The sequence below is a fragment of the Larkinella insperata genome (assembly GCF_026248825.1).
GTDB lineage: Bacteria > Bacteroidota > Bacteroidia > Cytophagales > Spirosomataceae > Larkinella > Larkinella insperata.
In genome coordinates, this window is sequence record NZ_CP110973.1 from 3620310 (window position 1) to 3677980 (window position 57671).

A 57671-nucleotide genomic window follows, 5' to 3' on the forward strand; every position below is an offset into this window, starting at 1 on the left:
CCCGGAGTTTTCAGGGCATTGAAGTCGATGTAGAGCCGTTGCCGATTCAACTGGCGCTGAGCAAAGCCGAAGCCTTGGCCGCCACCACCGTCGACGATCACCGCAGCAAACAGCGGCCCATTGTCGGGGGCGTTTCCATTGCTCCCCTGAACGAATCCTTTGTCGGTACGCTGGGGTGCTTTCTGCAACGGACGGTCAGCGGGTCCAAGCAGGTCTTTGTCCTGAGTAACAACCACGTTCTGGCCGATACCAACCGGCTGACCATCGGAACCGCCGTTGTGCAGCCGGGGCCGGAAGTAGCGCCGACGAGTCCCAACGACGTTTTTGCCGCCCTGAGTGCCTTCATTCCCATTCAGTTTCCCGCCACCCGCATTGATCCGGTGGTGAACGTGTTTGATGCGGCTATTGCCGTGGTGGCCGACGAAAGCCTGATTCGCAAAGGTGCCATTCTGGGGATCGACAAGTACGAACCAAAAGTAGCCGCAGCCGTTCCCGGTATGCGGGTGATCAAATCCGGACGAACCACCGGCGTTACTACCGGCATTGTCACGGCGACCCGCGTCAACGGCGTGCAAATCAACTACGGAACCCGCACATCCCCACGGATCGCGACGTTCAACGATACCGTTGAAATTGTGAGCGAAGACGAAAGCAAACCGTTCAGTATGCCCGGCGATTCGGGATCGGTGATTCTGGACGTGGATACCGGCCGGCCCGTGGCGCTTCTGTTTGCAGGAGATGGCCGGACGACCACCGCCTGCGATTTTGGTGGTGTGTGCCGGCAGTTTCAGGCTTTTCCAATTTAAGCGGAAGTTTGGACGAAGGTTGCAGAAACCACCAGCCGCTTGTACCTTAGTAAATACAACTTGTATTTAACCAGCTAGTTATGGATCAGATCGTTCACATTCCGGGCCGCCCCAAAACCGAGCAACCGCCCAATCTGGGAGATTTAGCCGCTTCAGTGCATCTGCATCATCCGCAGGTGATCCGGAGCGGAGTGACGACGACCCAGGAGGGCGAGTGGGCGATTCTGGCCGTGGTCGAAAAAAACACGCCAGTGCCCATCCGTACCATAGAACGGGAGTGTCTGGGCTTTCCGGTGATCTACCAGGAGGATTCGGGCCGGGTGCCGGTGGCCCGACCGGCCTATCCCGGATCAGGTGAGTAAGCGTTTACCGGCCAAACCAGATGTAAACTCCTTCCGAATGCTCAAATAGGTGATTCGCCAGATCATAGTGCGGTTCGAACCGGACGGTCACCCCCAGGCCGTCCGTTATTTTTACATCCTTCAGAAACCGAGCGATCAACAGCCGCCGGTGAGGCTCCCGGTAGGTGCTGTTGTACCGGCGCGTGTAACTCTGGTAAAGATCTCCGCCCAGGTCAGCCCGGTAGAGGTTGCCGTTCCAGTAGCTAAGCAAAACCGTGACGGGCTTCAGATGGACGGTCAGGTTGGGGTAAAGAGCCCCACCGGAAGACGGTTTGTCAGCGTTTTCGGAGTAGCCCACCAGGTAAGTGTCCAGTCGGGCGGAACGGACCAATCCAGGTGTCGGATTCTGCCACGTCAGGCTCAGGCTCCCGGCGGCATTCAACGCCGTCCGGACGGGCAGCGGGCTGCTGATGTTCTGACCGCCCGCGTGAAAGGCGGTGACCTGTACGGGGATGGAAAGGCTCCACGCCTGACCTGGATCGCAGATCCGTTGTTTGAAGGACAGGCCACCCCAGAAGTGCTCCTGACGCGCGTAACCGGGCAGCGTGTTCTGGAGGTAACTTATCCAGAAATCGAAGAACGTGCGCTTGGTTTGGTGATTGATTTGCAGCCCGTTCTCGATGCGTTGCTGGAGTAGCCGTTCGAAATTGTACAGCGGCTCGATCAGCCTGTGACCCACCGATCCTTCCAGCGTCCCAAAAAGGTAGTTCCAGTTGCGGTGCCGGAACTTGATGGTGAACGTTGGCGCCAGCTGCGTAATGCGGTCCTGTCCGAAGTCTTTTTTAACGTAAACGCCCGCTTCCAGCACAACGTTTGGGGCCGGTTGGCAGGCGACGCGCGGGTTAAACTGGTACCCAAATAATGTGTAGCCGTCAGCGATGGGACCGAAGTATTCATTGTTCCGGACAAACCCCAGGCCGTTGAATCGGAATTGCCATTTTTGGGCACTATCCAGAGACGCCCGCTGTTCCAGTGCCTGATTGGGTAATTGAGCGGAACTTGTGTGTGAGATAAAATATAGATAGCATATAAATATGGTATATGTTTGCCGGTAGTGGTATCGGACGTTGCAGGACTGTTTGATATGTGTTATCTTTAAGCGGGCAATAATGGGCAAAATACGCTTCATGTATTACTGATTATTTTACAAGCTGCACTTGCAATTTTGTCCGAAAAATGCTAATTTTATAAGGTTAAACATACTAAAAATCAATTTTTGCGTAAACACATCACATGGCACAAGCACCTGCTAGTACGGCTAATGACAGCAAACTGAAAGCCCTGCAAACGACCATCGAAAAGTTGGATAAAGCCTACGGAAAAGGAACCGTAATGCGTCTGAGCGAGAGCAAAGTCGTTGATGTTCCGGTTATTTCGACGGGTTCGCTGGGGCTGGATCTGGCGTTGGGAATCGGCGGTGTTCCGCGCGGCCGGGTCGTTGAAATCTACGGACCGGAATCGTCGGGGAAAACGACGTTGACGATGCACTGCATCGCCGAAGCGCAGAAGAATGGCGGCCTGGCTGCCTTTATTGACGCCGAACACGCTTTTGATCGCGTCTATGCCGAGAAGCTAGGAATCGATACGAAAAATTTATTAATCTCTCAACCCGACAACGGTGAGCAGGCACTCGAAATCGCTGAGCACCTGATTAGCTCCGGTGCCATCGACATTATCGTCATTGACTCCGTTGCCGCTCTGGTTCCGAAAGCCGAACTGGAAGGCGATATGGGCGAGAGTAAGATGGGTCTGCAAGCCCGGTTGATGTCGCAAGCCCTGCGGAAACTGACGGGGGTAATCAATAAAACGGGTTGCTGCTGCATCTTTATCAACCAGTTGCGTGAAAAAATCGGCGTTATGTTCGGAAATCCCGAAACAACGACCGGTGGTAACGCCCTGAAGTTTTATTCTTCCGTTCGGTTGGACATTCGCCGGATCGGACAAATCAAAGACGGTGACGATATCCTGGGGAACCGCACGAAAGTGAAAGTGGTTAAGAATAAGTTAGCCGCTCCGTTCAAAGTAATTGAATTCGACATCATGTACGGTCAGGGCATCTCGAAAGTGGGTGAAGTCCTTGATCTGGCTGTTGAACTCGATATCGTGAAGAAATCAGGTTCCTGGTTCTCGTACGATGGAAACCGGCTTTCACAAGGCCGCGATGCGGTTAAAAACCTGCTGCTGGACAATCCTGAATTGATGGCCGAACTGGAAGCCAAAATCCGGGCGCAGGTTAACAGCGACGAAGGTGCTCTGGTGGATGCTTCTGGTAACGCAGCAGAGGACGAAGATTCACTGGACTAAGCTGTTTCGCAGTGCGTTGCTTTGAAAAATTGAAGCGGAGTGTTTTAATTATTGTTTGACAAATGAAGAGGTGGTTGGCTGTTGCTGACCACCTCTTTTTTGCTTTACAGGCTAGCCCTAAACACAAAACCCGACCAGAGCCGGGTTTTGTGTTTAGGGTATCGTATGATTTAACGATCCGCCAGCGCTTTGAATTCCCGCAGCGTGGCACCGGTGTAAATCTGACGCGGACGACCGATCGGTTCTTTCTGTTCGCGCATTTCTTTCCACTGCGCAATCCAGCCCGGCAGACGGCCGATGGCAAACATCACCGTAAACATATTCGTCGGGATTCCCAGCGCGCGGTAGATGATACCCGAATAAAAGTCAACGTTCGGGTACAGCTTACGCGATACGAAGTATTCGTCGCTCAGAGCGGCTTCTTCCAGCCCTTTGGCGATTTCCAGAACCGGGTCGTTAACGCCCAGTTTGCCCAGTACGTCGTCGGCGGCTTTTTTGATGATTTTGGCGCGCGGGTCGAAATTTTTGTAAACGCGGTGACCAAACCCAAACAGCCGGAAGCCGGTTGTCTTGGCGTTTTTAGCCATATCAATGTATTTGGCAACATCACCACCGTTCTCCTTGATCTCTTCCAGCATTTCAATTACCTCCTGGTTGGCACCACCGTGCAACGGTCCCCAGAGGGCGTTGATACCAGCCGAAATCGAAGAATAAATGTTGGCCCGGGACGATCCCACCAGCCGAACTGTTGAGGTCGAGCAGTTTTGCTCGTGGTCGGCGTGCAGAATCAGCAGTTTGTTCAGGGCGCTGGAAACCACCGGATCGGTTTGGTATTCTTCAACCGGCAGCGCAAACATCATCTGCAGGAAATTCGAGCAGTAATCGAGTTGGTTTTTGGGGTAATTGACCGGGTGACCCTGCGATTTTTTGTACGACCAGGTGGCAATGGTCGGAATTTTTGCCAGCAAGCGGATGATGTGCAATTCGGTCTGATCCGGTGCTTTTTCATCGTACGAATCCGGGTAGAATGCGCTCAGGGCGCTAACCAGCGACGACAGCACGCCCATCGGGTGCGCGTTGTTGGGGAAGCCTTCAAAAATCTTCCGCATGTCTTCGTTGACCATCGTATGACGCCGGATGCGGTCTTCAAAGGCATTGTATTGTTCCTGCGTTGGCAGTTCGCCGTAGATCAGCAGGTAAGCTACTTCCAGAAAGCTGGCTTTTGCGGCCAGATCTTCAATTGAATAACCCCGGTAATGCAAAATGCCCTCTTCACCATCCAGAAATGTAATTGCACTCTGGGTGGCACCGGTATTTTTATATCCTCTGTCTAAGGTGACATAGCCCGTCTGGTCGCGGAGATTGGAAATGTCAATGGCTTTTTCGTTTTCACTACCAACAACAACTGGAAATTGATAGGTTTTACCATCGACAGATAATTCGGCTGTGTTTGACATACGTATTCGGGGTAGAGTAAATCGGTTATGGTAAATTGGAATAATTAGGTTGGCACTCCATCGTATCGATACCTGCAAAATGTGAAAGGTACCCAGGGCATACTCACCGCAACGGTAGACTCCGCGCCGGGCGAAATTAGCCAAAAACTAGTAACGACACATGATTACTTTGGTAAAAACGTAAGGAAAGTCCAAAATCTACTTGTTTAACCCAAAATCAAGGGCATTAGTTGCTGCTATACCGGAATGATTGGTCGGTTCCTGCTCCCATTCCTCGCATACGGTTTCACCGTCAAAAATGCGATCGAATTGATGCCGCCGGGTATCGGGGACAAAAGCCCGGAATGGCGCGGTCCGCATTAGCGCTTGGTCCGCTTCGTCGTGAGCACATCGTACGACGTTTTCCCGAAAACAATCGCCATAATGACAGGCAGCAGGACCGCGCCGGTTTTGAATCCGGAACCCGTAAATTGATAGGTGCCGGACGAAAACTGGGTGTAGGTCTGAAAAACAAGGAAGAGGCAAAAGACAAATAAGCCGACTGCCAGCACCACCGCTACGGGACCACTTAATACCCGCTTTATAACGAGGCTGATAACCAGGGCCGCCACTACCGTTGCTGCCACCGTTGCCATGGCTTTGGGCAGGGTTTCGAGGTAATCGTGGTCGTACCAGAAAATACCGATTCGACCGATGAGATTGGGGTGGGCAAGTAGCCAGCCATCAACGAGGATCAGAATAAATAGAACGAGGTAATAAAATAGGTTGTTGCGCATTTGGAAATAGGGATTGTAAAAATCAAAAGCCAATCTACGGCAGTTTTGGCGAATAAAAAAAGCCCCATTTGGGGCTTCGGGGCAGAAATACGCAGTGCGACGGTTTCGATCAAGTCAGGGGAGGAGGAGTTAGGATGCGGGCTGCGGCTGACTGGCGGGTACTTGAAGCCGGTACCGTTTATCGGGGCTGTACTGGGCGGTGGTAGGTCCGGATAGCCGGTTCTGAAGCCAGCGAAGAATCGGTTTTTCAGCGTGCTGATGCAGTTGCCAGCTTGCCCAGCACAACAGGCCAACCAGCAGGAGATTGGCCGGAAGAACATAGGGCACCAGGTGCAGCATGAGCAGGGCGTGCGTCATCACCATGAAAGCGGGAACGTGAATCAGATACAGAATGTAGGAGGCATCGCCCTGCTTGAGCAGCCAGGCCGGGCAGAAGGTCCGTCCGGCGATTTCTCTTTGAACAACGCTCAACAGCAGTATCGTGGTCGGTACCCCAAAGCCCCAAACCCGCAGCCAGGCGTCGGAAGGCTTAACGAATTCGCCCGTCAGCAGAAAAATAAACAGAGCCACTCCCAGCACGATCGGCGGAATCCGGAACGAGTACCGACGAACCAGCCAGTAGGCCACGATTCCCAAACCGAATTCCAGGTTAAACGGGCTAAACAGAAAATACTGCAACCACCCGAAGTGGGGGATGCCCGCCCAGTTCACCAGGCTGGTGTAGAGGGTTGCCGCCAGAACGAAAGCCGGCAAAATCAGCAGCGTTCGGGAAATAATGACCAGCCCAAACAAACCGTAAAAATAGAGTTCGAAGCTCAACGACCAGGTAACGGGCAGGGGACTGTCGTGGGCGGGGATGAGCGTCAGTGTTTTCAGGAGATCGACCGGATCAAAAGAGTACGGGAGCCACTGCAATGAGGGCGCAACCTGCCTGATTCCGATTAGCGCGATACCGGCCAAAATAACAACCGGCCAGTAAATGGCGTAGATTCGTCCCAGGCGCTTTTTCAGATACGGCAGGAACTGCTCCGGGCGGTTGATTTTTGAAAAGTTGGTGTGGGTAATGATAAAGCCGCTGATGATGAAAAACAAATCGACGCCCCCAAAACCGGCTTTGAAACAGCGCAGCAGAGGCAAGTGAATATCGACCTGCTCCGTGACCATAAACAAATGAAAAAAGGTAACCAGCAGGGCCGCAACGGCCCGCAGGGCCTGGATCGATTGAAACGTTTGAGGAACGGAATGAGTTGGACGGAGAATCATTGTGCATATAGTTTAAAATAACCGGATTGTTCGGGCACATGGCTTCTGGTCGCTGCGCGGAAGATCAGCGAAATTCATGGAACTGTAGCAAAGCACAGCGGAAGGGTTACGGAGTTGAAACTTATCATTTTATTGTACATGCAATATACAATAAATTCATTCACTTCCCGAACTTTAAGTGAATGAAAAAGCGTGGAGGGGGCTTACTGATTGTAATATCGGCGGGCAAAGGTCATGAAACCAGCAGCGAGTCCCTCCGGTAAGCCCTGGAGATGGACAAAACTGAACGTGCGGGGTAAACGGAAATCTTTGATGGACACAACTTTGAGTTCACCGCTCCGGACTTCTTTCTCAATCGCCCGGGATGACAGAATAGACAGGCAGTTGGCGTGTTCCAGAAACGACTTGATGCTCTCCGAACTCCCCAGGTGCATCACCACCGTTAAACTGGAAGGGCGGATGCCCCGGGCCTGTAGCGCCGTTTCCAGCACTTCGAGCGTACCCGAACCGCGTTCGCGCAACACCAGCGGCAGGTTGCTGAGTTCTTCCAGTGTAATTTCCTTCAGGCGGCTGTAGCGGCTTTTGCTGTGAACCACCGCCACCAGTTCATCCTGCAGAAAGTCGTGGTACTTCAGGCCGGCATGGTGTTTTTTGCCCTCCACAATCCCCAGATCAATCTCTTTGGCCGAAACCGCGTGTTCGATCATCTCGGTATTGCCGGTTAGCAGGCTGAGCTGAATGGTCGGATAGCGTTCGTAATACGACGCCAGCAGCGGAGAAATCAAATATTGGGCAATGGTGGTGCTGGCTCCCAGCCGCAAACTGCCCTTTTGCTGGCTTTTAAAGGAGTTTAATTCAAAAAGTGCTTCCTGATAGAGATCGAAAATTTGTCCGGCGTAGCGGAAAAGAACTTCCCCGGGGGGCGTCAGCACGATGGTATTTCCTTTGCGGTCGAACAACCGCAGACCCAGCAGATCTTCGAGCGCCTTGATGTGTTTGGTAACGGCGGGTTGGGTAATAAACAATTCCGCCGATGCTTTTGTAAAACTGCGGTGGCGGGCCACACTGTAAAACACTCTTAATCGAAAATCATCCATGGAGATGGCAAGTACGCTTTTTAATAACCAAAGGTAATGGGAAAGCGATAAAAAACGTTTTTCGAAGAGTTATTTCGCAGACTTACGCAACGAGGTGCGGAGTTAAGCGGTGACTCTGTGTAACTTTGGTAGCTCCGCTAAACCCGCAAATAAACCGTTTCTTTTATGCAACGCAATCACCATCTCGAACAAGCCGAAAGCCAGGAATTTGATATTTGCATCATTGGCGGAGGGGCCACCGGTGCGGGTTGTTTGCTCGATGCCCAAAGCCGGGGGCTGAAGGCTATATTAATTGAAAAGCACGATTTTGCCTCCGAAACGTCCAGCAAGTCAACGAAGCTGATTCACGGTGGGGTACGGTATCTGGAACAGGCCGTCAAACAGGCCGACCTGAACCAGTACCACATGGTTAAAAAAGCGCTGCGCGAACGGCTGACGCTCATCCGCAACGCTCCCCATCTGGCCCATCCGCTGGCCCTGCTGACGCCCTGCATGAGCTGGATGGAAGGCATTTATTATACCGCCGGACTGAAAATGTACGACACGCTGTCGGGTGATCTGAGCATCGGAAAAAGCGAGTGGCTGAACAAGGAAGAAGCCCTGAAGCGCAACCCGGCACTAACCCACAGGATTCACAGCGCGGTTTTGTATTACGACGGCCAGCTGAACGACGCCCGCTACAACATGTCGCTGGTTAAAACGGCCATGCAGTACGGGGCCGTGGCGCTCAACCACGCCGAAGCCCGTACGTTTGAGAAGGACGCGAACGGGCGGCTGGTAGTGCTGTACGTCCGGGATTCGCTGACCGGACGGCTTTTGCGCATCCGGGCCAAACGGTTTGTCAATGCCACCGGACCGTTCGCGGATCGCATCCGGCTCCTGGCCAATCCCGACATGGGCTTGCGGATGCGGGTGAGCAAGGGCGTTCACATCATTGTGCCGGGCGAACTGATGCCGTCCGACACCGCCATTCTGGTGCCCAAAACCGACGATGGACGGGTGGTTTTCATTATTCCGTACAACGGTAAACTGATGATCGGGACCACCGAAACCGAGTCGGAACTGGCCGAATCGGAGCCGGTGGTGGAGCGGGCGGAAGTGGAATACCTGATCAACTACGTAAACCGCTACTTCGAGAAACCCATCCGGGCCGATCAGGTCATTGCCGGTTTCGCCGGTTTGCGCCCCTTGTTACAGGCCGATCCAAACGCCGATACCAAACAACTGGTGCGCGATCATGAAGTGGAGGTGGATAAGTCGTCGGGCCTGATCAGCATTCTGGGCGGAAAATGGACAACCTACCGGCTGATGGCCAAAGACACCATTGACAAGTTTTACGAAGTAGAAGCATTGACCGAAACGCCTTGCACAACCGACCACATCAAACTCGTCGGGGCGGAAGGTTATGCGGACGATTTCTGGAAAGTGCTGGTGAATAAATACGGTGTGCAGCAAGCCGTGGCCGAGCACCTGAACCGGCAGTACGGCACGGAGAGCCTGGAAATCGTTCAGCTTATGCGGGAACAGCCCGACTGGAATCAGCGGCTTTCCGACCATTTGCCGATCACCAGAGCCGAAGTAGTGTTTGTGGTTCGGGCCGAAATGGCCCAGACGCTCAAAGACGTGCTGGCCCGGCGATTCGGACTGGAACTCACCGACTGGCAATCCACGGAGCAGATCACCGAAACCGTGGCCGATCTGATGGCCGTCGAACTCGGCTGGACGCCCGAAGAACGCCGGAAAGCGGTATTTGACTACCAGGCCGAACTCGAATGGTTCCGCAAATCAGCGGGATTGATCCTTTGATAGGCCATACGGTGGTAAATCGTTTTCGTTAACGTACAAACTCCGGAGGAACATTCTTCCGGAGTTTGTACGTTAACAAAAACCGTTAGATCGATCAGGACATAAGTCCTTCGTGGGCGTTTTGTCCTTTACTTTCCCAACCGCATAATCCCCTTTACCGACTGCACCAGCACAACCGGCGCGATACCGGCAACGGCAATCAGCCAGAGTTCCGTACTGGGAATGGAATCAATGCTCAGGACCTGCGCCAGAAATGGTACGTAATACGTCAACACCAGGATAAACAGGCAGAGCAGCAGCGCGTACCAGATGTAGCGGTTGCGGGTAATTTCGTTGACAAAAAACGAACTGCCGGAACGCAGGTTGAAAACGTGCATCAATTGCGCAAACGACAAGGCGTAGAACGTCAGGTTATTGCCTTCTTTCTGCGTCAGGCCCAGCTTCTGGGTGCCGAACCAGTAAGCCCCCAGTACCGAAGCCGTCATGGCCAGGGCGTAAAAAACGAGCATTCGCCAGTCGCGGCTGTCCATAATCGGCGTTTTGGGATCGCGGGGCGGCTGGTGCATCAAACTCGAATTTTCGCGGCCAACCCCCAGCGCCAGGGCCGGGAATACGTCGGTGACGATGTTGATGAACAGAATCTGCAACGGCAGCAGCGGATTACCGACGTTCAGAAAACCGGCAAACGTCACCACAAAAATTTCACTCAGGTTACACGACAGCAGAAACAGGACAAACTTGCGGATGTTTTCAAAAATCACCCGCCCCTGCGCAATGGCCGTAACAATCGAGGCAAACGAATCGTCTTTCAGCACCATGTCGGCGGTTTCGGCGGCCACCTGCGTACCGCGCAGGCCCATCGCAATACCGATGTCCGACTTTTTCAGGGCGGGCGCGTCGTTGACACCGTCGCCGGTCATTCCCACAATGTCGCCTTCCTGCTGGTACAAATCAATCATATCCAGCTTCTGGGCCGGACTCACCCGCGCAAAAACCCGGCATTCGAGCAATTTCTTTTTGTCATCGGCCTGCAGTTGGTCCAGCGGTTTGAGGTCTTTGCCGGTCAGAACAATTTCTTCGCCGGGTTCAATCAGCTTAACTTTCGACGCAATGGTCAGAGCCGTAGCCGGGTGGTCGCCGGTTACCATAATGACCTTGATACCGGCTTCGCGGCAGGCTTGCAGGGCGGGCGTTACTTCGGTGCGGGGCGGGTCAAGAAAACCGATCAGGCCCACATACGTCAGGTCGTGGTCCGCAAAATCATCGCCGGGTCGGGTGTCGGTTTCCCGGTAGGCAAACGCCAGGGTTCGCAGACCGTCGGCCGCCATTTTTTCGGAAAGATCGTAATACGTTTTCCGGTCTTTTTCGTCCAGCAATTGGCAGCGGTCCAGCACTTCTTCGGCGGCTCCTTTGACGGCCACCAGAAAACCGCCGTTGTGTTCGTGGAGCGTGCCCATAATCCGGGTGTCGGAACTGAACGCTTTCTCGGCTTTTCGCGGAAATTCCTGGTGAATCTGGTCGGGGTTCTGTCCGGCGGCAATCGCAAATTTCAGGAGGGAAACCTCCACCGGATCGCCCACTTCCTTGGGTTTTCCATCCACAACATCGTAATCCGCGTTGTTGCAGAGCACCCCGACCTGAACAAGCCGCTGGTATTCTTCAGACTCCGTAAGGGCCTCGTCGCCGTGGACCACCTCCAGTTTCTTTGCTTCGGCGTCCGCCCGGACTTCGGCCTGTTGCCCCGGCAGTTGCAGCGTGTTGACTTCAATCTGGTTCTGGGTCAGCGTGCCGGTTTTGTCCGTAAAAATAACATTCGTGCCGCCCAGGGTTTCAACCGCCGACAACCGTTTCACAATCACTTTCTTCTCGGCCAGCCGCAGCATCCCGTACGCCAGCGCGATGGTTGCCACCACCGACATGCCTTCTGGAATGGCCGCAATCGCCAGCGCCAGGGCCGTTTCGATCAGCCGCAGCGGTTCTTCACCCCGCAGCAAACCGACCACCAGAAACAGGGCCGCCAGCCCGACCGTCACCCAAATCAGCACTTTTGCCAGCGAATCCAGTTTGGCTTCCAACGGAGTCGCCGAGCGTTTTGCTTCTTCCACCATCGTGGCAATTTTGCCCAGTTCGGTTTGCTGTCCGATTCCCGTGACCACCGCCCGACCGGTTCCCGCCGTGATGGGGGTTCCTTTAAACAGGCGGTTGTGCTGGTCGCCCAGTGGCGATTCGTCCGGCGGCAGTTCCGTATTTTTATCGACCGGCAGCGATTCCCCGGTCAGCGCCGATTCGTCGGCCTGAAGCTGGCTGACTTCAAAAAGGTTCGCGTCGGCGGCTACCAAGTCGCCTGCTTCCACGACGAGAATATCGCCAACGGTAACTTCTTCCGACGAAATTTCCCGAACCCGGCCGTCGCGTAGCACCCGCGCGGGGGTGGTGTCCATTTTGCGCAGGGCGTCCATCGACTGGCGGGCGTTCCATTCCAGAATAAAACCGGTAATGGCGTTGATGAGCAAGACGGCAATGATGGCAAACCCCTCGACGGTTTCACCCAGGAAAAACGAAATCCCGGCGGCTGCGGCCAGGATGTAAACAATGACGCCGGTGAATTGGCGCAGCAGGATTGTAAGCGCACTTTCGCGTTTGGTTTCCTGAAGGGCGTTTGGCCCCAGTTCGTCGTAACGGCTTTGGGCTTCGTCGGCGGTCAGACCGGTTTTCGGATCAACTTTCAAGTCGTTCAGCAGTTGATCAATCGGAATCTGATGCGGTTTCTCGAGCGTTGAAATAGGTTGCATAAGAGTGGATAGGGAAGGGGTACATACCCGGTTAACCCTGAAGGAAATCAAGGTGTTCACCGGACCGGTTAATTAGTAACTTTCTGTTGAATAAGCCAAATTCAGACGCAATCAAATCGCTGGGCAGTAGTAGAATTTACGAAACTTGCCTTCTGATTGTACAGAAATCAGCCTACTATCCCGCTCCATGAAACTCAGACTTCTGATTGGACTGCTCATGTTCAGTACCGGCGTTGTTGCCCAGCAAAAACCGTATTCGCAACGCATGGCCGATTCGTTCATGGCCTGGCACAAGGATTCCATTCTGATCGGTAATCATAAAACCGCCCGCTGGGATTACGAGCAGGGGCTGGTGTTGAAGGCGCTCGAACGGGTTTGGTACCGCACCGCCGATGCCAAGTACTTCAATTACATCCTGAACGACCTCAACCAGTTTGTCCGTGAAGACGGCAGCATCCGGACGTATAAACCGGAGGAATTCAACATCGACAACATCACGACCGGGCGGGTCTTGCTGACCCTGGCCCAGCAGTCGCTCGCGGGCCGGGAAAAATTTCAGAAAGCGGCTTTTGTGCTGCGCGACCAACTGGCCAAACAGCCGCGCACGAAGGAAGGTGGTTTCTGGCACAAAGGCCGGTACCCGAATCAGATGTGGCTCGACGGCTTGTTTATGGCCGAGCCGTTTTACGCCGAATTCAGTCAGGTTTTTGGGCAACCGGAAAACTTCGATGACATTGCCCGGCAGTTTGCGCTGATCGAAAAACACCTGATCGATGGCGCGGCCAACCGTCCGAAAACCGGGCTTCTTTACCACGGTTACGACGAGAGCCGTCAGCAGAAATGGGCGAATCCGAAAACGGGCCAGTCGCCGAATTTCTGGGGTCGTTCGATTGGCTGGTACGCCATGGCGCTGGTTGATGTGCTCGACTATTTTCCGCAAAACCACCCGCAGCGGGCCAATCTGGTGAACTACCTGCAACGGTTGGCCCCGCCCCTCGTAAAATACCAGGATGCAAAAACCGGTTGCTGGTATCAGATCATCGATCAGGGAGCGCGAAAGGGCAATTACCTGGAGGCTTCGGCTTCGTGCATGTTTGTGTACGCGCTGGCCAAAGGCGTGCGGATGGGCTATCTGGATCAATCGCTGCTGGCATCGGCGCAAAAAGGGTATCGAGGGATTTTGCAACAGTTTATCGAAACCGACGCCAACGGCCTGATCAACCTCAACGGAACCGTTAGCGTGGGCGGACTGGGTGGCATACCCTACCGCGACGGGAGTTACGACTATTACCTGAGTGAACCGATCCGGAAAAACGATTTGAAAGGCGTTGGGCCGTTTATCATGGCGAGCCTGGAACTGGAAATCGCGCCCGAACTCGCGGTTGGCGCCGGCAAAACCGTGGGCATTGATTACCATTTCAACCGGGAATTCCGCAAGAACCTGCTGGGACAAACCGAGCCGTTTCATTACACGCTGGAAGACCGGATGCATTCGGGCTTCTGGCATTGGGGCAACACGTTCCGCGAACTGGGAGCCAAAACCGTTGCGGTTCCGACGGCACCAACCGCCGAGTCGCTGAAGGACGTTGACGTTTACATCATCGTTGATCCCGATTCGCCGAAGGAAACCGCACAGCCCAACTACATCCAGCCCGCTGATGTAAAAGTAATTAGCGAGTGGGTGAAGGCCGGTGGGGTGCTGGTCATGATGGCGAATGACACCGCCAATTGCGAAACCAGGCACTTCAACGAGCTGGCACAAGCGTTTGGCATTCGGTTCACGAGCAAGAACCGCAACATGGTAAAGGGCAAGAACTGGGAGCAGGGCAAGGTGACCATTCCGGCGGGAAATCCGGTATTTAAGGAAACCAGAGCGGTTTACATCAAGGAACTGGCAACGCTCGATTTACAAGCCTCAGCCCAGGCGCTGATTTCGGAAGGGGGCGACGTGATTATGGCAGTCGCGCAAGTCGGCAAGGGGACGGTATTTGCCGTTGGCGATCCCTGGCTTTATAACGAATACACCGACGGGCGGATCATCCCGGTAGTCTACGAAAATTACCAGGCCGGTAAAGAACTTGGGACTTGGTTACTAAACCAAGTTCGGTGACCTCCACTTTATACATTGCATTCGCCTTGCTGCAACCAGCGCTGACCGTTTAAAAATTTTTATTAAAAAGTTTTTTAATAAATCGGCTGAGCTTTTACTTTTGCCTTCATGAAATCAAAACATACCGAACAGAATACCGAGCAGAAGATTAAAGAAGCCGCGAAAAAAGTATTCTTGGAGCGTGGTTTCGATGGGGCTAAGTTGCGGCACATTGCCGAAGAAGCAGGCACCACGATGGCGATGGTGAACTACTACTTCCGCAGCAAAGAGCAGCTCTTTCAGAGTATCTTCTTGGAGACGATGGGCCTGTTTCTGGGGCGGATTATTGCGATTCTGAATGAAGAGGTTCCGCTGGAAATTAAAGTATGGAAAGTGGTTGATAACTATACAGATTTCCTGCACGCTAATCCGCATGTTCCCGTGTTCGTTCTTTCTGAGTTACAGAAAGATAGCAGTGAAATTTTTGAGAAGTTGAATGTAAAGAATATGATTGAAACGGCTTATTTTACGAAGCAATTGCATCAAGAGGGCGAGAAGGGCGCCATCCGGAACGTGAAGCCGTTGCAACTAATTGTGACCATGTTGGGCAGTTTGATTTTTCCGTTCATGGCTAAACCCATTGTGGCCTATATCGGCGGCATGGATAACGTAGCTTACCGAGCCTTTCTGGAGGAGCGGAAAGTAATTGTTTTTGAAACCATCATGGCGTATCTGAAACCCACCTGATATTTTTTTGAATAGCTATTAAAAGAGTTTTTAAAAAGATCATTTAGTATGAATTTTTAAAAGAGTTTTTATGAAACCATACGTCGCACTTTTACTGATTCTACACCTGAGTCCGATGGTCCGAGCCCAGTCGGTGGTGACGCTGGCCCAATGCCATACCGTCGTCATCGCCAACGATCCGCTGACTCGCCAGCGGGAGATTTTAGAGCAAACCGGTGAGCTGGCACTTGCCAATCTGGATAAAAACCGTCGGTTGCCGCAGCTCGGCATGAATGGTCAGGCCAGCTGGCAATCGGAAGTAACGAAGTTGCCCATCGAGCTGCCGGGCGTACCGATTCCGCAGTTGAGCAAAGACCAGTACAAGCTGACCGCCGACCTGAATTACACACTCTACGACGGCCAGCAGACCACGCTTCAGAAGCAGGTGCAACGGTCCAGCACGGCAGCGAGTTTGCAGCAGGTCGCCGTTGAGCAACACCGGTTGAAGGAGCAGGTCAATGCCTACTTTCTGAATATCCTGCTGACGGACGAAAACACCCGGCTGGCCCGCATCCGGCTGGCGGAACTGCAAAACCGCATCGCCAAAGCCGAGGCCGGGGTGAAGTTTGGTACCGTGGCGCCCGTGGGCGTGGACGTGTTGCGCGCCGAAGCATTGAATACGGAGCAGCAACTGAGTCAGTTGGCCAGCACCCGCCGGGGTCTGCGCGACCAGCTCGCCATTCTGACGGGGCTCACCATCACCGACAGCACCCGGCTGGTCATTGAAGAAGGCCAGACCGTTGTCGCCAATTTGCCGCTCAACCGTCCTGAACAAAAGCTGTTTGACGCCCAGCGCACCGTGCTGGAAAACCAACTCCGGCTGACCGAGAACCGCCTGCAACCCCGGCTGAGCGCCTTCGCCCAGGGGGGCGCGGGCCGACCGGCGCTCAATTTTCTGAACAACGACTTTCGGGGCTTCTTCATCGGCGGTCTTCGGTTGAGCTGGAACCTGTCGGCGGCTTACACGCTTCGCAACGATCGGACGGTATTGGCGCTGAACCGGGAGCAGGTTGCGGTTCAGCAAAAGGTATTTGACCGGAATCTGGCGCTTCAGCTCCGCCAGCAGCAAACCGAGATCGACCGCATCAGTGCTCTGTTAGAAACGGACCGGGAAATCAGCGCCCTGCGCTCCAAAATCCGGCAAACCGCCAGCGTACAACTCGACAACGGCACGCTGGCCGCCCGCGATTATACCACCGAACTCAACGCCGAAAGTCAGGCGCTGCTGAACCAGAAAACCCACGAACTGCAACTGCTGTTGGCGAAAGTGCAATACCGCACGCTGACCGGAAATTAACCTTCTCAGATCATTCGTAACATGAAAAGTAATCTGATTATCAGTATTCTATCTTTCGGTCTGCTGGCTTGTCAAACGGAGCCGCAGTCGGATGCGTACGGCAATTTTGAAGCCGTAGAAACCATCGTATCAGCCGAGGCAACCGGCGCCCTGCAAAAACTAACCATCGAAGAGGGACAAACGCTGCAAGCCGGGCAAACCGTCGGGCAGATTGATCCGCTGCAACTTCAATTGCGCAAATCCCAGTTGCTGGCGAGCCAGCGGGCGGTTGCCAGCCGTTCACCAAATGTGCAGGCGCAACTCTCGCCGTATGAACAGCAAATTGCGGTGCAGGAGCAGCAACTTCGGACGCTGCAACGCGAGAAAACCCGTACGGAAAACCTGATTGCCGCCGGGGCTGCGCCGACCAAGCAACTCGACGACATTGTGGCCCAGATCGACGTGACCGAGCGCCAGATGGCCCTGATCCGCCAGCAGCGGGCGGCCCAGCAGTCGGCCCTGACCACGCAGCGCAGCGGGACGCTCTCGGAAGAAGCGCCGTTGGAGGAACAGGTCCGGCAGATCGACGACCAGATCAAAAGGGCGACTGTTATTAACCCCGCCCCCGGAACCGTTACGGTCAAGTTTGCTGAACCCGGCGAGGTGGTCAGTTACGGGAAGCCGTTGTACAAAGTGGCTGATCTCGACCAGATTACGCTCCGGGCCTACATCAGCGGGGATCAACTGGTGCGGGTCAAACCCGGACAGCGGGTGAAGGTCCTGGTGGATGCCCCCAACGAGCAGTTCAAGGAATACGCCGGAACGGTAACCTGGATTTCGAGCAAGGCCGAGTTTACGCCCAAAGTAATTCAGACGAAAGACGAACGGGTCAACCTGGTCTATGCGCTGAAAGTAAGGGTAAAAAACGACGGCGGTTTGAAAATCGGTATGCCGGGAGAAATCCGGTTGTAAACGCTGCGAAATATGGATGCGATCCTCATTGAAAACGTCTCGAAATCGTACGGCGGGGTTCCGGCGGTGGCGGATGTGTCGCTGGCAATCCGGCCGGGTGAGTTGTTCGGGCTGATCGGGCCGGACGGGGCCGGAAAAACCACGCTTTTTAAAATTCTGGTGACGCTGCTGCTGCCGGATCAGGGCCGGGCGACGGTCGTGGGGCGCGATGTGGTCAGGGATTACAAGGCGTTGCGGCAATTGGTGGGTTACATGCCCGGCCGGTTTTCGCTCTACCCCGACCTGAGCGTGCAGGAAAATCTGGCGTTTTTTGCCACGGTTTTCGGAACCACCATCCGGCAGAACTATCACCTGATTCAGGAGATTTATTCGCAGCTGGAACCGTTTAAAAACCGGCGGGCCGGGCAGCTTTCCGGGGGGATGAAACAGAAGCTGGCCCTGTGCTGCGCCCTGATTCATAAGCCCGAAGTCTTGTTTCTGGACGAACCGACGACCGGTGTGGATGCGGTTTCGCGCAGGGAATTTTGGGATATGCTCCGCCAACTGAACCAACGCGGACTGACGACGCTGGTTTCGACCCCCTACATGGACGAAGCGGGCCGCTGCGACCGAATTGCGTTCATGCAGACCGGAAACGTACTGGCGGTCGATCCACCGTCGGTTATTACCAACCGGTTCCGAAAGCCGTTGTTCGCCGTTCGGGCGGCTGATACCTACCGGCTGATTCAGGAGTTGCGGCAGGCACCGTTCACCGAATCCTGCTACGCCTTCGGGGAGTTTCTGCACCTGACCATCCGTTCCGGGGCGGTAACCGACCACCAGATCGGCCAGTATCTGCTCGACCGAGACCATCAGGCTATTGAAATTCAACCCGTTCAACCCGGTATCGAAGACACCTTTATGGCGTTGATGAATCCGCCGGAGCCAGCCGTCTAGAATCATGGAAAAAGCCGTCATTACCAACCAGCTGACCAAGAAGTTCGGCGATTTTGTGGCTACCAACGCCATCACATTTGACGTGGCGCAGGGCGAGATTTTTGGTTTTCTGGGCGCAAACGGAGCCGGAAAAACCACGGCCATGCGGATGCTTTGCGGGTTGCTGAAACCGTCGTCGGGTCAGGCCAGCGTCGCGGGGTTTGATGTGTACCGACAATCCGAAAAAATCAAGCAGAACATTGGCTACATGAGCCAGCGGTTTTCGCTGTACGAAGATTTGACGGTGCGCGAAAACATCCGGTTTTACGGCGGCATCTACGGATTGCGCCGGGCCGATATTCCCGTCAAAACCGATCAGATTCTGGTGAAACTGGGCATTGAATCCGTGGCTAATTCGCTCGTGGCTTCGTTGCCGCTGGGCTGGAAACAGAAGCTAGCCTTTTCGGTGGCCCTGCTGCACGAACCCAAAATTGTGTTTCTGGACGAACCCACCGGCGGGGTTGACCCGATTACGCGCCGTCAATTCTGGGACCTGATCTACGAAGCGGCCCACCACGGCACAACGGTTTTTGTTACTACCCACTACATGGACGAAGCCGAATACTGCAACCGCGTTTCGATCATGGTCGACGGGAAAATGAAGGCGCTGGACACGCCGAAGGGCCTGAAAACCGCCTATGGTGTGGAGTCGATGGACGCTGTTTTTCAGATTCTGGCCCGGGGCACTTCAACCAACTAAGTCATGAACCGCTTTATCGCTTTTGTTAAAAAAGAATTTTTCCACATCCTGCGCGACCGGCGGACGTTGCTGATTCTGTTTGGCTTGCCGCTGGCGCAGGTGCTGCTCTTCGGATTTGCGCTCACGAATGAGATCAAGAACGCCAAAATCGCCATTCTGGATAACGACAAAAGGTCGCATTCGCAGCAGATTACGGCCAAGCTGCTGGCGTCCGGCTATTTTCAACTGCGGGAAAACCTGCGCTCGAACGGCGACATTGAACGGGCGTTTCGGCGGGGGCAGATCAAGCTGGCGGTGGTGTTTCCGGCCGGTTTTACCGACAATTTTGAACACGGACGCAGCGCGCAGATTCAGCTTCTGGCCGATGCCACCGAGCAGAATACCGCCATCAGCCTGACCAACTACGCGTCGGCCATCATCCGGGATTACACCACCGACCTAAACCCGGCCAGCCAGCCGCCAATGGTCATCGACGTTCGTAGCCGCATGGTGTTCAACCCCGAACTCAAGGGCGCGTTTGTCTTTGTGCCGGGCGTGATGGCGATGGTCCTGCTGCTGGTATCGGCCCTGATGACTTCCGTGACCATCGCCCGCGAACGCGAAACCGGCACGCTGGAGGTTCTGATGGTGTCGCCCCTGAGCCAGGGTCAGATTTTGCTGGGGAAGGTGGTGCCGTACCTGTTACTGTCGTTTGTAAACGGGTGCATGATCATTGCGCTCGGGGTTTTTGCGCTGCACGTACCGCTGAATGGGAGCCTGTGGCTGTTGCTGGCCGAAACACTGCTGTTTATTTTTCTGGCCTTGTCCATCGGTATTTTCATTTCGTCGCTGGTGGAAACCCAGTTGGTGGCCATGTTTGCGTCGTTGATGGCGATGCTGCTGCCGACGATCTTCCTGTCGGGCTTCATTTTCCCGATTGAAAGTATGCCCCGACCGCTTCAGCTTGTTTCCAACATCATTCCGGCCAAGTATTTCATTGCCATTGTAAAAGGCATCATGATCAAAGGCGCGGGCTTGCGGTATCTGTGGCAACCCACGCTGGTGCTGGTCGGAATGTCGCTGTTGTTTACGGTATTGAGTTTACGGAATCTAAAACCCCGCTTATCATGAACCGCATCCGCTACATGGTGGAGAAGGAAATCCGGCAACTCCGCCGAAACCCCGTCTTGCTGCGAATCATGCTCGCGGCCCCGATCATGCAGTTGATTCTGCTGTCGTACGCGGCTAATTACGAGGTAAAAAACCTGAACATCGCCGTGGTGGATGGCGACCACACGACCTACGCGCAGCGGCTCGTCAGCAAATTCCGGTACCTGACCAATTTCAACATGACGGGGTATCTGGCGAATGACAAACAGGCCCGCCAGGCGCTGCTGGCGGGCAACGCCGATCTGGTTTTGGTCATTCCGCCCCATTTTGAGCGCGATCTCGAAAAAGAAGGAAGTGCCGCCGTGCAGTTGCTGCTCAACGCCATCGACGGTTCGAAAGCCGGGATTGCCAACGGCTACGCAACGGCCATCATCCGGGATTTCAACGCCGACATTCTGGCCGAAACCCGGTCCGTGACGCCGGGAGCGATTCAGACGCTGAACATTGAGAACCAATACTGGTACAACCCCCGGCTGGAATACAAAACCTTCATGGTGCCGGGCGTTTTGTTTGAACTGCTCCTGCTGGTCGGTGGGCTGGTGTCGGCCCTGAACCTGGTGCGGGAAAAGGAAATCGGGACGATGGAACAACTGAACGTAACGCCCATCCGCAAGCACGAATTTATTCTGGGTAAATCCATTCCGTTTGTCCTGATCGGGTTGGTGCTGTTTACGGTCGGTTTGCTGATTGGTCGGTTTTTATTTCAAATTCCGATGGAAGGCAGCATCTTCCTGATGTATGTTTTTGCCCTGTTGTTTCTCATTCTGTGCGTGGGGCTGGGCCTGCTGATTTCGACGATGGCGGAAAACCAGCAACAGGCGTTGTTCGTCTCTTTTTTTCTGCTGGTGCTGTTCATTCTGCTCAGCGGGTTGTTTGCCGCCACCGAAAACATGCCGGACTGGGCGCAGTGGCTGAACGCCGTTAATCCGCTGAAATACATCATTGAAGTCGGCCGAAACGTCATGCTCAAAGGCAGTACCTTCGCGGACGTCAGCCGTCAGTTTTTAACGCTGGCGGGCATGGCCTTCGGGCTGCTGGCCCTGGCGTCGTGGCGGTATCGAAAGACGGTGTGAGTCCGGAAGTTGTTTCGCGGAGGTAAGCGGAGAAGAACGGGGCTTGGCGGAGTTTTCTCGGCTTAACTCGATTGAACTTGGCTTACCTCCGCGAAACAACTCACACGACAAAGGTAGATAACCGGTGGCCCCTGCTTTCTATAGCAGAATTCTACTTCTTTGCATCATGAATAAAGCCATTGGAAGATACCGCTGGACGATTTGCGGTCTGGTGTTTTTTGCCACCACCATCAATTACCTGGACCGGGTGGTCATCAGTTTGCTGAAAGGTGACCTGGAAAAAGATTTTAACTGGACGGAAACGGACTATGCCAATCTGGTGGTGGTTTTTCAATTGGCTTACGCATTCGGGATGCTGGGTGTCGGGCGGCTGGTTGACAAATTCGGTACCAAAATGGGCTATACGATTTCGCTGACGGCCTGGAGTATCGTGGGCGTCCTAACGGCTTTTGCCAAAACAACGTTCGGTTTCGGCGTGGCCCGGGCCGCGCTGGGGTTGAGCGAAGCCGGTAATTTTCCGTCGGCCATCAAAACCATCGCCGAGTGGTTTCCCAAAAAAGAACGCGCGTTGGCGACCGGCATTTTCAACTCGGGAACCAACGTCGGGGCCATTCTCGCTCCGCTCACGGTTCCGTTCATCGCGGAGTTCTGGGGCTGGCAGTGGGCCTTCATCCTGACGGGGGCCACCGGTTTTATCTGGCTGGTGCTGTGGCTCACGATGTACGATACGCCCGAACGGCATAAAAACGTAACGCCGGAAGAACTCGCCTACATCAACAGCGACCAGGACGAGCAGGTAGTTGAAGAAACCACTAACGAAAAAGTCTCCTGGTTCAAACTGCTGACGTTTCGCCAAACCTGGGCCTTTGTGCTCGGCAAAATGCTGACTGACCCCATCTGGTGGTTTTACCTGTTCTGGCTGCCGGCCTTCCTGAAAGCCGAATACGGTCTTGGCGGGATGGAAGCGGCTGTGCCGGTGGCTATCGTTTACACCATTGCCAGCGTGGGCAGTGTTTTCGGGGGGTGGCTCCCGCTGAATTTTATCCGTAACGGAATGCCAGTGTTCCGCGCCCGGAAAACGGCTATGCTGATTTATGCCGTCTGTGCGGTGCCCGTTATTTTCGCGCAGTACCTCGGTAGCATGGGCCTGTGGCTGGCTATTTTGAGCATTGGTCTGGCCACATCAGCGCACCAGGCCTGGAGCGCTAACATCTTCACAACGGTTTCGGATATGTTTCCCAAGAAAGCCGTGGGCTCCGTTACCGGCATCGGCGGCATGGCGGGCGGTTTGGGCGGGATGGCCATTTCGTCACTGGCCGGTAAGCTGTTCGACCATTACAAGGCGCTGGGCCACATCGAAACCGGTTATTACATCATGTTCCTGATCTGCGGTTTTGGGTACTTGCTGGCCTGGACGGTTATGCACCTGCTCGTTCCGAAACACAGAATGGTGGAACTTTCAAATTCGAAAGAGCCCGTAAAAGTTGCCTGATTATTCAACGTACAATTGCCCGCTGTTGCTTGCAACAGCGGGCAATTGTCTATTCTAACGGTTCGGTTTTGCTCCTGAAGCTTGGTATGAAACGTTTCTTTTGCCTCTTTTTTGGCTTACTAGCCAGCGGGTTATCGGGTGCTGATGCGCAGATTGTCCGGAAACCCATTCCCGATAAACTGGTGGTGTTGACCTTCGACGATGCCAGCGTAACCCAGGCAACGGTCGTGGCGCCCACCCTGAAAAAATACGGTTTTGGGGCTACTTTTTACGTCTGCGAATTTCCGCCGGATTTTGCCGACAAAAAGAAATACATGAGCTGGGAGCAAATCCGGGAACTGGACCGGATGGGTTTCGAAGTGGCCAACCACACGCTGACGCACAGCAATGTGGCCCGGCTGACGCCCCAGCAGTTTACCGCTCAACTGGATTCGCTCGAAGCCCGATGCAAAACCCACGGCATCAACCGCCCGCTGACGACCTTTGCCTATCCCGGCTACGGAACCAATCCGGATGCGTTCGCGGTACTGGAAAAAAAAGCCTACCAGTTTGCCCGCGTGGGCGGGGCGCGGCCCTACGATCCGAAAACCGATTACCCGTACCTGATTCCGAGTTACAGCACCACTGAGCCGAATAATTCCGACAAAGAGCGGATTTTTAACGCCTTTCAGGAAGCGAAGAACGGCAAGATTGTCGTCATCACGATGCACGGGGTGCCCGACTACGCGCACGATTGGGTGACCACGCCCCCGGCCATTTTCGAAGACTACATGAAGTACCTGCACGACAATCAGTACACGGTCATTGCCCTGCGGGATCTGGAGCAGTACGTCGATTACAAGGAAGCCCTCCGGACCGTTCCGGCCCCGTTGCCGCCGGTTTCCATTCGCGTGGATTTAGACAAACAGAAAGGCCGCATGGACCCGATCTGGGCGTGGTTTGGCTACGACGAGCCGAATTACACTTACATGAAGGACGGCAAAAAACTGCTGTCCGAGTTGTCGGCTCTGAGTCCGGTGCCGGTGTACGTCCGGGCGCACAGCCTGCTGGTGACCGGTGACGGCAAACCGGCCCTCAAATGGGGCTCGACCAACGTGTATACGGAAGACGCCAAGGGCAAACCGGTGTACGACTGGACGATTGTTGACAAGATTTTTGACACCTACATCGAACGGAAAATGAAGCCGATGGCGCAGATCGGTTTTATGCCCGAAGCCTTGTCGTCCAAACCGCAACCGTACCGGCACGACTGGCAGCCCGGTCAGCCCTACGACAAGATTTATACGGGCTGGCGGTATCCGCCCAAAGACTACGAAAAGTGGGCCGAACTGATCTACCAATGGGTCAACCATTCCGTAAAACGCTACGGCAAAAAGGAGGTCGAGAGCTGGTACTGGGAGCTCTGGAACGAACCGGATAGTCCGTACTGGGGCGGCACCGTCGACGAATACAACAAGCTCTACGATTATTCGGTGGATGCGGTCCGGCGGGCCTTGCCGACGGCCAAAGTGGGCGGTCCGCACGTGACGGGGCCGCAGGGCAAGCGGGGGGCAACCTTTCTGAAAGCGTTTCTGGATCACTGCCAAAAGGGAAAAAATTACGTGACCGGCAAAACCGGCACCCCGCTCGACTTCGTGGCCTTCCACGCCAAGGGCGCCCCCCGGCTGGTCGACGGCCACGTCCGGATGAACCTGGGCACGCAGCTGCGCGATATTTCGCACGGTTTTCAGATTGTGGCTTCGTATCCCGAATTCAGTAAATTGCCGATCATCATTGGCGAGTCGGACCCGGAAGGCTGCGCGGCCTGTGGCATGAAAACCAACCCCGAAAACGCCTACCGCAATGGCACGCTGTATTCGAGCTACACGGCGGCCGCGTTTGCCCGCAAGTACGACCTGGCCGACCAGCATCAGGTGAATCTGAAAGGGGCGGTTTCGTGGTCGTTCGAGTTTGAAGACCAGCCCTGGTTCTACGGGTTCCGGGATCTGGCAACGAACGGCGTCGATAAACCGGTGCTGAATGTGTTTCGGATGTACGGCATGATGCGGGGAAAACGGGTGGAAGTGACGGGCAACATGGCCTACCAGGTCGCAGCGATTCGGGACTCCAGCGTGCGCCGGGCGGCTCCGGACGTAAACGCGCTGGCGGCCCGGGATACGGCGTCCAACACCGCCACCGTCATGATCTGGAATTACCACGACGACAACGTTCCGGCCCCGGTTTCGCCGGTCGATCTGACGATCAAAGGAGTACCGGCCAAACAGGTGTTGGTCACGCAGTACCGCATTGATGACGAACACAGCAACTCGTATGCCGTCTGGCAGAAAATGGGTTCGCCCCAGCAACCGACGCCCGATCAGGTAAAACAACTTGAAAAAGCCGGTCAACTGGCGCAGTACGGTTCGCCCGTCCGGACGGATGTCGCGGCCAACGGTGAAGTTAAACTGAACACGGTTTTGCCCCGCCAGGCCGTTGCTTTATTTAAATTGACGTGGTAATTGTCCATCTCTCTGTATGAAGCTCAAAAAACTTCTTCTTCTCCTTTTTCTAAGCAATTCTTTGTTGGCCCAACCCCGCTGGCCGACAATCACGCAGCAGACCAAACCGTGGACGCGCTGGTGGTGGATGGGCAGCGCCGTTAATCAAAAAGACCTGACAATTTTGTTAGATCAATACAAAAAAGCCGGGTTGGGGGGCGTCGAAATTACACCCATTTACGGCGTGAAAGGCGAGGAACGGAATTTCATCAACTTCCTGTCGCCGAAGTGGATGACGATGCTCGACCACACCCTGAAAGAAGCCAGCCGGCTCGGCATGGGCGTCGATCTGGCGCAGGCGTCGGGCTGGCCCTTTGGCGGGCCGTGGGTAAGTCCGGCGGATGCCTGCAAGTATGTCGCTTACAAAACCTATAGCCTCAGAAGCGGAGAAAAGCTGGCGGAACCCGTTACCTACCTTCAGCAGCCGCTGGTCCGGACGGTGGGCGAGAAAATCGACATCAAGCAACTGGTGGAACCGATTGCCAAAAATCCGAACCTGCAACGGCACGCGTTCGATCAGGTCCGGTTTGAAAAGCCGTTGCCGCTGCAAACCCTGATGGCCTATTCCGACAAAGGGCAAACCGTTGATCTGACGGCGAAAGTCGACAGCAAAGGCGCGCTGAACTGGACGGCACCGGAAGGGCGCTGGACCTTGTACGCGGTTTTTCAGGGCTGGCACGGCAAGATGGTTGAGCGGGCCGGACCGGGGGGCGAAGGCGACGTGATCGACCATTTTTCCAAAACCGCCACGCAGCATTACCTGCAAAAATTCGATGAAGCCTTTAAAGGGCACGACCTGAAAACGCTGCGGGCGTTTTTCAACGATTCCTACGAGGTAGACGATGCGCAGGGCGAAGGCAACTGGACCCCGGCCTTGTTCGAGGAGTTTAAGAAACGCCACGGCTACGACCTGCGCAACCACCTGGCGGCCTTGTTTGGCAAAGATTCGGAGGAGAAGAACGGGCGTATCCTGACCGATTACCGATCCACTATCTCGGAACTGCTGCTGGAAAATTACACCAAAACCTGGAGCGAATGGGCCAAAACAAAGGGCAAAATCATCCGCAATCAGGCGCACGGTTCGCCCGCCAACATCCTGGATCTGTACGCCATCACCGACATTCCGGAAATTGAAGGCACGGAGATTCTCAGAATCAAATTTGCCTCGTCGGCGGCCAACGTGACCGGCAAAAAACTCACCTCGTCCGAATCGGCGACCTGGGACAACGAGCATTTTCTGTCGAAGCTGAGCGACATCAAAAAAGACATGGACCGGTTTCTGCTCGGCGGGGTAAACCACACGTTCTATCACGGCACCAATTATTCCCCGCAGAATGCTCCCTGGCCCGGCTGGCTGTTTTATGCCGCCGTCCATTTCAATCCCAACAATACGTTCTGGACCGATTTCGGCAAACTGAACCAGTACGTAGCCCGCTGTCAGTCGTTTTTGCAGGCCGGAAAACCAAACAACGATGTGCTGGTCTATCTGCCGATTTACGATTCGTTCACGCGGCCCGGCAAGGTGTTACTGCAACACTACGACGGCATCGACCACGGTTTCAAAGGCTTGCCGGTGGAAGAACACGCCGAAACGCTCTGGAAAAAAGGCTACGGATTTGATTTCATCTCGGACAAACAACTCCTGAACGTCACGTCGGCCAACGGAAAGTTGCAAACCGGGGGTGTTGCCTACCAGACGGTGCTGGTGCCCGAAGCCCGCTACATGCCGGGGGGCACCTTCCAGCAACTGATCAAACTGGCGCAGAACGGTGCAACGGTCGTGTTTGTTAATAACTTGCCCGAAGACGTACCCGGTTTCGGAAATCTGGAAAACCGGCGGGCTGCGTTTAAAAAGCTGGTAAGCCAACTCAAGTTTGTTGATAGCAAAGGCGTCCGGAAGGCAACAGTTGGCAAAGGCGCTTTTCTGGTGGCTAGAAATGCCGATGCGCTGCTGGTGTCTGCGGGCGTCAGGCGCGAGAAAATGGTGGATGCCGGTCTGCAACTGGTGCGCCGGAGTCACGCCAACGGAAAGTATTATTTCATCGCCAACTGGGGTGAGAAAGCCGTCGATGGCTGGTTTCCGCTGAGTACGGCGGCCAAATCCGTGGCGCTCTACAATCCGATGACCGAAAAGCTGGGCGTGGCCCAGTTCCGAACCACAACCGAGGGCGGAAGTGAGGTTTACCTGCAACTGGCACCCGGCGAATCCTGCATCCTGGAGACGTCTAATGCCGTCGCTAGCGGTCCGGCCTATGCCTACTGGAAACCGGCGGGGTCGGCGCAGCCCATCAGGGGCAAATGGACCATCACTTTTCTGTCGGGTGGGCCGCAGTTGCCCTCTAAAAAAGAAACCGAAAGCCTGGGTTCGTGGACCGATCTGGACGGCGATTACGTGAAAAGCTTTTCGGGGACGGCGTCTTACACCATCTCCTTTCCGAAGCCGGAGGGCACCGGCGCGGGCTGGATGCTGACGCTGGGCAAGGTGGCCGAAAGCGCCCGCGTCCGGCTGAATGGCAACGAAATCGGCACCCTGATCGGACCGACCTACCAGCTTTTCATTCCTAAAGATCAACTCAAAGCGACCAACGAACTAACGGTTTTTGTCTCCAATAGCATGGCGAACCGGATTGCAGAGCTGGACCGGGAACGCATTAACTGGAAGAAGTTTTACAACATCAACATGTCGGCCCGGCTGCGGGAAAACCGGGGGGCGGACGGAAACTTCACCGCTGAAAAATGGAAACCGCGCGAATCCGGTTTGATGGGTCCCGTCACCCTGACGCCGGTGGTGTCGGCCAAATAACGTTTTGACGCCTTTCTCTAAACCCAACTCCCAATGCAGGAAATTGCTTTTACGATGCAGCTCAAACCCGGTGTGGAAGCCGAGTACCAACGCCGTCACGACGAAATCTGGCCGGAACTGTCGCAGGCGCTGACCGAAGCGGGCATCCGGGATTACTCCATCTTTCTCGACCGGTCGAGCGGTACCCTGTTTGCCGTGCAGAAGCGGGAAGACAACCACACCGCCGATCAGTTGCCGGGTCGGGCGATTATGAAAAAATGGTGGGCGTACATGGCCGATTTGATGGACACAAACGCCGACAATTCACCGGTAGCCAAGCCGTTGGAGCGGGTGTTCCATATGGAGTAACCATGCGGAGATTTATTGGTGAAAAAAGCAGAAAGACTGGTCGGAAGGCTAGTCTTTTTTTGTGCGCTGGGCGTACTAGGGAAGCGGCTGACAGTCAGGTCTTAAAAAAGAAAATATAGCGTGCTAATTTTTAAAATTATTGAAAAAGTATTTATACATTACCCCTTATGTCACAGTGAAGTGACCAAACCCCTTTTTCGGCCTATTTAAAGAAACATTTACTAAACCCTTTTATGAGAAAACCTTTCCGATTCCACCACAAACTGGTGGGCCTGGCGGTGCTGTGCGCTGTTTTGGGCGCAATCTCCCCGAGTTTGGCCCAAACCATTAAAGTCAGCGGTAAAGTCCAGTCCGCAACCGACAAATCCGATCTGGTCGGAATTTCCATTGTCGTTAAAGGTACCAACAACGGCACCACCTCCAACGCAACCGGCGAGTACACCATCAACGCCCCCGCCAACGGCACGCTGGTTTTTTCATTCATCGGGTTCGCCAAACAGGAAATTCCGGTCAACAACCGCAGCCTCATCGACGTAACGCTCCAGGAAGACAACCAGCAACTGAACGAGGTGGTGGTGACGGCCCTCGGCGTGAAGCGGGAGAAAAAGCAGTTAGGCTATACGGTGTCGGAAATTTCCGGTTCCAAAATGGCAACCACCAACGAACTCAGCCCCATCAGTGCCTTACAAGGCCGGATTCCAGGGGTGCAGATTGACCAGGGCGCGGGTGGTTTGATGGGCAACACCAAAATTCTGATTCGGGGGAATTCAACCTTGTCGCCCAACAACCAGCCGATTTTTGTGGTCGATGGCGTCATTCTGGACAACGACATCTACGACGAAAGCGGACGGGATTTCGGCAATGCGCTCAAAAACCTGAACATGGAGGATTTTGAGAGCGTTTCGGTCCTGAAAGGTTCAGCCGCTGCGGCCCTGTACGGCACCCGCGCCATCAACGGCGTTATTCTGGTGACCACCAAAAAAGGAACCGCGCGCAAGGGCATCGGCGTCAGCGTTTCGCAGACCTTCAACATGCAGCAACCCTACCGGGGGCCGGATTTTCAGAACGATTACGGCGGTGGAACCGTCGGCGCTTTTTTCACCGATACGCGGGAGCCGAACTACAAACCCGATGAAAGCTGGACCACCAAGGTTTTTCCGACCAACAGCGAAGGCAAACCTTACATTGACCGGCAGATTGGCCGGGAGCTGGAAAACTGGGGGCCGCGTTTTGCCGGGCAGCAGGTGGTCGATTACGACGGCAAGATGACAACCTACCAGGCGTACCCGAATAATTACCTCGATGCCTTTCAGACCGGGCTCGGCAGCCTGTCAAACGTGGCCATCGACGGCGGGGGAGAGCGCTCAACGTTTCGTTTTTCGTATAACCGGGTGAAAAGCCGGGGCATCAACTTTAAAAACGAGCTGAGCAAAAATGCCTTCAACCTGCGCGTTACCCAGAACCTGAACAAGTTTCTGGTGGCAGACGTAACGGCCGATTACACCACCAGCACCGGCAGCAACCCGCCCACCCTGGGCCTGAACAACTACATCTGGACGTTTCCGCGCAATTACGACACTAAGTATTGGATGAAGCGGGAAAACTACATCGCCTACAACGGCGGTTTGCGCAACCCCAACGACCCGAACGAACCCAACAAAGTGCCCGGGGCCGATTACTGGTTTACTATTTTTGAGAACGATTACATCCAGACGGAGCAGATGGTTCGGGGGCGGGTAGCCCTGACCGGAACCGTAACGGACTGGCTGAAGCTTCAGATTGAGGGGAACTTTAACAACCTATATACCAAGAATGAAACCAAGGAAATGGGTCAGGGCGTCAACTTCACGGGCGGCAAATACGGGTTGGGACACTCCACCCGGCAGGCTACGTTCATGAAATGGATGGCCATTTTCAACAGGCCGATCACCAAGGACCTCGACTTCAACGGTTACCTCGGCGGGGAGTCTCAGAATTACAACCTGTCGTACAACTACTCCGAAACCAACGGCGGGCTGACCTACCCCGGCAACTTTTTCCTGGCGAACTCGATCCTGCCCCAGATTTCCCGGGGCGGTATCCGCACCCGGCGCGCGTACCGGTCTCTGTACGCCAGCGCCGATTTTGGGTACAAAGATCAACTCTTCTTACAGGCCACATTCCGCAACGACTGGTCGTCGGCGCTAACCTACAAAGACGGCAGCGGCAACAATTCCTACAGTTATCCGTCGGTCAGCCTTTCGTGGGTATTCTCGCAGGCGTTTCATTCCTCGCTGCCATCCTGGATCAGTTACGGGAAACTGCGGGGGAACCTGGCCGTGCTGGGGGGCGATATTGACCCGTTTGTACTTAACCCGGGTTTTGCGTTTCGGGATTATACCAATGCGGGCGGGGCCGGACAGCAGCCAATGTCTACCTACAGTTCGGCCACGACTTTGCAGCAGAACATCAAGCCGCTGCGGAAAATTGCCAAGGAGATCGGGCTGGAGCTGAAGGTCCTCAACAACCGGCTCGGTATTGATGTGTCGGTGTACCGCGACAACTCCCGCAACCAGCCCCTGCCCATCTCGTCGGCCATCGAAACCGGCGTCAGCAGCATCCTGATCAACGCCGGAAACATCCAGAATACCGGTATCGAAATTGCCCTGGATGCAACACCGCTCAAAATCGGCGCTTTTAGCTGGAACACGATGGTGTCGTTTTCCCACAACCGCAACAAGATCGTTGAACTGTACGGCGACCGGGAATACTACGCGCTGGCCGACGAATCGGGCGGGAGCAACGACCTGATTCCGTACGCGAAAGTGGGCGGTACCTACGGCGTAGTCCGGACGAAAATTGCCGCCAGCCGCTTTCAGGGGGCCGACGCCAACGATCCCCGCAACGGGCTGCCCATTCTGACCTGGCGGGGTGATGCCCGGGCGGCTTTCCCGGCGCGCAGCAACGAGTGGAAGGATGTAGGCGACATCAACGCCAAATTCCGGGGTGGCTGGGACAATACCTTTACGTTTAAGAAACTTTCCCTCAATGTGCTGTTCGACGCCAAAATCGGCGGGGACATGATCATTACCTCGTTGCGCTACGGAACCCACACCGGCGTGTTTACCAGCTCGCTGCAGGGCCGCGACGCCGAACGGGGAGGCATTGTCTGGACCAGCAAGTACGATAACAAAACCTACGACGACGGCATCATTCCCGAAGGGGTTTTTGCGCCCGGCCAGACCATTACCCAGCCGGACGGTTCGGCGGCCAACGTGGGCGGGATGACGTTTCAGGAAGCCTACGACAAAGGACTGGTGGAACCGACGCACCGACCGCAGTATAATTACCGCTACGGTTCTTTCTCGACCGCCGTGGGCGATTACTGGATCGCCGAAAACTCCTGGGTTTCGCTGCGGCAGGTGTCGCTGACGTTCCAGGTTCCGCAGAATATTGTGCAGAAAGTGAAGCTCAACGGGTTGTCGATCAGTGTAGTAGGGCGTGATCTGCTGTATCTGTACAACACGCTGCCGCTCAATTTCAATCCGGCATCCAACTATTCCAACAGCACCGCCGTGCAGAAGGAAATCGGCTTTATCCCGCCCATGACCCGGACGCTGGGCGTCACGCTGCGGGGTTCCTTCTAATCGTCACACTGCTTATTGAACGTCTTAACGATCTGACCATGAACAAGCTTTTAAAATGGAGTTGGGCGGTGGCGATGGCTTCCGGCCTTTTAATGACTACGTCCTGCAAGGAAGATTTTGGAAATATCAATACCGACCCGAGTATCGTAACTGTACCGGAACCGAAATACCTGTTTACTTTTTCGCTGGAAAACCTGGTGTCGTACAAGGGAACCGAATGGGTGTGGGAAAGTCTGGAGCAAACCCTGCGGTTTTCGCAGCACCTGACCACCGATCCCTACGAACTTTCGACCAACATCAACGCCCGGTATTCGGCTTATTTCGGCAACGTTCTGCCCAATCTGGTGGAAATCCGGAAGCAGATCGATGCCAAAGCCGACAAGGAACGGTTTCAGAAGATGCGGGCGGCCACTTACGTGGTGGCGGTTTATCAGGGTCTGCAGGTGACCGATCTGAACGGTTCTATACCGTATACTGAGGCCATTCAGGGGCGGTCGGTCGAAAACTTCCGCCCGGTATACGATTCCCAGAAAACCCTGTTCGACACCTGGCTGACGGAGTTGACCGAGTCCATCACGACGCTCTCGGCCAATCTGGAAAGCCAGGAAAGCTACGGAAATGCGGATATTTTTTACCACGGCGACTGGACGAAGTGGGTCAAGCTGGCTAACACGCTGAAGCTCCGGATTGCGCTGCGGTATGAAGGGCAGGATAAAGCCAGAACCGGGCAGATTTTCAAGGAAGTCATGCAGGACGCAATCGGCCCGATCGTGGAAGATGCCGATCAGTTCGCCTACATCGACCCGGATTACGACCCCGTTGGGGGCGCGGTCGATTACCGCAGCACGCGCTACGCCACCAATTCGATTGTCACGTTTTTGAAGGCTACCAACGACCCGCGGCTGAAAATCTACTTCACGCCCAATGACCTGACGGCCAGCGCGCTGGATACCATCAAAAAATATAACCTCACCCTGCCGTCGTTTATTAAGCTCAACGATCCGCTGATTCGCTACCAGGGCGGCCCCGCTGACTGGACTACCAATCAGGCCGTGGCGCAGTATTACAAAAACCCGTTCAACGCCGGAACCAACAAGTACATTCTGATGTCGGCCATCAACCGCCCGTTTTTCGCGCCCCGCCGGAATGGAGCCACCGGTACGTTCCACGATTACATGGTGACCAGCGCGGAAACTTGTTTTTACATCGCCGAGATGATTACCAAAGGCTACGCAGCCGGTGTCGACACGAAGGGAACGGCGGAATTCTGGTACAACAAAGGCATCACCTCCTCGATGAAAACCATGAACGCCATCGCCGTGGCCGCCCAATCGACCACCGGCCTGACCAGCGCGGCCGATCAGGAAATTGCGGCTTACCTGGCCCAACCCAAAGTGAAGCTGGACGGTACCAACAACCTGGAACGGATTTACATCCAGCAGTACCTGAGTTTCATGCGGCAGCCGACGGAAGCGTTTACGTTTGTCCGGCGCACCGGTTACCCCAAAAACAACTCGACGTATTACCCCCGCGATCCGTTCAATGAGCTGATTCCGCGCCGGTTCTGGGTGGACGAACCCCCGCTAGGCACCAACAACGAAAACTGGCAGAAGGCCCAGCAGGACCAGGGTTTTACGCCCAACGACCGGACCCCGCAGACCCTGAGCATCCAACGACTCTGGTTTGATAAAAACAATCCGGCTTTCGGACAGGGAAATTAACGACCCACTGGCAATGAAAAAGGGATTCCGGTAACCGGAATCCCTTTTTTGTTACGTCTACGTCACCCGCGTATAAAACGCCTTCAGGTTATCGCGGTAGCTCCGGCTCCACTTCAGTTGCTGCCCCGTGCGAAGCCGAACTATGTATTCACCGTTGAAATGGGTTTCGATTTCGGCAATGTAATCCAGATTGACGATATGCGACCGGTGTATTCGGACGAATACCGAAGGGTCGAGCCGGGTTTCCAGATTGGTCAGGCTTTCGTAAATCAGGTAATTTTTCTCCTCGGTATGCAGCGTAATGTAGTTGCCATCCGCGTCAAAATAGAGAATGTCATCGGTATTGACCAGGCTCATTTTGCCGGTTTCCTTCACCAGAATCCGGCGCAGATGGGCGTCGTCCGATCGGGCGGCATCATCGCGCAATAGTTGCCCCATCAGCGCATCGACCTGGGGCTGAGCACGCTGGGTCAGCCGTTCTTTTGCCCGGTTGAGGGCCTGGTAAAACCGGATTTCGTTGAACGGTTTCAGCAGGTAATCAACGGCATTCACGTCAAAAGCCCGCAGGGCGTACTGATCATAAGCGGTCGTGAAGACCACCATCGGCTGGTGGTGCGCCCAAATTTCCTTCATCACCTCAAAGCCGTCGAGTTCGGGCATTTGAATGTCCAGAAAAATCAGATCCGGCTTTTGCTGAAGAATTTTCAGCACCGCTTCGGTGCCGTTGGCGGCTTCGCCGACCACCTCAAAATCCGGAACGGTTTGCAGCAGGGTGCGAATGGCCTGTCGGGCCAGAATTTCATCGTCAATGATGAGCGAGCGGTATGGGTTCATCGGTTTTCGTTGTTGTTACTGAATGAGCAAGACAGGGAAGGGTCAGGGCAACGGTAGTGCCGTTGCCGGGCGGCTGCACGAACGTCAGCCGGGCCCGTTCGCCGTAGGCTTGTTGCAGCCGGGCGCGGGTGTTGTTTAGGCCCAGCCCGTTGGTGTCCGGCCGTTTCTTTTTGGGCTGGCTGCCCACGCCGTTGTCAAAGACTTCGAGCAGCAGGCAATCGTCAACCCGGCGGGCGGCAATCCGGATGCGGGCGCCATCGGTCCGGTCGGCAATGCCGTGCGTGACGGCATTCTCCACCAGCGGCTGCAAAATCAACTGCGGCACCGGGCTGTCTTCGGCGCGCGGGTCGATGTCGTACTCAATCGCCAACCGGTCCTGAAACCGGATTTGCTGAATGGTCAGGTATTGCTGCGTGAGTTTCAGTTCTTCGCGCAGGCTAATGAAGTTGTCGCCCTGGTGCGCCAGAACGCCCCGCAGCAAATTGCTCAGGGCCGTCACCATGTCGATGGCCCGCCGGTTGTCGTGCTGCAACAGCAGGCTCACGATGGCGTGGTGCGTATTGAACAGAAAGTGCGGATTCAACTGCATTTTCAGGGCCCGAAGCTGGGCGTCGGTCAGTTGCGCTTTGAGCTGTGAGTTGGTCAGTTCGGCCGTCAAATGCTGCTTTTCGAGTTGTTGGTACCGATTATCATACAGCAAAATGGTGTACAGTACCAGCACCAGCAGGTAGAGGGTTGTTCCCCAACTGTATTCTTCGACAAACCAATCCAGGATGCTGTTCAAAGGTAATGTTCTGCCCGTTTCCCAGTGATAGAGCGGTTTGATAAACACGTATTCGACCGACCGCAGCAGGAACGTCAGGGCCGAAAAAGCCAGCAAGTGAATCAAAACCGTCCCGATTAGTCGCCAGCGAACCGTTCGGACATTTACTGGAAACCGCTGGGCGGTGTAGAGCAGGAAGGGCGTGAGGAGCATCCAGAGCACCCAGTGCAGCCCCCACTGCACCCAACCTGTGTACAACATTTCGTAAGGGTTGACCGCCATTCGGAGCGCGAACTCAATCAGGGTGATGCCAGCCTGGAAGATCCAGAATAAGATAATGTAGGGCCAGATCCGTTGGAATGACCAGGGCAGACCCGACGTCTGGTCAATTCGGTTGAGCTTAAATCGGTTCATCAGGGCCATTCCGGATAGTGGTTATAAAAATACGGTGCCGAAAAGGCGTAGTCCAGGTGTTTTCTTTGAACCGACCCAAAATCGGGTTGAAATGCGGTATAAGTGGTTTAATCCCGAATACGCAAAGCCGTTTCGGCAGGCTATAAGCCCGTTTTACCTCCGTTTAATTTTTCGAACGCGCCAGGGGGCAGAATAAATAATTCCCGTGGCGCTTCGCATAAGGGCGGTTTCGCTTCGTAACGGCTGAGGGTAGCTTTGAAGTCTGTAAACAACATCCTTCATGCTTTCAGAGCCCTCATGGCCTACGCAAACAAAGTGATCACCAACGCAAAAACCGGTCAAATCATCCGGTTTGTCAAAACCGCCAGAGACACCGACGGGCAGTTGCTCGAGATGGTGGCTACCTTCAAGGAACACGGCCTTGAGCCGGTCGCACATTACCATCCGCACCAGGTCGAAGATTTCCGGATTATAGCGGGCGAACTGGCCGTCCGCATCAACGGCCAGGTGGAAGTTTTCCGGCCGGGCGACCGGTTTCACGTTGCAAAAAATACCGTCCATTCGATGTGGAATCCGACCGGTCAACCCACCGTTGCCACCTGGCAGGTTCGGCCCGCCCTGGAAACGGAATATTTTCTGGAAACCACCACCGGCCTGGCCAACGACGACAAAACCGACGCCGACGGGGTTCCGTCGGTGCTACAGATTTCCCTGCTAATGACCCGGTATGCCCGCGTGTTTCGACTCTCCAAACCGGGCAGGGCCGTTCAGAAAATCGTGTTTTCGCTGCTGGCACCGCTCGCCTGTGTGCTCGGCTACAAATCAATTTATCTCCAGTACCTGGACTGAAAACCTGCCGGTCCGGATTTTTTACCTCAAACAGTAACAACAAATCAAACTTCAAATGCGAATCAACAGAATTCTGGTCGTCATGACGGCCACTACCTTGCTGCTATCGGGTTGTAAGAAAGACACCGAACCCTCGCCTGACAAAGATCCTGATCCAACTCAAAATCCAACTTCCAGTACGCTCGTGGCCGAAGCCGGGGCTGATCAGGCGGTACAACTGGGGGCCACTGTAACGCTGGACGGCAGCGGCTCCAAAGATAGCGGGAATAAAACGCTGACCTACCAGTGGGCCATTACCCAGAAACCGGCCTCCAGCACCGTAACCCTCAGCACGGCCACTGCGGTGAAGACGACGTTTGTGCCCGACAAGGCCGGCGATTACGAAATAGAACTGACGATATCAAACGGCAAAGCCAATCAGAAAGATAAAGTGAAGGTGACTGTAACGCCCATTCCGACGCAGGCTAAATTGCTGGATGAAGTGATTTCGGCGAAAACCGTGCTGGAAGATCGCGTCCCGGACCCCGCTTTGCCCGACTACATTGTGGATAAACGGCTGGTGGTTCAGGCCGAATTGGCGATTAATCCCGGCGTGACGATTGCGTTTGCCCGTGATGCGCAGTTTAACGTAACGAACACCGGCGGCATTCTGGTGGCAAAAGGCGAAGCGGCTAAGAGAATCCGGTTTATTGGTAAAGAAGCCACGAAAGGATTCTGGCAGGGCCTGTGGATCACGTCGGAAAGCAGCGGTAACGTCCTGGAAAATGTCGATATTTTGCACGGCGGGGGCCGGGTGGTCTACATGTCGGCGATGGCCGGGCTGACCTTGAGCGGAAAAGCGCAACTCAATCTGAAAAATACGCTGATCAGCGAGTCCGACGGGTACGGTCTGCACGCGGCTGACGGTACGGTTCTGCGCGAGTTCGTGGCTAACAAGTTCAGCAACAACACCGAATCGGGGGTGTTTGTATCGGCCGACAACGTCAAAGCCCTGGATGCGGCTTCGGTGTACACCGCGGGAAATGGCCGGAATCTGGTCGAAATTCTGAAATCCAACCTGTCCCCAACCACGAAAGAAATTGTCTGGAAGGCCCTGGACGACCAAACGCCGTATCTGCTCCAGAACAGCGTCACGGTGCAGTCCGAACTGCGCTTAGAGCCGGGCGTTGTCCTGAAAACAAGCCGGAATGTCATCATCGCTGTTGACTCAAAAGGGTCACTTTCAGCGGTAGGTACCCCCGAAAAACGCATCAAAATTGGCGGTCTGGAAGCCGAAGCCGGTTACTGGCGAGGCTTACACTACAGTTGGTCGGCCAGTGCTAAAAATCGGCTGGAATACGTCGACCTCACTGACGGCGGCAGTTCGGCGTCGGTTTCTGGGGTAAAATCCAACCTGGCTGTCAGTGGTTCAACGACGTTGATTTCTGTTAAGAACTGTGCGATCAGCCGCAGCGCCGGATACGGAATATTTGTGACCTACGAGGCTCGTAATCAGTTGAGTAAGGATGCCGAGTCGGTGAACAAGTTTGAGGACAATACCCAGGGCACAATTCTGATCGGAAACTAAACCGGCACGACTGACCATGAATACCATACTTTCGAAAACCGTCAACGGCCTTTCATTGGCCTTCGCCCTGAATGGATTGCTGATGTTGGCAGGGTGCTCCAAATCCGGCGCCGACGAGCCCCACCCGACAGAACAATCCGCCGGTTACCTCGCGGGCCGGGTGACCGATTCGCAGGGCAAGCCCTTGCCGGGCGTGGCTATTCTGGCGGATAATCTCCTGTTTTACAACAGCTACGTGGAAACCAGCAGCGATGCCAAGGGCAACTACCGAGTTAAAATGCCCACGGGGAGTTACCGGGCGCTGGCCCAAATCAAACGGACCTACAACGGGAAAAAATATACCCTTTACCTAACCCCGGACAATACGGCGGCTTTTGCCGGGGACGAAGGAGCCGTCCGGAATTTTCAGTGGAATCTGACCGGGGAGCATCCGGATCAGGCGGGTCTGTTCTACGGGGGCGACGTGACGCTCGATAAAGACATCATGAGCGAGCTTTACGATGTCGAAAACATCGAGTTTACCTTTACCCCGGTGGGGCCGCTCATCGACGGTTCGGCCGGGTCAACGCTGAAGCTGAAATCCGGTGAGCCGCACAGCGAATTCTACGGCCGGATTCCGGATGTACCCATTGGCCGCTATAGAATTACGGCGGTTCACAAGCCGACGGGAACGGTGGTGATGGTGAAAAATAAAAACGGAACCTACGCGGCCGACGGGTCCGTCACGCTGGATTTCTACGGCGAAACGAGTCCCTGGTCCTGCACCCATTGTATGATACTGGAATACAAGGAACGGTAACCAACGGCCGTACACTTCGTCGGTTTTTGTTAAAAAATACGCCGGACCCTGGCGGGCAAACAGCATAGCGTTTGCCCACCAGGGTCCGGTTTTTGTTTTACAGGAAATGTAAATAATCTTATTTGGTCCGAATTTTTAGGATTTTTAAATGAATTTCAAAAACTATTTAGGGGTTTTAGGGGGCTAATTTGACTATACAGAAAAGCCGATAACCCATCTCGATGAATGCTGGCCGAACCGACGAAGAGTTAGTAGATGCGCTCCAGGAAAGCAACGCCCGGGCGTTCGGGGAAATATACAACCGGTATTGGTACAAACTCTTCTGCATCGCTTACCACGAAACCGGTAGCCGGGAAGACGCCGAGGAACTGGTGCACGACCTGTTCGAGAGCCTCTGGAACAAACGGCAGCAGGCCGTCATCCGGCACCTGAGTTCGTACCTGGTGGTGTCCATCAAACACCTGTCAACCAACTACATCAAGTCGAAAATTACGCGCCGTCGGTACCAGGAGTACCTGATTCTGCACGAACTCCGGCAGGCCGAAGTCACCGACGAAACCGTCAACTTCTCGGATTTATCGAAAGCCATTGAGGAAGTGATGAAGAAGCTCCCCGAAAAAACCTGCGAAGTCTTTACGCTCAGCCGGTTTGAAAACCAGCCCGTCAAAGACATTGCCCGGCGGCTCAACCTCTCGGAAAAAGCCGTTGAATACCACATTACCAAGTCGTTGAAAGTGTTGCAGGAGCAACTGAAAGCCTACCATTCTGATAATTGATCCGGGTCCAGATGAACCAGTACGATTTCGATAAACTGATAGAAAAATACCTGGCGGGGCAGTGCAGTCCGGAAGAGGAGGAATGGATGCGCGAGTGGTCGGAAAGGCAACTCGGGCAAACCAGCCTGAGCTTTAGCGAGGACGAGAAAAAGGTCGTCGGGAAGCAAATCTGGAAACGCGTTCATGGCCACACGCTGGGTCGGCGGCCGTTTGTAGTCCGCTACGGCTGGCTGGGTCTGAGCGCGGCCGCTGCGGTGCTGCTGACGCTGGCCGGTCTGTGGTTCGGGCAACCACTGGCCTTGATGAAGCGAACCGTAGCCGACCAGCACACCGTTTCGCCCGGCACCGTCGAGGTTAACAACACCTCCGGCAAGCCGCAGAAAATCACGCTGAAAGATGGAAGCTGGGTGGTGCTCCAGCCCAACAGCCGCATCAGCTATCCCGAACAGTTTGGCGAGAAAACCCGCCAGTTGACCCTGCGCGGGGAAGCGTTTTTTGATGTCAAGAAAGACCCGGCGCGGCCCTTCATTGTCAAAACCGGTGAGCTGGTGACGCAGGTGCTGGGCACGAGTTTTACGATCAAATCCTACGACGAAGCCAAAGCCATTGAAGTGGCGGTCTTGCGCGGGCGGGTGTCGGTTTACGAAACGGCGGGCAAATCGCCCGGCAGCCGCAACGGTGTCATTCTGGTGCCCAACCACAAAATCACCTTCGACAAAACCTCCCAGACGCTGACGCCGAGCCTGGTCGAAGCGCCCCGCATCGTCCATCCGCCCGAAACCCGCACCAGCTTTGTGTTTACGAATAAGACCATCTCCGAGGTATTTTCGGCACTGGGCGATGCGTACGGAATTGACTTCATCGTGGAAAATCAAACGGTGAACAACTGCGTTTTCAACGGCGATTTAAACGATCTGCCGCTTTATACCCAACTCGATCTGATCTGTAAGTCGGTAAACGCGACCTACGAACGGCGGGGCACCACGCTCTTTATTCACGGCGAAGGCTGTGCTGATTTTTGACTATTCCTGACCCCTTACCTTTTATGACAAAACGTATCTACCTGAAAAAGATGCTGTTCAAAGCGACGCGAACCACCGTCGTCCAGCTTCTGCTCTTCGCGACTTTGTACGGACTCTCGTTTGGCCGTACCACCCACGCCCAGGAACTGCTGAACCGGGAAATTTCCCTCAAGATGGAGGCCGTGGAAGTTTGGAAAGTACTGAAGCGGATTGAAAATCAGGCGAATGTAAAGTTTGTCTACAGCACCAAAAGCATCCAGGCCGAGCAGAAAACCTCGGTTAACGTGGCCAACGGGAAACTGTCGAAAGTGCTGGACGATCTGCTGAGTCCGCTCGATGTGTCCTACGAAGTGGTCGGTTCGCGAATTTTACTGCGGAAAAAAGCGCCCGAATCGTTGGCGCTGCCTGTGATCAATACCGCAGCGGTGGAAAAAGCCGTCGACCAAACCGTAACGGGAACCGTCAAAGACGAAAAGGGCGACGGACTGCCGGGCGTAACGGTGCTGATCAAAGGCACCACGCGGGGCACCACCACCGACGCCAACGGCCGCTACAACCTCAGCGTACCCGACGCGTCGACCACCCTTATTTTTTCTTTCGTTGGCTACGTGGCGCAGGAAATCGTGGTCGGCAGTCAGTCTACGATTGGGGTGAGTCTGGTGCCGGAAAACAAAGCCCTGGCCGAAGTGGTCGTGGTGGGCTACGGCACCCAGAAACGGGAACAGATCACCACGGCCATTGCCAGCGTGAAAGCCGAGGATTTTGTGAAGGGACCGGTGCAGGATGCCGCCCAGCTGATTCGCGGGAAAGTGGCCGGTTTGAGCGTCATTACGCCGGACGGCAACCCCACGTCCACCTCCCAGATTACGCTCCGGGGCAACGCGACCATCAACGCCAGCTCGTCGCCCCTGATCCTGATCGACGGCGTACCGGGCGCCCTGAACACCGTGGCCCCGGAAGACATTGAGTCGATTGATGTGCTGAAAGATGGTTCGGCGGCCGCCATCTACGGAACGCGCGGCACCAACGGCGTTATTCTGATCACGACCCGGAAAGTGAAAGGCGAAACCCCGGCCACGGTCGAAATCAATTCCTATTTCACAACACAGCGTCAGACCCGGCGGCTCGATTTCATGAACGCCGACCAATACCGGCAACTGGTGGCGCAGGGCAAACCCGGTGCGACGGACTACGGCGCGAACACCGACTGGATGAAAGCCGTCACCCAGACGCCCCTGTCGCAGGTGCACAACATCAGCTTACGGGGCGGTTCGCGGACGACGAATTACATCGTGAGCATGGAATACCGGGACCTGAACGGGGTGATGAAGAAGTCGGACAACGCGGTTTTGTATCCCCGGCTGGAGGTCAACCACACGATGTTCAACGGGATTCTGAAATTCAACGCCAATGTAAGCGGATACCAGCAGAAGCACTTCGCCGTTGATGGGCAACCCTATTCGGGACTTGTTTATCGCAACGCGCTGACGTTTAACCCAACGGAGCCTTTTAAAGACGCTAACGGAAAGTGGACCGAACGGCCCGACAAAACCGACTACATGAACCCCCTGGCGTTGCTGGAAGAAACCCGGGGCGAAAACCGCAACAACAACTTCCGGACCTATGGAACGGTTTCACTGGCACCCATCAACAATTTGGAAATCAGGGCGCTGTTCTCGCGGGATTTGTACAACAGCACGCGCGGGTACTACGAAACGAAAAACCATTACTCCACCGTCCGCAGCGGCCGCAACGGGTTTGCGTCGCGCGGCACCACCCGCTCGCAGGAAGACCTGTTTGAGCTGACGGCCAACTACGACAAAACCATCGGCGACCATAATTTCACGGTGTTGGGCGGCTACACCTGGCGCAAATACAACATCGAGGACTACTGGATGCAAAACTGGGATTTCCCGACCGACAACTTTTCCTACAACAACATCGGCGCAGGGCTGGCCCTGAAGCGGGGACAGGCTCCCGAAAGTTCGTCGCAGTCGGAAAATAAACTGCTTGGTTACTTTTTCCGGATTAATTACAGCCTGAATAACAAGTATTTGCTGATGGCCAGTATTCGGCACGAAGGGTCGTCGCGGTTCGGGGCCAACCACAAATACGGAAGCTTTCCGGCGGTTTCAGCGGGCTGGAACATTCAGAAAGAAGACTTCATGCAGGGATTTCGGGCGTTGTCGGCGCTGAAACTGCGGGCGGGTTTCGGCGTGACCGGCACCGAACCGGGTAGTTCGTACATTTCCCTGAACAAGATCAACTTCAATACGTACACGCTCGTCAACGGGCAGTGGGTGCAGGCCATCAACTACTCGAACAACGCCAACCCCGACTTGCGCTGGGAGCGGAAGGAAGAAATAAACGTCGGGCTGGACTACGGTTTCCTGAACGACCGCATCTCGGGTTCGATTGATTACTACCAACGCACCACCCGCGACCTGATTGCCAACTTTCCGGTGCCGACGCCCCCGTACCTGTACAACACCATCACGGCCAACGCGGCTTCCATGCAAAACAAAGGCGTTGAAATTCAGCTCAATGTGGTGCCGGTCCGGACGACGGATTTTGAGTGGGTGACCTCGGCCAACTTCTCGACCAACGCCAACAAAATCCTGTCGCTCTCCAACGACAAGTTTGCCCTGGCCAGCGGCTATTTCGATACCGGCAACACCGGCGAACCCATCCAGCAGACCACGCACCGCGTGCAGGTGGGCCAGCCCATCGGTAATTTCTGGGGCTTCAAAACCGTCGACATCGACGAAACCGGCCACTGGATTATTGAAGGCAAAGACGGCAAACCCAAACCCATTGCCCAGCAGCAGGCCGATGATAAGCAGATTATTGGCAACGGACTGCCCAAACGGTATCTGAACTGGAACAACACGGTTTCCTACAAAAACTTCGATTTGAACGTGACGATGCGCGGGGCCTTCGGTTTTCAGATTCTGAACATGACCGAGATGTTCTGGAGCGCCCCGGTGATGCTGACGCGCGGCAACCTGCGGACGAATGCCTACGACCCGATTTACGGCAAACGCCCGCTGGCCGACGACCAGTCGCTGAATTATGTGAGCTATTACATCGAAAACGGCAATTACTGGAAGATCGACAACGTGACCCTGGGCTACAACCTGAAGCTGAAAAGCAAGTACGTGAAGCGCGGACGGGTGTACCTCTCGACGGCCAACCTGTACACGATTACGGGCTACAAAGGCATCGATCCGGAAGTAAGCATCGGCGGTCTGGCGCCGGGCGTTGATGATAAAAACCGGTACCCGGCCACGACCAGCTACACGGCGGGCTTTACCCTGACATTCTGATCCCGTAACCCGTTTCTAACGACTGTCTCTATGAAACCCATCAAACTATACCTGTCAACGCTCTGCCTGCTCGGCTTCACGCTGTCGTCCTGCAACAACGACCTGACGGAGAAGATTTATTCCGAAGTCACCGAAGATTCGTACGCCTTTACGGAAGCCTACAAAGCCATCGGCGTCGCCTACGCCAACATGCGTTCTTTGATCTCGCACACCCATTACTACATGGCGCAGGAATCGACCGCCGACGGGATTGTGATGCCCGCCAACGCGTCGGGCTGGGACGATGGCGGTATTTACAAACGGATGCACCTGCACACCTGGAACTCCGAAAATCCGCAGATCAACAACATGTGGAACACGTTTTACACGGGGGTCATCAACGCCAACCGGGTCATCGACCAGCTTACCACCGGCAAAGTGCCGCCCCCGGCCGGGGTGACCAAAGAGGCCCTGATTGCCGAAACGCGGGCCATTCGGGCGTTTTTTTACTGGATGATTTGCGACAACTTCGGGGATGCCCCGCTGCTGACTGACCGCTCGGAGGAACTCCAGGCCAAAACGCCCCGGAAAGAAATCTATCAGTATGTGGTCAAGGAACTGACGGAGGCCATCCCGGCCCTGAGCGAAGAACGCAGCACGCTGACCTACGGGCGGTTTAACAAGTGGGCGGCCAAAACGCTGCTGGCAAACGTCTACCTGAACGCCGAGGTGTATGCGGGCGAAGCCAAATGGCAGGAATGCCTGACCGAGTGCAACGATGTGATTGCATCCGGAAAATACCAGTTGGAAACTTCAAGTAAAGCTCCGTTTCGGACCGAAAACCAGAACTCGCCGGAAATTGTGTTTGCCATTCCGTTCGACGAAAACCTGGCGGGTGGGTTCAACGTGGAGATGTTTTCCTGGCACGCTTCGCTGAAGAACAAATTCAACATGCTGGATACACCCTGGGGGGCGGGTTCGGCCAAGGGCGTTCCGCAATTCATCGACACCTACGACCCGGCCGACGAACGGCTGGGGGCTACCTGGATGATCGGCCCGCAGTTTGCCGCCGACGGCGTGACGCCCCTGAAAGGTTCGTACGATCAGGCCGGTAAAAACGTGGTGCTGACCAAAGACCTGCCCGACGGGTTGTATACCGGTGAAGCGGAAGGCTACCGGATGAATAAATTCGAGGTGAAAAACGGCGCACTCGCCAGCTTGGGCAACGACTTTCCGTTTTTCCGGTACGCGCAGGTCCTGATGATGAAAGCCGAATGCCTGGTCCGAACCGGCAAAAGCAACGAAGCGGCCCCGCTGGTGTCGCAGGTCCGGGCGCGGGCGTTTACGGCCAATCCGGCTAAAGCCGCCGTAACCGGTGCTGATCTGGAGAAAAACAGTAGTTACAAATATGGTTATGTCGAAAACTACAAGTTGGTAGATCCGGGCAACAGCGCCCCGGTTAAATTTGGCCGGATGCTCGACGAACTGGGCTGGGAGTTTGCCTGGGAGGGGTTTCGGCGTCGGGACATGATCCGCTTCGGGACCTACACCACCAAAAGCTGGCTTTCCCACAAACCCAACGGCGAGCATCGAACGGTTTTTCCGCTGCCGCAGATTGCCATCAATTCCAACCCCAACCTGGTGCAAAATTCGGGCTATTAACCAGCAGGCATTTCTTATTTTTACCCGTTTGACAAGGATCAATAGCCCCGGCTGAACCCGGGCTCTTCCAAGATCAGCGTTTTTTAACTTGATTGGTAACGTTATTCCGCCGAGATGAAGGTTCTTATTGCCAGCTACGTATTCCTGCTCATTCGTGTGACGGTCTGGGCGCAACCGGTCTCTCCGGCCAGAACGGTTTCCCCGGAGAAGATGCGGGAAGTGTATGAACAGGTCAAAACACCGTACAAATACGGGATTGTGCTGCCCCAGCCCGACAAAGGTCGCATGGTCGACAGTCCGACGATCTTCCGGAAGGGTGAGACCTGGTGCATGACTTACATCATTTTCGACGGCAAAGGCTACGAAACCTGGCTGGCTCAGAGCGCCGATCTGCTGCATTGGACCAAGCAGGGACGGTTGATGTCGTTTACCGACAACACCTGGGACGCCACCCAAAAAGCGGGCTACGTCGCGCTGGTGAATACCGACTGGGGCGGTTCCTACGAAGTAGAGAAGTTTCAGGATAAATACTGGCTATCCTACCTGGGCGGGTCCGAAAAAGGCTACGAAGCGGGGCGGCTGGGCATCGGCATGGCTTCAACAACGGACCTGAGCCAACCCAAGGAAGTTACGCGGTTGCCCAAACCGGTGCTGTCGGCGGTCGACAAGGATGCGCGCTGGTACGACAACAAAACCATCTACAAAAGTCTGGTGATACGCGACAGGGAAAAGAAAACCGGCTATCCGTTCGTGATGTATTACAACGCCAAGGGCGAAAAACCGGATGCCGAAGGCAAGGGGTTTGAAAACATCGCGATGGCCGTTTCCAACGACATGACCCACTGGAAACGGCACGGCCGGGAGCCGCTGATTACCCGAAAAACCGGCATTTGTGGCGATGCCCAGATCACGAAGATCGGCGACGTGTACGTGATGTTTTACTTCGGCGCGTTCTGGAAACCGGGGGCCTTTGAGCGGTTTGCCTGTTCGTACGACCTCGTCAACTGGACCGACTGGTCCGGCGACGACCTGATTGCGCCCTCCGAATCGTACGACAAAACGTACGCCCACAAACCCTGGGTGATCAAGTGGAAGGGCGTGGTGTACCATTTCTACAATGCGGTGGGCGATCAGGGGCGCGTCATTGCCGTGGCAACGTCCAAAGACCTGGGCAAAAGTTCGGTGGGGCAGTAAACCGCCGAAGACCGTTTGAATCCGATTCGAAAATGAAAAAAGTATTTCCCCGGTATTTCGTTTTTCTCCTTCTCTGGCTGCTGGCCGGTTCGGGCAAGGCGCAGGATTTCGTGCTCAAAACCGCGGCTTTCAAACCGTACGTAACGGCCTTCAACGAAAACGACGAGGAGCTTTACAAGCAACTGATTCCGAACGACAAAGCCTGGGAGTTTCTGGCTGCGAACGTTCCGCTGTTTGAATGCCCGGACAAGCAACTGGAGCAAACCTATTATTTCCGCTGGTGGACGTTTCGGAAACACCTCAAACAGACGCCCGCCGGTTACATCGTCACCGAATTTCTGCCGGATGTGGGCTGGGCCGGGAAGTATAATTCCATCAACTGTCCGGCGGGTCATCATTTCTACGAAGGGCGCTGGCTGCGCGATGGTCATTACCTGAAAGACTACGCTCGGTTCTGGTTTCGGGGCGGGGCAAGTCCGCGTTCCTACAGTTCCTGGGCCGCCGATGCCATCAGCGCCTTTGGGAAAGTCCATCCCGACAAGGCGTTTCTGACCGACTTGCTGCCCGATCTGGTGACGGATTTTCGGGAGTGGGAGAAAAGCAGGCTCGACTCGACCGGCCTGTTCTGGCAAACTGACAACCGCGACGGTATGGAAGTTTCCGTCGCGGGGCTGCTGGGCCAAGAAAATCAAGGGTACCGGGCCACCATCAACAGTTACATGTTTGGCAACGCTAAAGCGCTGGTGACCATTGCCGAAATGGCGGGCAACAAAACCGTTGCGGACGAGTACACGAAAAAAGCCGCCACCATTCGGCGGCAGATTCTAACCCGGCTGTGGGACGAAAAGGCGAAATTTTTCAAGGTTATTCCGCGCGGAACCGGCTCGCTGACCCGCGCCGACGTTCGCGAGCTGCACGGCTTTACGCCCTGGTACTTTTCAATTCCCGACGAAAAACACGCCATTGCCTGGGCGCAACTGACCGACGAACGGGGCTTCTGGGCACCCTACGGGCCGACATCCACCGAGCAGCGGCATCCCGGTTTTCGGATCGCGTACGAAGGGCACGAGTGCCAGTGGAACGGTCCGAGCTGGCCTTTTTCCACGACCATTACGCTGACGGCACTGGCCAATTTATTGAACGATTGCAACCAGAACGTCATGAGCAAGCGCGATTTCTGGAACCTGCTGACGGCCTACAGCCGCTCGCAGCAGCGGATTCTGGAAAACGGGGAACGTGTCCCGTGGATTGACGAAAACCTGAATCCGTACACCGGCGACTGGATTTCCCGGACGCGTTTATCGACGATGGAAAACGGAAGCTGGTCGACGAAAAAAGGGGGGCGGGAGCGCGGCAAAGACTACAACCATTCGGCGTTTTGTGATCACATTATTTCCGGTCTGATCGGTATTCGGCCCAGCCACGGTAAGGCGTTGGTGATTAATCCGCTTTTACCGGAAAACACCTGGGACTACTTTTGCCTGGACCGGGTACCGTACCACGGGAAGACGCTCACGGTTTTGTACGATAAAACCGGAGACAAGTACGGAAAAGGCCGTGGACTTCGAATTTTTGTCGATGGAGTAGAAAAAGCGTCGGCGGCCACCTTACAACGTATCACGGTATCCATCTGAACCCAGTTAGTCGGTTTGGTGAGCCGAACCCAAAAATCTTTTAATTCGCAATGCACATGAAAATTAGCTTTTCGATGCTCCTGCTGGGCCTGACGCTGACGGCGACGGGGCAGCCGAAAAAAACACCGGCCACCAGCTACCAGGCGGCCCGCGCCCCGCTGCGCCCGAACGCGTATCAGGAATTGCCGCTCGGGGCCATTAAGCCGCAGGGCTGGCTCCGGGAAATGCTGGTCCGGCAGAAAACCGGCTCGACCGGCCAGCTGGACCGGCTGTATCCGCTGGTGATGAATGAGCGCAACGGCTGGCTCGGGGGCGACGGTGATCAGTGGGAGCGGGGGCCGTACTGGATCGACGGGCTGCTGCCACTAGCCTACATTCTGGACGACAACGAGTTGATTGCAAAGGCCAAGCCGTGGGTTGAATGGGCGCTCAAGAGCCAGCAGCCCGACGGGTATTTTGGCCCCTCGAAAGACTACGGACCTGAACCGGGTGTGCAGCGCGACAACAGCCGCGACTGGTGGCCCAAAATGGTGATGCTGAAAATTCTGAAGCAGTATTATTCAGCCACCGGCGATCAGCGGGTAATCCGCCTGATGACCAATTACTTCAAGTACCAATTGAAAGAATTGCCGCAGAAACCGCTCGACCACTGGACATTCTGGGCGCGCTACCGGGGCGGTGATAACCTGATGGTGGTTTACTGGCTCTACAACATCACCGGCGACAAATTTCTGCTCGATCTGGGCGATCTGATTCACAAACAGACTTTCGATTACACGAACGGTTTTCTGAACACCGATATGCTGTCCCGGGCCGGAAGCATTCACTGCGTCAACCTGGCGCAGGGCATCAAGGCACCGATTATTTATTACCAGCACCACCCGGAGCAGAAGTACCTGGACGCCGTGGACAAGGGCTTTGCCGACATCCGGAAATTTAACGGCATGGCGCACGGCTTGTACGGCGGTGACGAAGCCCTGCACGGCAACAACCCGACGCAGGGTTCGGAGCTGTGTTCGGCGGTGGAAATGATGTTTTCGCTGGAAAGTATGCTCGAAATCACCGGAAAAGTGGGCTTTGCCGATCACATCGAAAAAATTGCGTTCAACGCGCTGCCGGCCCAGGTGTCCGACGATTACATGACCCGCCAGTATTTCCAGCAGGCCAATCAGGTGATGGCTACCCGTCTGACGCGCAATTTCGACGTTAACCACAGCGGTACGGATTTGTGCTTTGGGTTGCTTTCGGGGTATCCGTGCTGCACTTCGAACATGCACCAGGGCTGGCCCAAATTCACGCAGAATTTGTGGTACGTAACCCCCGACAAGGGAATGGCGGCCCTGCTCTACGCGCCCAGTGAAGTAAAGGCGACCGTCGGCAGCGGCACGGAGGTTTCTTTCAGGGAGGAAACGAATTATCCTTTTGAAGAAACCGTCAAATTCACGCTGAACGCGCCCAAAACCGTATCCTTTCCGTTCCACCTGCGGGTGCCGCAGTGGTGCAGGAAAGCGTCGATCAAAATCAACGGGAAAGTCTGGCGGGAAGTCGAGGGCAATCAGGTGGTCAAAATCGATCGGGAGTGGAAATCGGGCGACGTGGTGGAACTGGACCTGCCGATGCACATCAAAAAAGACATCTGGTTTGAAAATTCGATGTCGGTGGAGCGCGGGCCAATCGTTTACGGGCTGAAAATCGGGGAGGAAAGCAAGCTGGTCAAAAACGACAAAGATCCGGTTGATTACGGGGCCTCCTACGTGGAAGTTCGGCCGACGACGCCCTGGAACTACGGGCTGATTCAGGTGCCGGATAACAAACTGGAAGAAAGCTACAAAGTGGAAAAGAAAGGCCCCGTTTCCCGGTATCCCTGGAACCCGGAAAGCGCGCCGATCCAGATTAAAACGCGGGCCAAACGGATTCCGTCCTGGGGTTTATACAACGAAATGACCGGTCAGATTCCGTACAGCATCACGTACAACCTGGAAACCGGCCCGGAAGAAGAAATTACGTTGATTCCGTACGGCTGCACCAGCCTGCGCATTTCCCAGTTTCCGGTTGTCAGAAAATAAAGAAGGATTATCCACACCATTTTTTCAAAAAACTCCACGGCAATAACGTGGTTCATCGGCAGTTTTTGCAATACGCATTTATGAAAAAGATCCTTTCCCTAACCCTGGCTGGTCTTTTTGTATCGGTTTCCGTAACAGCCCAATCGCCCAAACCCGTGCCCGAAAAATACCGGGAGTTGCCGCTCTCGGCCATCAAACCGACCGGCTGGCTGCGTAACCAGTTGCAGATCATGCGCAACGGCACCACCGGCCATCTCGACGAGGTGCACGCCAAAATCGGCAACGACAACGGCTGGCTGGGTGGCAAAGGCGATGCCTGGGAGGAAACACCCTACTGGCTCGACGGCGCGGTGCCGCTGGCGTACCTGCTGGACGACAAACCGTTGCAGCAGAAAGTCAAAAAATACATCGACTGGGTGATTGACAACCAGCGACCCTCCGGTTATTTTGGCGCGATTACCAAGGATGAGCGGGAGAAGAACATCAAAGTAGACGTGGCCAACTGCGCGTCGGGCGACGACTGGTGGCCCAAAATGGTGATGCTGAAAGTAGTTCAGCAGTATTATACGGCCACGAACGACCCGCGCGCGATCCCGTTCATGACGAAATATTTCAAGTACCAGTTGCAGGCGCTGAAAAGCTGCCCGGTGGGCAAGTGGACTGAGTGGGCTACCTCGCGCGGAACCGACAACGTGATGATGACGCAGTGGCTGTACGGCCTAACGGGCGACAAATCGCTGCTCGAACTGGCGGCCCTGATCGAGTCGCAGAGTTTTCCGTGGAGCGACTGGCTGGGCAACCGCGACTGGGTGATCGGCGCTGCCGCCCAGCAAAACGAAGACCACTGGATGCGCCGTCACGCTGTCAACGTCGGGATGGCCTTGAAAGCTCCGGCCATCAATTACCAGCGGACGGGCGACCCAAAGTACCTCAAATCGCTCAAAACCGGCTTCAACGACCTGATGACGCTGCACGGTTTGCCGATGGGCATTTTCTCCGGTGACGAAGACCTGCACGGCAACGACCCGACCCAGGGCGTGGAGCTTTGTACCATTGTGGAGTCGATGTATTCGCTGGAAAAAATCATCGGCATCACCGGCGATCCGCACTACATGGACGCCCTGGAACGCATGACGTTCAACGCCCTGCCGACGCAGACCACCGACGATTACAACGCCAAGCAGTATTTTCAGATTGCCAATCAGGTGCACGTCAAGCGGGGCGTTTTTAATTTCTCGTTACCATTTGGCCGGGAAATGAACAACGTGTTCGGGATGCGGAGCGGCTACACCTGCTGCCTCGCCAACATGCACCAGGGCTGGACGAAATTTGCCGCCCACCTGTGGTACGCCACCGGTACGCCGGGGCGGCCGGACAATGGCCTGGCGGCTCTGGCCTACAGCCCAAACAACGTCACGGCGAAAGTGGGCGCGAAGAACACCGAGGTAACCATTCGGGAAACGACCCGCTATCCGTTTGAGGAAGGTATTCAACTCGAATTGGCGACGGCTTCGAACGTGGCGTTTCCGTTGCATCTGCGCATCCCGTCGTGGTGCCGGAAAGCGACGGTGACCGTCAACGGGGAAAACGTGCAGACGCCCGAAGGGGGACAGGTCATTGTCTTGAACCGGACCTGGAAGAACGGCGATCGGGTAACGCTGACCTTTCCAATGGCCGTCAGTACCTCCAACTGGGGCCGTAATTCGCGGGCGGTGGAGCGCGGGCCGCTGGTGTACGCCCTGAAGCTGGAAGAAACCTGGGAAAAGGAAACCGAAAAAGACGAAGGTGATTACTTCAACGTGTTTCCGAAAGGCGATTGGAACTACGGTTTGATCGATAAAATTGTGAAAGACCCGGCAGCCAATCTGGACGTAAAAACCGTCAAACCCATTACCGACTCGTTTGTCTGGAACCTGCAAAATGCGCCCATCGAGATTCGGGCGTCGGCCAGGAAGATTCCCGGCTGGAAGATCGTCAACGACGTAGTGCCCCAGCCCGTCACGGATCGCAACGGCCATTTTGTGGGCAAGGTGGATGAGGAACTGGAGACGATTACGCTCGTGCCCTACGGTTGCACGAAGGTCCGGGTGGTGGCGTTTCCGGTGGTGAAGTAACGTCTAGTCTTAGTACTAACCCGCTATGAACAAACCGATTGGTAAGCAAACCGCCGACCATTATTCGTGGGGGAACCACTGCGATAGCTGGGTCCTGGCCGATACCGAAGGGCTTTCCGTGAAAGAAGAAAGCATGCCAGCCGCAACAAGAGAGCAGTTGCATTTTCATAGCCATGCTCAGCAATTTTTCTATATTCTGAGGGGAACGGCCACCTTTTACGTGGACACGGAGAAAATGGTTGTTGCGGCTCATCGGGGCATTTTGATCAATCCCCCAACGCAGCACTACATTGCCAACGAAACCGACGATCGGCTTGAGTTTCTGGTGATCTCGCAGCCGACAACGACGAATGACAGAACAACGGTTGGTTGAAGAATAAGCCGTCACTGGTAGGAAAAGCACCACGTCAAACCGGCGTGGTGCTTTTTTTGCTTTTATCAAAAAATCTGCATCCAACCCGCAGGATTTCTCCAACTTTCGCACCTAATCCCGTGTGTTCACCTTTAACGATACCGCCCGTTTGCAGGAGTCCGAACTAATCGCTGCGCTGAAAGCCGGCCGGGAGTCGGCGTTCCGGATGCTTGTTGAAATGCATCAGGGTAAGGTCTATAACACCGCTCTGGCGATTGTGCAGCAATCCGAAGAAGCCGAGGACATTGCGCAGGAGGTTTTTGTGGAGGTTTACCAGACCATTGGGCAGTTTCGCGAAGAAGCCCGGCTGACCACCTGGCTCTACCGCATCACGACCACGAAAGCCCTGGCGCACCTGCGGAAACGGAAAGCGCAGAAACGGTTTTCGCTGCTGACGAGCTTGTTTGGCGTGAACAACGAAGTGCTGCACGACCCGCCCGATTTTCAGCATCCCGGCGTTTCGCTGGAACAGCAGGAGGAGATGGGCACCCTGTTCAAAGCCATCAACCGGCTGGCCGATTCGCAGAAAGTCGCCTTCGTTTTACATTATGTTGAAGAACAGAGCCACCGCGAAATTGCGGAGGTCATGCAGGTAACGGTGTCGGCGGTGGAGTCGCTGCTGCACCGGGCCAAGCAGAATTTACGCAAACAATTGACCCCGTTTTATCAGGAAAGAAAGACCCCGTGACACCATGAACCGAAACAGCGAAGATCAACCGTGGGAAGACCGGTTTAGGAAGTTGGGTAAACTCGACCGCGCCCAACCCCGGCCTTTTTTCTATGCCCGGCTGGAGGCCCGGCTGAAAGCAAAACTAAAAAACCAGAATGAGCCGTCGGAGGCTGCGGCTGTGTTGCCGTGGTGGCTGCAAAAACCGGCCTACGCCCTCGGAACGCTCGGCCTGCTGATCGCCATGAACGTAGCCGTGGCGCTTTGGCAGAACCGCCCTGCCGCGCCGGAAGCCGATCCCGGCACCTACGAGGCTTTTGTGCAGGATTATCAGTTGAACCACCAAACCGCTTTTGTCGATGAATGATCGAAAACGCTACCGGCTGCTGGTCGGGATCATTGTCGCCCTGATGATGCTGAACGCCGGGCTGCTGGCCTGGATGTGGTTAGGCCCCCGGGCGCACCGGCCGGGCCGCGGAGATGGGCGAACGTACCTGTCCAAAACCCTGGGCCTGTCGGACGAACAGCGGACGGTTTACCGGGTGATGCGCCAAAAGCATTTCCAGACCATCCGGCCCCTGCTGGATTCGCTGCGGCAGGAGCGCCGACGGTTTTTTGCGCTGGTCGACGATTCGACGCAAACCGAAGCGCAACTAATTCAGAAGGCCCGGCAACTGGAGGAAAAAAACGCCCGGCTGGACGTGCTGACCTTGCGGCATTTTCAGCAGGTGAGCGCCCTGTGCACGCCCGAGCAACGGAAAAAACTCAAGCAGGTACTGGCCGAACGGCCGGGTTTTGGCCCGTACGGTGGCTCCGGCTGGCCGGGCCGCCACCGGGCTGATTCGAGCCGCGGGGACCGTTCTGAAAAATAATCCCTTTTTTTCGCCGGTAGCCGCAGGGTTTTTTCCGAATTGACATCTAAACAGGACAACTAAACAAATGAACTGCATGAAAAAAGTAATGTGTGTGGCCCTTTTGCTGGCGGGACTGACGGTTTTTGAAAGCAACGCCCAGAACGGACCGGGCGGGGGCCGGGGACGGATGCAGGGAATGACGCAGGTGGAAGAAAGCGCCCTGCCCGCGCCGGTAATGACCTACGTGAAGGACAAGTATCCCGGAATGACCGTCCGGCGAATTATGAAAGACAAAGAGGATAATTACAACCTGGTGGTCGTGGCCGACACCACCCGCAAAATCGTGGTTTTTGACTCTAAGGGCACGTTTAAAGAAGAACGGGCCATGCGGGGCCGCCGGGGTGGACCGGGCGGTAACAATTCAAACAAATAAGTCCGACAAGCTGTATAGGTTCTGATCCTCGTGTCAGGGTTATACTTCATCAACCATCTCGCCCATTCGTCGACCGCCAGCGCAAGGGTTAGCCTGCGCTGGCGGAAGGCGTCCGAAGAATCCGCCTATTTTCATCCATTGAACAAATGAATGCAGGATTGCTACTTCGCTTTTTTTTCGCACACGCGGGACGCTATCGGTTCCGGGTGTCTCTGCTTTTCGGTCTGCTGCTGATTTCGGCCACGAGCCTGTTGGCGCAAACCAACCAGTTGACGGGCCGATTTGTCGATGCCAACAAGAACGCCCTGGTCGGGGTGCCGGTTATTCTGACTGCTCAGCAGGATACAACGCAGAAGCAGTACATGGTAACGGATACGAGCGGGGCCTTTACGTTCCTGAATCTCAGCCCGCAGGCATACCGCGTGAAAGCGACCTACCTGGGTTTTCAGGATTACGACAATGTGGTTACCCTCACGCAGGATGTGCAGGATCTGGGAGCTATTACGCTGGTGGAAGACGCCAAAACGCTGAAGGAAGTGGTCATCAAAGGCCAGATTCCGCCCGCGCAACAGAAAGGCGACACGCTTCAGTTGAATGCCGATGCGTTTAAAGTGACAAAGGATGCAACGACGGAAGATTTGATCAAGAAAATGCCGGGCATTACCGTTGAAAACGGAACCGTGAAGGCGCAGGGTGAGGATGTGCAACAGGTACTGGTGGACGGGAAAATCTTCTTCGGCGACGACCCGAACATTGCCCTCCGGAACTTGCCCGCCGAGGTGGTCGATAAAATTGAAGTCTTTGACCGCATGAGCGATCAGGCGCAGTTTACCGGTTTTAACGACGGCAACACCACCAAAACCATCAACATCGTTACCCGGGGTGACCGGCAAAACGGCGTTTTTGGCCGGGTTTACGGCGGTTACGGAACCAGCGGTACCTATTCGGCGGGCGGCAATGTAAACCTGTTCAACGGCGCCCGGCGCCTTTCCATCGTCGGCCTGAGCAACAACATCAACCAGCAAAACTTCTCGGCCCAGGACCTGACCGGCGTTGCCAGCGGTGGAGGAGGGGGCGGTTTTGGGGGCGGTGGCCGCGGAGGGGGGAACCGGGGCGGTGGAGCAGGTGGCCGCGGAGGGGGCGGGGGCGGTAACTTCGGCGGTGGTGGCGGCACCGACAACTTCCTGGTTGGGCAGCAGAGCGGGATCAACAAAACCAACTCGATCGGGCTGAACTTTTCCGACGACTGGGGCAAACACGTCACCTTTCGGGGTAGCTATTTTTTTAACAACAGCACCAACAACAACGCCCAGACGGTATTCCGGCGGTATACACTGGCCGAGAACGCCAGCCAGAATTACTTCGAAAACAGCGTTTCCCGGAGCGAAAATTTTAACCACCGGCTGGATTTTCGGCTGGAATACACCATCAATTCCAATAACTCACTGCTGATTACACCCCGGTTGCGCTGGCAGAACAACAACTCGTCGAGCCGGGTGCAGGGGATTACGTACCTGGCCGCCGACAGTACTTCCGACAATCCGTCGCTGGGCAACAACTTTAACCCGGTAATTCCGCCCGACAGCCTCTTGCTGAACCGGACCAATACCGATTACCTGAACCGGGTGCGGGCGTTCAATTTCAGCAACAACATTCTGTTCCGGCACCGGTTTGCCAAACGCGGTCGGTCGCTTTCGCTGAACTTCGGAACGCAGATCAACACGCAGAACAGCGACCGCAACCAATTGTCGCTGAACGAATATTTTACGGGCAGCACGCCGGACTTGCGCCTTGATCAGTTAACGACGAACAACACGCCAAGTTACCAGTATTCGCTCAATGCGGCTTTTACAGAACCGTTGAGCAAGCTCAGTCAATTACAGCTTAACTACACGACAACCTACCGCTATAGCGACGCCACCAAGCGCACCAACCGGTATAATCCGCTTTCGCAGCGCTACGACATCCTGGATTCGTTGCTGTCGAATACGTTTCAGAACGATTATTTGACCAATCAGGCCGGGGTGGGCTACAATTACCGGTCGCCGAAAATGGGC

The 57671-nt window shown here is 55.1% G+C and carries 43 protein-coding genes and 1 pseudogene (2 of these 44 cut by a window edge); 36 read left to right on the forward strand and 8 right to left on the reverse strand.

Features of this window, described 5'->3' with window-relative positions; all coding sequences use genetic code 11:
- Window positions 1-806 carry the 3' portion of a Nal1-like putative serine protease gene (locus OQ371_RS14525; RefSeq protein WP_265988759.1) on the forward strand. The gene continues 283 nt to the left of window position 1, outside the view, so 806 of the gene's 1089 nt are visible here — the last part of the coding sequence; its start codon lies off the left edge, out of view; it ends in the stop codon at window positions 804-806.
- 80 nt (window positions 807-886) lie between these two features.
- The gene (locus tag OQ371_RS14530) at window positions 887-1168 is read left to right on the forward strand and encodes a hypothetical protein (protein WP_265988761.1); all 282 of its coding nucleotides are present in this window, start codon (window positions 887-889) and stop codon (window positions 1166-1168) included.
- Window positions 1169-1172: 4 nt separating this feature from the next.
- On the opposite strand, the gene OQ371_RS14535 is transcribed toward OQ371_RS14530, so the two are convergent.
- Window positions 1173-2336: a lipid A deacylase gene (locus tag OQ371_RS14535; RefSeq protein ID WP_265988763.1), complete on the reverse strand. Its 1164-nt coding sequence runs from the start codon at window positions 2334-2336 to the stop codon at window positions 1173-1175.
- A gap of 104 nt (window positions 2337-2440) precedes the next feature.
- Here OQ371_RS14535 and recA point away from each other — a divergent pair, with 104 nt between their 5' ends.
- The gene (gene recA, locus OQ371_RS14540; RefSeq protein WP_265988764.1) at window positions 2441-3511 is read left to right on the forward strand and encodes a recombinase RecA; all 1071 of its coding nucleotides are present in this window, start codon (window positions 2441-2443) and stop codon (window positions 3509-3511) included.
- Window positions 3512-3681: 170 nt separating this feature from the next.
- On the opposite strand, the gene OQ371_RS14545 is transcribed toward recA, so the two are convergent.
- The 4 genes from OQ371_RS14545 to OQ371_RS14560 all read right to left on the reverse strand — a co-directional run bounded on the left by OQ371_RS14545 (window position 3682) and on the right by OQ371_RS14560 (window position 8104).
- Window positions 3682-4968, reverse strand: a complete 1287-nt coding sequence (locus OQ371_RS14545) for a citrate synthase (protein ID WP_265988766.1) — start codon at window positions 4966-4968, stop codon at window positions 3682-3684.
- 359 nt (window positions 4969-5327) lie between these two features.
- Window positions 5328-5744, reverse strand: a complete 417-nt coding sequence (locus OQ371_RS14550) for a hypothetical protein (protein ID WP_265988767.1) — start codon at window positions 5742-5744, stop codon at window positions 5328-5330.
- 129 nt (window positions 5745-5873) lie between these two features.
- On the reverse strand, window positions 5874-7007 hold the full coding sequence (locus OQ371_RS14555) for an acyltransferase family protein (protein ID WP_265988768.1): 1134 nt from the start codon (window positions 7005-7007) through the stop codon (window positions 5874-5876).
- A gap of 203 nt (window positions 7008-7210) precedes the next feature.
- Window positions 7211-8104, reverse strand: coding sequence for a LysR substrate-binding domain-containing protein (locus OQ371_RS14560; protein ID WP_265988769.1), 894 nt, complete (start codon window positions 8102-8104; stop codon window positions 7211-7213).
- Window positions 8105-8269: 165 nt separating this feature from the next.
- Here OQ371_RS14560 and OQ371_RS14565 point away from each other — a divergent pair, with 165 nt between their 5' ends.
- Window positions 8270-9910 carry a glycerol-3-phosphate dehydrogenase/oxidase gene (locus OQ371_RS14565; RefSeq protein WP_265988770.1) on the forward strand — a complete coding sequence of 547 codons (1641 nt, stop codon included), beginning with the start codon at window positions 8270-8272 and terminating at the stop codon, window positions 9908-9910.
- Window positions 9911-10038: 128 nt separating this feature from the next.
- Here the strand turns inward: OQ371_RS14565 and OQ371_RS14570 are convergent, their stop codons facing one another.
- Entirely contained in the window at window positions 10039-12702 is a 2664-nt protein-coding gene (locus tag OQ371_RS14570) for a cation-translocating P-type ATPase (protein ID WP_265988771.1), read from the reverse strand.
- A 187-nt stretch (window positions 12703-12889) separates the two neighbouring features.
- Between OQ371_RS14570 and OQ371_RS14575 the strand changes: the two genes are divergently transcribed.
- The 15 genes and pseudogenes from OQ371_RS14575 (at window position 12890) to OQ371_RS14645 (ending at window position 34249) form a co-directional block, all read left to right on the forward strand.
- Window positions 12890-14812 (forward strand): glycoside hydrolase family 88/105 protein, encoded by a 1923-nt coding sequence (locus OQ371_RS14575; protein WP_265988772.1) that lies wholly within the window; start codon window positions 12890-12892, stop codon window positions 14810-14812.
- Window positions 14813-14920: 108 nt separating this feature from the next.
- Window positions 14921-15538: a TetR/AcrR family transcriptional regulator gene (locus OQ371_RS14580; RefSeq protein WP_265988773.1), complete on the forward strand. Its 618-nt coding sequence runs from the start codon at window positions 14921-14923 to the stop codon at window positions 15536-15538.
- A 70-nt stretch (window positions 15539-15608) separates the two neighbouring features.
- Window positions 15609-16874, forward strand: coding sequence for a TolC family protein (locus tag OQ371_RS14585; protein ID WP_265988774.1), 1266 nt, complete (start codon window positions 15609-15611; stop codon window positions 16872-16874).
- Between the two features lie 21 nt (window positions 16875-16895).
- Window positions 16896-17825, forward strand: a complete 930-nt coding sequence (locus OQ371_RS14590; protein WP_265988775.1) for an HlyD family secretion protein — start codon at window positions 16896-16898, stop codon at window positions 17823-17825.
- 12 nt (window positions 17826-17837) lie between these two features.
- Window positions 17838-18761, forward strand: coding sequence for an ABC transporter ATP-binding protein (locus tag OQ371_RS14595; RefSeq protein WP_265988776.1), 924 nt, complete (start codon window positions 17838-17840; stop codon window positions 18759-18761).
- A 4-nt stretch (window positions 18762-18765) separates the two neighbouring features.
- Window positions 18766-19500, forward strand: coding sequence for an ABC transporter ATP-binding protein (locus OQ371_RS14600; protein ID WP_265988777.1), 735 nt, complete (start codon window positions 18766-18768; stop codon window positions 19498-19500).
- 3 nt (window positions 19501-19503) lie between these two features.
- The gene (locus OQ371_RS14605; protein WP_265988778.1) at window positions 19504-20610 is read left to right on the forward strand and encodes an ABC transporter permease; all 1107 of its coding nucleotides are present in this window, start codon (window positions 19504-19506) and stop codon (window positions 20608-20610) included.
- Entirely contained in the window at window positions 20607-21722 is a 1116-nt protein-coding gene (locus OQ371_RS14610; RefSeq protein ID WP_265988779.1) for an ABC transporter permease, read from the forward strand. The genes OQ371_RS14605 and OQ371_RS14610 overlap by 4 nt, the downstream gene beginning before the upstream one ends.
- Before the next feature lie 166 nt (window positions 21723-21888).
- On the forward strand, window positions 21889-23214 hold the full coding sequence (locus OQ371_RS14615) for an MFS transporter (protein ID WP_265988780.1): 1326 nt from the start codon (window positions 21889-21891) through the stop codon (window positions 23212-23214).
- A gap of 86 nt (window positions 23215-23300) precedes the next feature.
- A pseudogene (locus OQ371_RS26350) lies at window positions 23301-23753 on the forward strand (polysaccharide deacetylase family protein); the annotation flags it as partial.
- Between the two features lie 231 nt (window positions 23754-23984).
- Window positions 23985-25712, forward strand: coding sequence for a GH39 family glycosyl hydrolase (locus tag OQ371_RS14625; RefSeq protein WP_374761452.1), 1728 nt, complete (start codon window positions 23985-23987; stop codon window positions 25710-25712).
- Window positions 25713-25728: 16 nt separating this feature from the next.
- Window positions 25729-28554, forward strand: a complete 2826-nt coding sequence (locus OQ371_RS14630; RefSeq protein ID WP_265988781.1) for a glycosyl hydrolase — start codon at window positions 25729-25731, stop codon at window positions 28552-28554.
- A gap of 33 nt (window positions 28555-28587) precedes the next feature.
- Window positions 28588-28902, forward strand: coding sequence for an L-rhamnose mutarotase (gene rhaM / locus OQ371_RS14635; RefSeq protein ID WP_265988782.1), 315 nt, complete (start codon window positions 28588-28590; stop codon window positions 28900-28902).
- A 233-nt stretch (window positions 28903-29135) separates the two neighbouring features.
- Window positions 29136-32528, forward strand: a complete 3393-nt coding sequence (locus tag OQ371_RS14640) for a SusC/RagA family TonB-linked outer membrane protein (RefSeq protein ID WP_265988783.1) — start codon at window positions 29136-29138, stop codon at window positions 32526-32528.
- 38 nt (window positions 32529-32566) lie between these two features.
- Window positions 32567-34249: a SusD/RagB family nutrient-binding outer membrane lipoprotein gene (locus tag OQ371_RS14645; RefSeq protein ID WP_265988785.1), complete on the forward strand. Its 1683-nt coding sequence runs from the start codon at window positions 32567-32569 to the stop codon at window positions 34247-34249.
- Between the two features lie 57 nt (window positions 34250-34306).
- Here the strand turns inward: OQ371_RS14645 and OQ371_RS14650 are convergent, their stop codons facing one another.
- The gene (locus tag OQ371_RS14650) at window positions 34307-35083 is read right to left on the reverse strand and encodes a LytR/AlgR family response regulator transcription factor (protein WP_265988786.1); all 777 of its coding nucleotides are present in this window, start codon (window positions 35081-35083) and stop codon (window positions 34307-34309) included.
- Window positions 35055-36260: a sensor histidine kinase gene (locus tag OQ371_RS14655; RefSeq protein WP_265988787.1), complete on the reverse strand. Its 1206-nt coding sequence runs from the start codon at window positions 36258-36260 to the stop codon at window positions 35055-35057. Before OQ371_RS14655 ends, OQ371_RS14650 begins: the two co-directional genes overlap by 29 nt.
- 297 nt (window positions 36261-36557) lie before the next feature.
- Here OQ371_RS14655 and OQ371_RS14660 point away from each other — a divergent pair, with 297 nt between their 5' ends.
- The 17 genes from OQ371_RS14660 to OQ371_RS14740 all read left to right on the forward strand — a co-directional run.
- Window positions 36558-37109: a cupin domain-containing protein gene (locus OQ371_RS14660; RefSeq protein WP_265988789.1), complete on the forward strand. Its 552-nt coding sequence runs from the start codon at window positions 36558-36560 to the stop codon at window positions 37107-37109.
- A 55-nt stretch (window positions 37110-37164) separates the two neighbouring features.
- Window positions 37165-38676 carry a PKD domain-containing protein gene (locus OQ371_RS14665; protein WP_265988790.1) on the forward strand — a complete coding sequence of 504 codons (1512 nt, stop codon included), beginning with the start codon at window positions 37165-37167 and terminating at the stop codon, window positions 38674-38676.
- Window positions 38677-38692: 16 nt separating this feature from the next.
- The gene (locus tag OQ371_RS14670; RefSeq protein ID WP_265988791.1) at window positions 38693-39475 is read left to right on the forward strand and encodes a carboxypeptidase-like regulatory domain-containing protein; all 783 of its coding nucleotides are present in this window, start codon (window positions 38693-38695) and stop codon (window positions 39473-39475) included.
- 221 nt (window positions 39476-39696) lie between these two features.
- Entirely contained in the window at window positions 39697-40251 is a 555-nt protein-coding gene (locus OQ371_RS14675; protein WP_265988792.1) for an RNA polymerase sigma-70 factor, read from the forward strand.
- Between the two features lie 11 nt (window positions 40252-40262).
- The gene (locus OQ371_RS14680; RefSeq protein WP_265988793.1) at window positions 40263-41273 is read left to right on the forward strand and encodes a FecR family protein; all 1011 of its coding nucleotides are present in this window, start codon (window positions 40263-40265) and stop codon (window positions 41271-41273) included.
- Between the two features lie 23 nt (window positions 41274-41296).
- Window positions 41297-44599, forward strand: a complete 3303-nt coding sequence (locus OQ371_RS14685; protein WP_265988794.1) for a TonB-dependent receptor — start codon at window positions 41297-41299, stop codon at window positions 44597-44599.
- Between the two features lie 30 nt (window positions 44600-44629).
- Window positions 44630-46240 carry a RagB/SusD family nutrient uptake outer membrane protein gene (locus OQ371_RS14690; protein WP_265988795.1) on the forward strand — a complete coding sequence of 537 codons (1611 nt, stop codon included), beginning with the start codon at window positions 44630-44632 and terminating at the stop codon, window positions 46238-46240.
- 114 nt (window positions 46241-46354) lie between these two features.
- A complete protein-coding gene (locus OQ371_RS14695; RefSeq protein ID WP_265988796.1) occupies window positions 46355-47434 on the forward strand; it encodes a glycoside hydrolase family protein in 1080 nt (359 codons plus the stop codon).
- Between the two features lie 32 nt (window positions 47435-47466).
- Window positions 47467-49068 (forward strand): MGH1-like glycoside hydrolase domain-containing protein, encoded by a 1602-nt coding sequence (locus tag OQ371_RS14700; protein WP_265988797.1) that lies wholly within the window; start codon window positions 47467-47469, stop codon window positions 49066-49068.
- 56 nt (window positions 49069-49124) lie between these two features.
- Window positions 49125-51134 (forward strand): beta-L-arabinofuranosidase domain-containing protein, encoded by a 2010-nt coding sequence (locus OQ371_RS14705; RefSeq protein WP_310586578.1) that lies wholly within the window; start codon window positions 49125-49127, stop codon window positions 51132-51134.
- Between the two features lie 80 nt (window positions 51135-51214).
- Window positions 51215-53248 (forward strand): beta-L-arabinofuranosidase domain-containing protein, encoded by a 2034-nt coding sequence (locus OQ371_RS14710; protein ID WP_265988799.1) that lies wholly within the window; start codon window positions 51215-51217, stop codon window positions 53246-53248.
- 25 nt (window positions 53249-53273) lie between these two features.
- On the forward strand, window positions 53274-53621 hold the full coding sequence (locus tag OQ371_RS14715) for a cupin domain-containing protein (RefSeq protein ID WP_265988800.1): 348 nt from the start codon (window positions 53274-53276) through the stop codon (window positions 53619-53621).
- Window positions 53622-53742: 121 nt separating this feature from the next.
- The gene (locus OQ371_RS14720; RefSeq protein ID WP_265988802.1) at window positions 53743-54348 is read left to right on the forward strand and encodes an RNA polymerase sigma factor; all 606 of its coding nucleotides are present in this window, start codon (window positions 53743-53745) and stop codon (window positions 54346-54348) included.
- 4 nt (window positions 54349-54352) lie between these two features.
- Window positions 54353-54694: a hypothetical protein gene (locus tag OQ371_RS14725; protein ID WP_265988803.1), complete on the forward strand. Its 342-nt coding sequence runs from the start codon at window positions 54353-54355 to the stop codon at window positions 54692-54694.
- A complete protein-coding gene (locus tag OQ371_RS14730; RefSeq protein WP_265988804.1) occupies window positions 54687-55199 on the forward strand; it encodes a Spy/CpxP family protein refolding chaperone in 513 nt (170 codons plus the stop codon). The genes OQ371_RS14725 and OQ371_RS14730 overlap by 8 nt, the downstream gene beginning before the upstream one ends.
- A 76-nt stretch (window positions 55200-55275) precedes the next feature.
- Window positions 55276-55614 carry a hypothetical protein gene (locus OQ371_RS14735; RefSeq protein WP_265988805.1) on the forward strand — a complete coding sequence of 113 codons (339 nt, stop codon included), beginning with the start codon at window positions 55276-55278 and terminating at the stop codon, window positions 55612-55614.
- Between the two features lie 206 nt (window positions 55615-55820).
- Window positions 55821-57671: the 5' portion of a TonB-dependent receptor gene (locus tag OQ371_RS14740; protein WP_265988806.1), read on the forward strand. It continues 1149 nt past the right edge of the window; the window shows 1851 of its 3000 coding nt (coding positions 1-1851); it begins with the start codon at window positions 55821-55823; the stop codon falls past the right edge of the window.

Coding starts and splice junctions, on each gene's coding strand:
- OQ371_RS14560 (WP_265988769.1), bottom strand. CDS start 8,104: ATGGATGATTTTCGATTAAGAGTGTTTTACAGTGTGGCCCGCCACCGC.
- OQ371_RS14715 (WP_265988800.1), top strand. CDS start 53,274: ATGAACAAACCGATTGGTAAGCAAACCGCCGACCATTATTCGTGGGGG.
- OQ371_RS14690 (WP_265988795.1), top strand. CDS start 44,630: ATGAAACCCATCAAACTATACCTGTCAACGCTCTGCCTGCTCGGCTTC.
- OQ371_RS14615 (WP_265988780.1), top strand. CDS start 21,889: ATGAATAAAGCCATTGGAAGATACCGCTGGACGATTTGCGGTCTGGTG.
- OQ371_RS14530 (WP_265988761.1), top strand. CDS start 887: ATGGATCAGATCGTTCACATTCCGGGCCGCCCCAAAACCGAGCAACCG.
- OQ371_RS14580 (WP_265988773.1), top strand. CDS start 14,921: ATGAAATCAAAACATACCGAACAGAATACCGAGCAGAAGATTAAAGAA.
- OQ371_RS14610 (WP_265988779.1), top strand. CDS start 20,607: ATGAACCGCATCCGCTACATGGTGGAGAAGGAAATCCGGCAACTCCGC.
- OQ371_RS14645 (WP_265988785.1), top strand. CDS start 32,567: ATGAACAAGCTTTTAAAATGGAGTTGGGCGGTGGCGATGGCTTCCGGC.
- OQ371_RS14590 (WP_265988775.1), top strand. CDS start 16,896: ATGAAAAGTAATCTGATTATCAGTATTCTATCTTTCGGTCTGCTGGCT.
- OQ371_RS14555 (WP_265988768.1), bottom strand. CDS start 7,007: ATGATTCTCCGTCCAACTCATTCCGTTCCTCAAACGTTTCAATCGATC.
- OQ371_RS14630 (WP_265988781.1), top strand. CDS start 25,729: ATGAAGCTCAAAAAACTTCTTCTTCTCCTTTTTCTAAGCAATTCTTTG.
- OQ371_RS14700 (WP_265988797.1), top strand. CDS start 47,467: ATGAAAAAAGTATTTCCCCGGTATTTCGTTTTTCTCCTTCTCTGGCTG.
- OQ371_RS14585 (WP_265988774.1), top strand. CDS start 15,609: ATGAAACCATACGTCGCACTTTTACTGATTCTACACCTGAGTCCGATG.
- rhaM (WP_265988782.1), top strand. CDS start 28,588: ATGCAGGAAATTGCTTTTACGATGCAGCTCAAACCCGGTGTGGAAGCC.
- OQ371_RS14680 (WP_265988793.1), top strand. CDS start 40,263: ATGAACCAGTACGATTTCGATAAACTGATAGAAAAATACCTGGCGGGG.
- OQ371_RS14545 (WP_265988766.1), bottom strand. CDS start 4,968: ATGTCAAACACAGCCGAATTATCTGTCGATGGTAAAACCTATCAATTT.
- OQ371_RS14570 (WP_265988771.1), bottom strand. CDS start 12,702: ATGCAACCTATTTCAACGCTCGAGAAACCGCATCAGATTCCGATTGAT.
- recA (WP_265988764.1), top strand. CDS start 2,441: ATGGCACAAGCACCTGCTAGTACGGCTAATGACAGCAAACTGAAAGCC.
- OQ371_RS14625 (WP_374761452.1), top strand. CDS start 23,985: ATGAAGTACCTGCACGACAATCAGTACACGGTCATTGCCCTGCGGGAT.
- OQ371_RS14695 (WP_265988796.1), top strand. CDS start 46,355: ATGAAGGTTCTTATTGCCAGCTACGTATTCCTGCTCATTCGTGTGACG.
- OQ371_RS14575 (WP_265988772.1), top strand. CDS start 12,890: ATGAAACTCAGACTTCTGATTGGACTGCTCATGTTCAGTACCGGCGTT.
- OQ371_RS14640 (WP_265988783.1), top strand. CDS start 29,136: ATGAGAAAACCTTTCCGATTCCACCACAAACTGGTGGGCCTGGCGGTG.
- OQ371_RS14660 (WP_265988789.1), top strand. CDS start 36,558: ATGGCCTACGCAAACAAAGTGATCACCAACGCAAAAACCGGTCAAATC.
- OQ371_RS14600 (WP_265988777.1), top strand. CDS start 18,766: ATGGAAAAAGCCGTCATTACCAACCAGCTGACCAAGAAGTTCGGCGAT.
- OQ371_RS14605 (WP_265988778.1), top strand. CDS start 19,504: ATGAACCGCTTTATCGCTTTTGTTAAAAAAGAATTTTTCCACATCCTG.
- OQ371_RS14650 (WP_265988786.1), bottom strand. CDS start 35,083: ATGAACCCATACCGCTCGCTCATCATTGACGATGAAATTCTGGCCCGA.
- OQ371_RS14655 (WP_265988787.1), bottom strand. CDS start 36,260: ATGAACCGATTTAAGCTCAACCGAATTGACCAGACGTCGGGTCTGCCC.
- OQ371_RS14705 (WP_310586578.1), top strand. CDS start 49,125: ATGAAAATTAGCTTTTCGATGCTCCTGCTGGGCCTGACGCTGACGGCG.
- OQ371_RS14595 (WP_265988776.1), top strand. CDS start 17,838: ATGGATGCGATCCTCATTGAAAACGTCTCGAAATCGTACGGCGGGGTT.
- OQ371_RS14710 (WP_265988799.1), top strand. CDS start 51,215: ATGAAAAAGATCCTTTCCCTAACCCTGGCTGGTCTTTTTGTATCGGTT.
- OQ371_RS14725 (WP_265988803.1), top strand. CDS start 54,353: ATGAACCGAAACAGCGAAGATCAACCGTGGGAAGACCGGTTTAGGAAG.
- OQ371_RS14665 (WP_265988790.1), top strand. CDS start 37,165: ATGCGAATCAACAGAATTCTGGTCGTCATGACGGCCACTACCTTGCTG.
- OQ371_RS14565 (WP_265988770.1), top strand. CDS start 8,270: ATGCAACGCAATCACCATCTCGAACAAGCCGAAAGCCAGGAATTTGAT.
- OQ371_RS14730 (WP_265988804.1), top strand. CDS start 54,687: ATGAATGATCGAAAACGCTACCGGCTGCTGGTCGGGATCATTGTCGCC.
- OQ371_RS14675 (WP_265988792.1), top strand. CDS start 39,697: ATGAATGCTGGCCGAACCGACGAAGAGTTAGTAGATGCGCTCCAGGAA.
- OQ371_RS14535 (WP_265988763.1), bottom strand. CDS start 2,336: ATGAAGCGTATTTTGCCCATTATTGCCCGCTTAAAGATAACACATATC.
- OQ371_RS14735 (WP_265988805.1), top strand. CDS start 55,276: ATGAAAAAAGTAATGTGTGTGGCCCTTTTGCTGGCGGGACTGACGGTT.
- OQ371_RS14550 (WP_265988767.1), bottom strand. CDS start 5,744: ATGCGCAACAACCTATTTTATTACCTCGTTCTATTTATTCTGATCCTC.
- OQ371_RS14685 (WP_265988794.1), top strand. CDS start 41,297: ATGACAAAACGTATCTACCTGAAAAAGATGCTGTTCAAAGCGACGCGA.
- OQ371_RS14670 (WP_265988791.1), top strand. CDS start 38,693: ATGAATACCATACTTTCGAAAACCGTCAACGGCCTTTCATTGGCCTTC.